This is a genomic window from Amycolatopsis sp. WAC 01416, assembly GCF_003947485.1.
In the GTDB taxonomy this organism is placed as follows: Bacteria; Actinomycetota; Actinomycetes; order Mycobacteriales; family Pseudonocardiaceae; genus Amycolatopsis.
In genome coordinates, this window is sequence record NZ_QHHX01000001.1 from 677,636 (window position 1) to 733,331 (window position 55,696).

Sequence of the window (55,696 nt, forward strand, 5' to 3'; positions counted from 1 at the left end):
GTTGTGCTCGGCGACGAAGCTCGGGTATGCGTGCTCGAAGGAGCCTCCGTACGCGTCGCCGATGGCCAGTTCGACCAGCATCCGGTCATCGTGCCAGGCTGCGGGCTGCCGCCTGATACCCATACCGTGGAGTCATGGCGACCGACAAGCTGCGCGCGTGGTGGGCACATCGACAAGGTCTCGACGGCTCGCTGCGCGGGACGCCGTCGGCCGAGGTGCTGGAGCGGACCGGCTGGATGCGCTCGGTCGGTGGTTCGGCGCCCTATCTCGGGCTGTTCGCCAGGGCCCGTCTCGATCGCGAGACGGTCGACGCGGACGTCGCCCGGCTCGCCATCCACGAACTGCCGTCGGCGCGGGGCTGCGCCTACGTCCTGCCGTCGGCGGATTTCGAACTCGGGCTGACCGTCGGCGCCGGGGCGCCCGCCGGTGAGCTCGCGGCCGCGGAGAAGTACCTCGGCGTCACGCAGGCCGAGATCGAGCAGTTGTGCGTCACCGTCGCCGACCTGCTCGACGCGTCCGCCGAACCGCTCGGCCCGGCCGCGATCAAGGAAGCCGCCGGATCGGCGGTGCGCAACCTCGGGGAAGCCGGCCGTAAACGCGGCACCACCACGACCTTGCCGCTCGCGCTCGGCCTGCTCCAGGCCCGCGGCGACATCCGCCGGGTGCCGGTCAACGGACGGCTGGACCAGCAGCGCTACGGTTACGTCCGCTGGACGCCGTCGCCGCGCGGCGGGCTGTCCGATATGGACACCGCGCGGACCGAACTGGCCAGGCGGTACTTCTCGTGGGCGGCCCCGGCGTCACTCAAGCATTTCCGCTGGTTCTCCGGCTTTACCGCGGCCAGTGCGAAGAAGATCGCGGAACAGCTGGAACTCGTGTCGCTCGACGGCACCGAGCTCTTGATGCCCAAGGAAATCGCCGACGAGTTCGCCGCGTTCACCGTGCCGTCCGAGCCGTCGTACGCGCTGCTCGCCGGCATCGACGGCATCCATCTGCTGCACCGTGAGATGTCGCGGCTGCTCGACGACGCCGACGCCGGACGGCCGGTGCCCGGTGGTCGTGCGGGGGAGACGCTGGGCGGACAGGCGGATCCGCCCAGTCACGTCATCGTCGACCGGGGTCGTATCGCCGGTTTGTGGGAGTTCGACACCGAGACGAACAAGATCGTCCACCGGTTCTTCGGCGACGAGGACGCCGCGCTGCGCCAGACGGTCGCGGAGACCGAAGAGTTCGTCCGTGACCGACTGGGCGACGCCCGGAGCTTCAGCTTGGATTCGCCGAAGAGCCGGGCGTCGCGAGTGGCCGATCTCAGGAACTGAGCGGGGTCAGGCTCCCGCCTCGGCGATCAGGATGTCGACGGCCTTGTCGTTGCGGGCCGTCTGCTCCGGGATCACCGAAGCGGGCGGGTAGAAGCCGTCGATCCCGCCGTCCTTCGGGTACATCTCGAAGGTGTAGCTGAGGATCTTGTGCTTGCCCCACGCCCAGTCGTTGACGTCGCCGTCGGTGACGTACAGATCGCTGGACTGCTCCGGCGTGTAACCGTTGGTGGCGGCCATCTTCTTGCCGACGTCGGCGAAGCGCTTCGCTTCTTCCTCGCTCAGGCCCGTGTCGGTGTCGGCCTTGGTGTAGCCGTACGGCCAGAGCACCAGTTCCGAGAAGGTGTGGAAGTCGATGTGCGTCTTGATCTGCTGCGCGCCACCGACCACGCGGGAGTTCATGAACTCCGCGACGGCCTTGGTCTCCGGCTCGGAGAACGCCGACGGACCGTGGTAGTCCTCGGCGGACGGGCTGTTGCTCGACCCGCCGCAGCAGTTCCACTTGTAGTCCCAGTTGCGGTTCGGGTCGGTGCCGACCGCGCTGCTGCCCGGCACGGGTTTGCGCGTCTTGCGCCAGCCCTGGTACTCGCCGCCGGTGATGTCGTATTCGGAGCCGTCCGGGTTGACGTTCGGGATCACGTAGATCTCGTGCTCGTCGACCATCTTCTTGATGGCGGGGTCGGACGCGTAGCCGCTGGTGAACCGCTGCACGATCCGCAGGCACATCTCGGTGGTGAGGTGTTCGCGCGCGTGCTGGTTGCAGGTGAACAGCACTTCGGGCTCGTTCTCGTCCGTGCCCGCGTTGTCGCTGATCTTCAGCAGGTTCAGCTCGCGGCCCTCGTAGGACTTGCCGACGCTGGACAGCGTCGCGATGTCTCCGTGGTCCTTCGCGGCCTTCTGCAGCTCCGCGGTCGTTTCGGCGTAGGTGTGGTACGCCTCGTCGCCCGGCGGGAAGTCGCCCGCGACGGCCGCGGTGCCCGCCCGGCCGCTCCGCTGCTTGAGCATGCTGTCGAAGTCGCCGAGCGGCTTCAGGCCGAAGCCGTTCGCGCGCAGGCTCGCGGCCTGATCGGGCGTGGCGACGACGGTCAGCGCGCCGCCGCGCGAGCCCGCGACGTCGACACCGGTGCGGGCGACCTCGGTGCGTTTGTCGGGGGTGGACGCGCCCTCCACCGAGTACAGCCCTCTCGCCGGGTCGCCGGTCTGGGCGCTCGCGACGGGCGTCGTGACGGCCAGCAGGGCGAGCCCTGTGGCGGCCAAGGCGCCCCCGATGCGACGGCGTGTGGACATTTCGCCTCCGAACGATCTGGGGACAAGGTGGCGTTCACCGTCGCCGAAGTGAATCATCCACGACAACCCGACGATCGTCGTTCCCAGTTACCGTTTACGGCCAGAGGCGGTCTTTGTGCCAGGTCCCGTTCTCGCGGCGGTAGCGGAGCCGCCGGTGCCGCCGGTCGTGGCTTGCCTGCCAGAACTCCACTTCGGACGGCGTCACCAGATACCGGGTCCAGGTTTCCGGTGCCACGCCGGGATTCTCCTCGACCCACCGCTCCGCTTCCGCGGCCGCGCGGTCGAGATCGGCCGGATCTTCGAGCACCTGTGACTGCCTGCCGATGAACGCCTCCACCCGGGACGCCGGCGGCCGGGCGGTGAAATCGGCCGCGGACACCTCGGGATCGGCGAGCGAGACCGGGCCGCGCAGGCGGACCTGACGGCCTCGCCCCGGCCAGAAGAAGGTCAGCGCGGCGAACGGATTCTTCGCCAGCTGAACACCTTTCGGGCTTTCGGAACTCGTCGCGACCGCCCAGGTGTCCCCGTCGACGTCCTTGAGGATCACGACCCGCGCGTCCGGCACGCCATCGGCGTCCACTGTGGACAGAGTGACGGCGTGGGGCGCGAGGACGTGCTCTCCCGCTTCGTTGAGCCACGCCAGGAAAAGCTCGCGCGGGGTCGACGGTGTGGCCTCGATGTCGAACTCCGGCAGTTCTTCGGGGAACGACGGCCAGCCGCGCAGCGTGCGGTTCATCAGTACCCCGGCGGACGCTGCGGCGGATAACCGGGCGCGGGCGGCGGATAGTGCGGCGGATGCTGCCCCGGCGGCGGACCCTGCGCGGGCGGCGGCCCGACCGGGTACTGCGGCGGCGGAGGCTGCTGGGGCTGCCAGCCGGGCGGCGGCTGCTGACCCGGCGGCGGCATCGGCGGACCCGGCGGCATCGGCGGACCCGGCGGCATCGGCGGCTGCTGGCCCTGCGACTGCGCCCACTGCACCTGCTGATAAACCTCGCCGGGCTGCGGGAAACAGAAAGTCAGCTTCGCGTTCACCGAACCCTGTACCGCCGCACCCCACAGCTTCCCGCCGACGAACGCGTACATCTGCGCCGCCGAAATATCGACGGCCACCATGCGCGTCTCGCCGCCGAACTGGTTCCCGGACTTCGCCGACGCGGCCTGCGCGGCGTCCGGATACACGCGGTCACCGATCAGACCGGCGATCACCACCGAAGCGGCCGTCCAGCCGACCGTGCCCATCACGTTCGCACGCGCGTGCTGCGTCGCCAGCCCGGTGAAGTCGTACAACGCGGGCGCGGTCACCTCCGGGATCGCCGCGGCGACCACGCAGTAGTTCATCGTCGACATCATCACGGATTCGGTGAACAGGCCGACTACGGCAGTGCTCGGACCGATCTGGACGGTGTTCAGCCTGCCCCCGCTGCGCTGGATACGCTCTGCCACCGCACCCAGATACTGCTCCTTGGTGAGCACCGATGCCTCCCGAAGATTCCTCACGCTGCGCCATCGTCGCACGAACAGGGCGGATGGTCGCACCGGCGCGGCGATCCGATCTGCTTCACTGGACGCCACTATGCGACGTCTTCTGATCTTGCCGCTCGCCGTGCCGCTCCTGGCGGCCTGCGGGCCGACGGAACAGCCGCCGTCCGCGGCGAGCTCGCCGGCGCCGTCGACCACCGCGGCGCCCAGCATCCCGCCCGCCCCGGAACCCACCGGCAAAGGTCCCTGCCCGTACCTGGGCACCGAGTTCGTCTCGGAGGCCAACGGGCAGAAGGTCTCCAAGGTCAAAACCTCGGCGGATCAGCCGCATCCGACCTGTTTCTTCTACGCGCTCAGCGGGAAACTGCAGCTCACGGTGCGCGTGTACGTCGGAGAACCCGCGGTGGCCAAGGCACTCGTGGACCAGGCGGCACCCATCGACACCTCCAACCCCGCCGACGAACCGGCGGGCTGGAAGGGCGGCTACCAACCGACCGGAGAAGGCGCCGTTTACGCCGTTTCGAAGGCCGGGAACGCGGTAGTCGTGACCACCAACCAGAAGCAGAGCATCAAGGCACGTACGGTGGCGAAGGAGGCTATCGGTGAGCTGCAGCTCTAGGTAGTGGTATCCACACGTCAGAGTGAAGTTGATCTTGTACTACCCTGTGCCGCACGCGCGACGGTTCGCGGGACCAGCGCAACGCCGGATCCGGCGGAGGCCGCCTTGCGGTGTGGCTCGGCGGCACAAAAGATCATTTCTCCCCATAAGACAAAAGGACAGGTTTCGTGGCTGACACCCTCAAGGAAATCTTGCTCGACTCCAGCCGTCGCCCGGCGGTCGTGAGCGACTTCGAAGGTCTCGTCGACGCTGAGGTTTCGGACAAGGGCGGCGTTTCCGGTGCCGTCGTGAAGACCGGTTTCGCGGCCGTCAAGAAGATCAAGCCGGGCATCATCCCCTCGGCCGTCGATGCTCTGCTCGACGACTTCACCGGTGCCCTCGAGCCGTTCTACGGCGACTACAAGGCCAAGGGTGGCAACGACTTCGGCGCCTACCTGGTCACCCGTGGCGACGAGGCCTCGGACGCGCTCCTGTCGGTCACCGACGCGCGCGCCGACAAGAGCAGCCGCGACAGCATCAAGAAGGTCTACGGCAAGCTGCGCCCGAACGGCAAGAAGAACGTCGAGGAGGCCCTTCCCCGCCTCGGCCAGCTGATCGACAAGCACGCTGCTGCTGTTTAATCGCGCGCTGACGTAAAAGCGCCGAAGGGGCGTCGACCCGCTTCCCACTCACGTGGGCGGGGAGGCGCCCCTTCATCGCGTTTACGTGGGCCTTCGGCCCGAAAGAGGGCGCGCGACTGGTGAAGTCTCGCCGTCGCGCTGGCGCGCTTTCGGCGAGACAGGTCCGCCGGTGCTGTTGTTGGGTGCGTTGATCTTCGGCACCGGGACGTGAGAGGGCCGTCCAGTGACCTTGGGGGTCGCTGGACGGCCCTTCGTGACAAGCAGAAAGACGAGTGTGAGGCGTCAGTTCTTCTTGTCGGCGGAGCTGGTGCTCGGAGCCTGGTGCCCGTTCTTAGGGGTGCCGGGCTTCGGAGCCGCGGGCTTCACCGGAGCCGGACCGGAAGCGGCGGGCTTCGCGGGGGTCGGAGGCTTCGGAGCAGCCGCGGCCGGAGCGGCCGGCTTCGCGGGCGGAGCGGGAGGAGCAGGCGGAGCCTTCGGCGGCGCGGGCGCGACCGGCGGCTCCTGCTTGGAACGCAGGGCGTAGGCGGCACCGGCACCGACGACCGCGATACCGATCACCCACGGCCAGCGGCGACGCTTGCGCGTCCCCTTGGCGGCGGACTTCGCCTCGACGAGCGCGGCCCTGAAGTCCTTCTTCGCCGCCTTGAAGTCCTTCTTCCCCCGGCGCTTGGACTCACCGGCGGACTTCGCGGCCTGGATGGCGGCCTTGCGTGCCTTGCGGCCCGGCTTCCGCATCTCGGAAATCCTGGCCAGCGCCTCCTTGCGAGCCGCCTTCGAGCTCCGCTTGAGCTCCTTGCGGGTCAGTTCCGTCTTCTTCGCGAGCTTCTTGCGCGCGCGACGGCTGGTCTTAGCGATCTCACCGGCGCTCTCGGAGAGCTTCTGCTCGGCTACCTCTACGGCGTGGGCGGTGGCTTCCTTACCCGCCTCGACGGCACGTTTGCGCAGGCCGAGCGCGCCGGCCTTCGCCGACTCGCTCACCGAATCTGCGGCCCGGGTCATGGCCTTCACCTCATCAATCGTTTTGATTCTGCTTCGTTGCTTGTAACCTATCGTGCCCCTTTTCCCCAGATCTTGCCGCAGATGGCACGATGAAGCTCGTGACTGAAAGCAAGGGATCCCTCATTGGTGGCGCGCTGAAGGCCACTCTGCACACCAACCAGGGTGACATCAACCTGAACCTGTTCCCCGACCACGCGCCGAAAACGGTCGCGAACTTCGTCGGGCTCGCCGAGGGCAGCAAGGAGTACACCCAGCCCAACGCGCAGGGCGCGAACTCGGGCCCGTTCTACGACGGGTCGATCTTCCACCGCGTCATCGACGGCTTCATGCTCCAGGGCGGCGACCCGACCGGCACCGGCCGCGGCGGCCCCGGCTACAAGTTCGGCGACGAGTTCCACCCGGAGCTCCAGTTCTCCAAGCCGTACCTGCTGGCCATGGCCAACGCCGGACCCGGCACCAACGGTTCGCAGTTCTTCATCACCGTCGCGCCGACGACGCACCTGAACTTCAAGCACACCATCTTCGGCGAGGTCGCGGACCAGGCTTCCCGCGACGTCGTCGACGCGATCGGCCGCACGGCGACCGGTCCCGCCGACAAGCCGCTGAACGACATCGTCATCGAGAAGGTCAGCATCAGCCGCGAAGGCTGACCACACTGATCACACGGCCTGATACGGGGGATTTCGGTAGGTTGGTGGCATCGTGAGCCAACCACCGAATCCCCAGTACCAGCAGGCCGCCATGCCCGGCTGCTGGTGGCATCCGAACCGGCCGACCGGGCTGAGCTGTTCACGCTGCGAGCGTCCGGCCTGCCCGGATTGCCTGCGCGAAGCCGCCGTCGGCTTCCACTGCACCGACTGCATCCAGGCAGGCCGCCAGCAGGACCGCGTCCAGCAGAAGCAGTACCGCGACGCGGGCTACGGCGCGACCACCCTCGCCGGCGCCCAGCCGGTCCGCACGGCTGTCGTCACGCCGGTGCTCCTGGCGCTCAACGTCATCATCTTCTTCATCACCGTCGCCCAGTCCGGCAGCATCTCGGACAACAACTTCTCCGCGCTCTTCCAGCTCGGTGAGCTGGCGAACCCGCCGACGCTCGCGAACAACGAGTGGTGGCGCGTCTTCACCTCGGGCTTCCTGCAGTACGGCCTGCTGCACATCGCGAGCAATGCCTTCTCGTTGTGGTTCGTGGGCCGCCCGCTGGAGACCGCGCTCGGGCGCGTGCCGTTCACCGCGCTCTACTTCGTGTCGATGCTCGGCGGCTCGGCCGCGAACCTGGTCTTCACGGACCTCGACGCCGTCCCGGTGGTCGGTGCCTCCGGCGCGATCTTCGGGCTCATCGGCGCGTACACGGTCATCGTCATCAAACTCAGGCTCAACCCGACCTGGCTCCTGGTCATCCTCGGGCTGAACATCTTCATCACCTTCCAGGTGCCGGGTATCTCGGTCCTCGCCCACGCGGGTGGTTTCGCCGCCGGCCTGCTGGCGACGTTCGCCCTGCTGTACGCCCCGGAGAAGAACAGGCTGCGCTGGCAGATCGGCGGCATGGCGATCGTCGTGGTGGCGATGGTCGGGCTCATCGTCTGGAAGGACGCGCAGACGGTGTCCGCCGCGTACTGCCAGCTCACCTCGTTCCAGGGCCAGACCGCGTACCTCTGCTACCGGTAGCAGGCGCGCTTCCACCGAGTGGTGGAAGCCCAGCGGCCGCGGCACGTCAAGGCGAGTTCAGCGGTTCGCTGCGGACGTGCGTCGTCAAGATCAACCCGATCTGCTCGCCGGCCTCGCCGTACGAGATCTTCGGGGAGTACGCGCCGCCCGCGGCGGGACCGGCCGTTCCGGGCTGGTCACCCGGCCCGAACGGCGACGTCCACTACTACGACAACGCCTGACCCTTGAGGGCGGTGAGGACGTCCAGGACGTCCCTGGGGTCCTCGCCGAGGTCGATCCGGCCGAACACCAGCAGGTGTTCGCCGGATTCGACCTCGAGGGTCAGGCTGTCCCGGCCGAGTCGTCGCGTCGTGCGCAGCCGGAGCCGGGCTTCGGTCCAAGAGTAGCGGTGCGTGCCGCCGGCGGTCCTGGCCAGGATTCCGCCGGGACCGGCCGCCAGCCGGGGACGGATCAGGGTGCCGTGGAGTGCGAGCGCGCCAGTGGAGAGCATGGCCAGCCCTGTCAGCACGGTGCCGCCGACGTCGCCGTCGATGGCCAGCCACAGCGCTCCTGCCAGCAGCGACAGGGTGATCACCCAGGCCACTACCACAACATTCCGCTGCGGCGCCCACGAGGTGGGGTAGTTATCCACAGGGGTTATCCACACTGGGGATGAGTCACACCGGTGTAATTAGGCGTCAAGCCGCCATCCGGGGTAATGCTCACCGCCACCGCATCGTCATGAGCAACCCGGCGATCATCAGCACGAAGCCGATGGCGAAGTTCGTGTTGCCCAGATCTGCCATGAAGGGGATCTTGTCGCCCGCGATGTAGTTGACGACCAGCCACATCAGGCCGACCAGCATGAGACCGAACATCACGATCTTGTAGAACAGGTTCGACGGGCCCGCGGCCTTGACCTTCACCGGCGTGCGGCGGTCGGTCGGCGGGGTGTACGCCGTCTTCTTACGGACCTTGGACTTCGGCATCGTGTTCCTCGCGTACTGTTCGGCTTCCCTGGTGGCGATGACCCGCTTTCGGGTGCGCAACCAGCGCCACGTGCACACGTTAACGTAAACGAGCGCCGCTGGGCACCGTCCGGGACCGGTCGATTTCCCGCACTGTGACAATGGTGTCACACACGGTTCGACACTGTGCTGGTTCGACATGTGCTGGTTCGACACTGCGGCTTGGTTCGAGACTGAGGAGCTTGCGTGGCTGAGCGGGAAGAGCCGGGCGGGGACCGACGGCGGTACTCCCCACGACCCCCCGGTGGAGGCGGCCAGGCCCCTCGGCGTAGGCCGGACGAGGGACGCGCCCCTGGAGAGGCGCCCACGCCGCGCCGGAGGCCGCCGGAAGGTCCGCCGCCGCGCCGCCGGATGGACGGGCCGCCACCGCGTCGTCGCCCCGCGCCGCCGCCGGGATCGACCGAAGAGACCGTCATGTTCGAGCCGGTCGGCGGTGGCACCGCGACCGAGGAACGTCCGCCGCGCGAGCTGGGCAAGGGCGGCGTCGCCATCCGGTCCGTGGGCGAACTGCTCATCACCGCCGGTCTCGTGGTGCTGCTGTTCATGGTCTACGAGGTCTACGTGACCGACCTGTTCTCCGCGGGCAAGCAGTCCGAGGCGAGTTCGGAGCTGGACGGCGACTGGTCGAAGGACCGGCAGCTGCACCCCGACCTCGTCGACGGGAAGGCGTTCGCCAGAATCCACATCCCGGTGTTCGGCGCCGACTTCAACTTCACCATCCAGGAAGGCACCACCGAGGCCGCGCTAGAAGTCGGCCCCGGCCACTACAAGGGCACGGCGCTACCTGGCGAGCCGGGCAACTTCGCCATCGCCGGCCACCGGGTCGGCAAGGGCGCGCCGTTCAACGACCTGGACAACCTCAGCTCGTGCGACCAGATCATCATCGAGACGCAGACCGACTTCTACATCTACAAGGTGCTGCCCTACAAGGACGAGGTCGAGGGCTGGGCCGCGGGCAAGGGCGCCGACCCGAAGTGCAAGAACGTCGGGACGCTGCGTGACCCGAACGCCGTCGACGGCGGCGCCTACGGCGAGACCAACGGCCGCCGCATCGTGTTCCCGAGCAAGGGCGAAACGGTGAACCCGGTGCCGTACAAGGACCCGGAGATCCTGCCGAAGGCCGAGCAGGTCTCGCTGCTCACGCTGACGACCTGTCACCCGAAGTTCTCGGCGAAGGAACGGCTCATCATCCACGCGGTGCTGGCCCAGCAGGTGCCGAAGAACCAGGTCGGCTCCTACGCCGAACTCCTGCCCAAGATCTCGGAGGCGCGCTGATGTACGGCTGGATCTGGCGCAAGCTGCCGGGCCCCTTCGCGGTGAAGCTCGCGACGGCGGTCGTACTGGCTCTCGGGGTCGTGGCGCTGCTGATGTTCGTCGTCTTCCCCTGGCTGGAACCGAGGCTGTGGTTCAACGAAGTGAGCGTCCAGTAGCCGCGCGGTTCGGCGTCTTCCTCGTCTCCGGGCGGTTTCCCGGGCAGGAGGACGCCGATGTCCTGCGCCGGTCGGTCGACGCCGCCATCGCCGCCGAGCGGGCCGGGTTCGACGACGTGTGGTTCGCCGAGCACCACTTCATGCCGTACGGCGTCTGCCCGTCCGCCATCACCCTCGCCGCGCACGTCCTCGGCCGCACCGAGCGGATCGCGCTCGGCACCGCGGTGAGCGTGCTGTCGATCGCGCATCCGGTGGCGCTCGCCGAACAGTGGTCGCTGCTCGACGCGGTTTCCGGCGGACGGCTGCGGATCGGCGTCGGCAGGGGCGGGCCGTGGCAGGACCTCGAGGTCTTCGGCACCGGCGCGTCCCGCTACGAAACGGGGTTCGAAGAGAGTCTCGACCTGTTGCTCGCGGCGATGACGTCGGAGACCGTCTCGGCAGGCGGCGACCACTTCAGGTTCCGTGAGGTGCCGATGGTGCCGCGGCCCGAGCGTGCTCCGCGCCTGGTCGTGGCCTGCGGGGACGCCGGCTCGCGAGCGGTCCGGCTCGCCGCCGATCGCGGGCTGCCGATGTTGCTCGGCCTGCACGCCGACGACGACCTCAAGATCGAAACCCTTGCCGCGTACGGGGATTCCCCCGCCGAGCACATTTCGACGGTGATGTGCCAGGTCGGGGACGACGCGCTGGACGTCGTGCGGTCCGCGTTGCCGGGTTCCCTGAAGGAGGGATTCGCCGGACACGTGTACCTCGACGGCAAACGCGGGCTGGACAAGGATCCGGTGTCCTACACCGACAAGCTGTGCGAGATGCACCCGATCGGCGGCGTGGGGTACTGCGTCGACCGGCTGGGAACGAGCATCCGGCGTACCGGGGTCTCCCACGTGATCATGATGGTGGAAGCGTCCGGTACGCCGGAGGGAACACTCGAGAACATCGCGCGGATCGGCGCCGAAGTGCTGCCCGCGCTGCGCTGATGGGCGTCAGGCGTCAGCAGTCACGCAGTTCCGGGCTCTGGTTCAGCAGCTGCCCGCGGACCGAGACGAACGCGCGGTAGCGGTCACTGTCCACTTGGGACGGTTTGAACGCGGCGACCCGGTGGCAGTTCTGGAACGCCAGCTTGACACCGAAGTGCCGTTCCAGTCCGCCGCGGATGGAGTCCGAGGCCAGCGCCCGCAGCAGCTGCCCGCGTTCGGCCTCGCTCGGCGGCGGCGTCTCGTTGTCGGCGAACCCGTCGGCCGCGCCATCGGCCTCCGCGATGACACCGGTGATCACGGTCCAGGCGTACGGCAGGGATTCCCGGACACAGGTGACGAATTCGGCGTCGGAGACCTCCCCGCGCTCGGCCTTCTCCAGCAGCGCGGGCGATACATCCAGAGACATCGGACCTCCGAGAGAGACACAGTGAACGTGGGCCGTCTTCCTGATTACTCACCCGCGGGCCAAGCCACAAGAGAAAACGATCATCATCACCACTTTGGCGGAAGCCGTCGTCACTCCCAGCGAAAGAGCTTCGCCGCCACGACACAACTGCCCACCGCGAAAGCCGCCAGAACGGCGAGCTGCAGCGGCTGGGCGCCCGTGCCGGTCCAGGCGTCTTCGAGGGCTTTGACGCCCGGCGGGATGTACGCGCCGATGTCCCGGATCGCCTCCGGAAGCAACGGACGCGGCAGCCAGACGCCCCCGAGGAACATGACCGGGATGTAGGCGATCAACGCGATCCCTCCCGCGGCGCGGCTGGTCTTGGCGACCGCCGCGGCGATCAGGCCGAGGCCGAAGATCGCGATCGTGCCGAGGACGAACGTCAGCAGGAAGCCGAGCGGGTGACGTGGGCTGGGAACGTCGAAGACGACGCCGGCCGTCACCAGGAGGATGCCGACCCCGCCGATCGTCACGGTGACGTTGATGATCAGCTGCGCCACCAGCAGCTGGACCGGGTGTACCGGCGTGGTGGCGTAGCGGCGGAGGATGCCCTGTTCGCGGTACGACGCGATGATGCCGGGGATCGCCTGCAGGCCCATCATGGCCATGGTGAGCACGATCATCGACGGCACCCAGGCGTCGAGGAAGCGCATGCCCGACGTTGTTCCGCTCTCCGCGCGAATGCCGGGGATCACCCCGAGCACGGCCGTGATGGCCGTCGGCAGGACGAGCCCGCCGATGACGAAGCCTGGCGTGCGGAGGGCGAGTTTCGTTTCGGTGAGAGTGATCTTGGCGAGGGTGTTCATTTTTCGTCTCCTCGATCAGTCGCGGCCGGTCAGGGTCACGAAGGCTTCGTCCAAAGTGGATTTACCGGCGCGGTCACGGAGTTCGCCGGGGGTGCCGGTGGCGACCACGCGCCCGGCGTCGAAGATCGCGAGGCGGTCGCAAAGGCGCTCGGCCTCGTCCATGAAGTGCGTGACGAGAAGGACGGTGACGCCGGTGTCGCGTACGGTCTCGACGAGCTTCCAGGTGTCGCGGCGGGCATGCGGGTCCAGACCGGTGGTCAGCTCGTCGAGGACGGCGACCTCGGGGCGGCCGACCAGCGCGAGCGCGATCGAAACGCGCTGCTTCTGCCCGCCGGAAAGCTTGCCGAAGTACTGGTTCCGCTGCTCGGTGAGACCGAGTTTCGCGAGCAGGTCGCCGGTGTCGGCGGGGTTCGCGTAGAAGGACGCGTAGAGGTCGAGCGCCTCATGGACCTTGATCTTGTCCGGAAGGCTGCTCTCTTGAAGCTGCGAGCCGACGCGCTGCCTGAGGGCGCCGCGGTCCTTGCCGGGGTCGAGGCCGAGGACCGACATGGTGCCGGAGTCCGGCGAGCGCAGTCCCTGGAGACATTCGACGGTGGTGGTCTTGCCCGCACCGTTGGTCCCGAGGATCCCGAAGATCTCGCCCTGTTCCACGTGGAACGAAACGTCGTCGACCGCGACGCGCTCCCCGTACGTCTTGCGGAGGTTGGTGACTTCGATGAGTGGCATGCGAAAAACGTTATGGCGCAAGGGACTTGGCCAGAATGGTGCTGAACCCACAACCGGGGTGGTGCTGGACCCACCCTGATCGGGGGCCTGCGGTCACTGTGCCTGCCGGGGTGGTGGGGAAGACTTCGTCGCATGATCCGCACCCACCTCACTTCAATGCGCCGTGGCTTCGTGCTCGCGGCCTTGGCGCTGGTGAGCTGGCTGGACCTGCTGCTCGAACTGGTGGGTTTCTGCCTGCTCTGCGTCGGCCTGGTCTTCGCCTACACACTGGCGCTCGAAGGGACGCGTCCGCGCGCCGCTCTCACCCGGCGACTGTCCGGGCGCTGGTGCGGGATCGAGGTCGAGCCGCCCTATCGGCCGGCGCCGCCGGAGCCGGAACGCGAGCGCGACGGCTGGTACCGCGAAGGGAACAGCCTGTTCAAGCGGTCCTGGTTCATCCGGTGGACCAAACGGTTCGAGTGGATTTCCGACGATCCGGCGACCGGCCGCGATCTCGGCTGGCAGCTGTGGAATCCGCTCGCGGGCCTGCTGCTCGTGCCCGCGGTCCTGGTGGCCGGGCCGCGCGCGCTCCGGCTGTACGGGAAGTGGACGCGCTGGTGGCTCGGACCCCGCCCGGCCCGCGACCGGGACGGCTGGGTCAAGAGCAGGTTGAAGGCGCTGGGGTTCCAGCTGGGCCTGTTCGCGCTTTCGGCCGCACAGCTCGGGATGGCGTTCCCGACGCTGTTCGCCCTGATCTGGCCGTCGCCGCTGTTCCCGACGATGGTCGTCGCCGGTCGTACGGTGACCGACACCCTGCGCCGCGAGGCCAAAAACTGGACCGGCGTGCGGATCGACCGCCCGTACCTGCCGGAGCCGCCGTTCCCCGTCCCGCGGGCGGACGGGATGTACCAGCACGGACGGCAGCTGTACGACACGCCGTGGTGGCCGGCGCGGCTGGCGCGCTTCCGCTGGGCGATATCCGACCGCGCGACTTGGCGCGACCTGGCGGCCGCGGTGGTCAACTCCGTGGTGCTGCTGCTGATGGTGGTGCCGACGGCGGCGCTGGTGTTCTTCGGCTTCTGGGGCGTGCTGGCGCTGTGGGCCTGGCGGCCGATCGGCCAGTGGACGGGCACCTCGTGGTCGACCACGAACTGGTTCTCGATGGTCGGATTGCCCGAGGCGACCACGCACGGGCAAGCGCTCGCGCTGACTCCCGTCGCGGTGGCGGCCTTCGTCGCCGGGCTGATCGCGACGCCGTGGCTCGCCCGTCAAGGAGCGCGCTTCGCGAAGCTGCTGCTGGGGCCGACAGAGGCTTCGCGGCTGGCGCAGCGCGTCGAACGGCTGAAGCAGACACGGACCGACGCGTCGGTCGCGCAGGCCGCCGAGCTCCGGCGCATCGAGCGGGACCTGCACGACGGGGTCCAGTCGCGGCTGGTCGCGCTGGGGATGAAGCTGGGCGCGGTCGAAGCGCTGATCGACAGCGATCCGGCCGCGGCGAAACGGCTGGCCGCCGAGCTCCGGCAGACGTCGTCCGAGACGTTGACCGAGTTGCGGCTGCTGGTGCGCGGGATTCACCCGCCGGTGTTGTCCGAGCGGGGTCTCGGTGACGCGGTGCGGGCAATGGCGCTGGACAGTCCGATGCGGGCTTCGGTGAACGGCGTCCTGCCCCGGCTGGAGCAGCCCGCCGAGGCGTGCGCGTACTTCGCGGTCAGCGAGTTGCTTGGCAACGCAGCGAAACACGGCGAGGCGCGGCGAGTGTCGATCGAACTGGGCTACGAAGACGGTCTGCTGCGGATCGAGGTGACCGACGACGGCAAGGGCGGCGCGAACGCGGCCCGTGGAAGCGGGATCCGTGGGATCGAACGCAGGCTGGGCGCGTTCGACGGTACTTTTGCCCTGACCAGCCCGCCCGGCGGGCCGACGAAGGCGACCGTGGAGATCCCGTGCCAGCTCGACCCCGATGCGTCGTCGCCGAGGACCAGTACCTCCTCCGAGACGGCTTGACGCATTTGCTGACCGCTCACGGTTTCGACGTCGTCGAGGCGGTCGGGACCGGGCCGGAACTGGAGCACGCGCTGCGCACGCACCGGCCGGACGTTTCGGTCGTCGACGTCCGGATGCCGCCGACGCTCACCGACGAGGGCCTCCAGGTCTCGCTGGCGGTGCGGCGCGACATCCCTGGACTGCCGATTCTGGTGCTGTCACAACATGTCGAGCAGCTCTACGCCCGGGAACTGCTGGCCGACGGCGCCGGCGCGATCGGCTATCTGTTGAAGGACCGGGTCTTCAACGCGGACCAGTTCATCGACGCGGTGCGGCGAGTGGCGGGCGGCGGGACCGCGATGGACCCCGAGGTGATCGCGAAACTGGTGGCCGGCAACGCATCCGACCCACTCGTGGCGTTGACCCCACGCGAACGCGAGGTGCTCGGCCTGATGGCCGAAGGCTGTTCCAACGCCGCCATCGCCGGACGGCTGCACTTCAGCGAAGGGGCGGTGGGGAAGCACACCGCGAACATCTTCGCGAAACTCGGCATCGTCGCTTCGGACGACACGAACCGCCGCGTGCTCGCGGTCTTGGCCTACCTGGGCGCTCCTGACCAAAGCGCGTGAAGGCCCCCTTCCCTCGACTCAGCCGAGGGAAGGGGGGCCTTCACGCGCAGTTTTCAGTCCCTTGAGATGCGGGTCATCTCGTCGCGCTCCACGACCTTCACGCGTTCCCGGCCGTGCGGGACGCCGAGGGCCTTCTCGTGGGCGTCGAGCTTGCCCCAGCCTTCCCAAGTGGTGAAGGGAACGCCGCGTTCGGTCAGGAAACCGAGGATCGCGTCGGGGTCTTCGATGGCCGGGGCCGCCAAGGCGTCGGCGTCGGCCAGCAGGCTCGCGATCGTCTCGGCCGCGTCGCCCTTGGTGTGACCGATGAGGCCGACCGGGCCGCGTTTGATCCAGCCGGTCACGTAGACGCCCGGCACCTGGTCCTCGTCGATGTCCAGCACCCGGCCCGCCTGGTTCGGCACGGTCCCGGTGGTGTGGTCGAACGGGATCTCCGGCAGATGCGACGACAGGTAACCCACCGCGCGGTAGACGGCCTGGACGTCCCAGTCGTGGAACTCGCCGGTGCCGCGCACGTTGCCGTCGCCGGTCAGTTCGGTGCGTTCGGTACGGAGGCCGGTGACCCGGCCGTCCTCGCCGACGATCTCGCAGGGCGAGTGCAGGAAGTGCAGGTGCAGCCGCTTCGGCCGGTCACCCTGATCGCGGATCGCCCACTCCTGCAGCGTCTTCACGACCATGTCGATCTGCTTCGACGCCCGCAGCGCGGCGATGCTGCCCTCGTCGAACTCGATGTCCTCGGGGTGGACGATGACCTCGACGTTCGGCGAGTGGTCCAGCTCGCGCAGCTCCAGCGGCGTGAACTTCGCCTGCGCCGGGCCACGGCGGCCGAACACGTGCACGTCGGTGACCGGGCTGGCCTTCAGGCCCTGGTAGACGTTGTCCGGGATGTCGGTGCTGAGCAGCTCGTCCGCGGTCTTCGCGAGGATCCGCGCCACGTCGAGCGCCACGTTCCCGACGCCGAGGACGGCGACCGACGTCGCGTTCAGCGGCCAGGTGCGTGGCACGTCCGGGTGCCCGTCGTACCAGGAAACGAAGTCCGCGGCGCCGTAGCTGCCGTCGAGGTCGATCCCGGGGATGTCCAGCGCGCGGTCGGCCATGGCGCCGGTCGAGAAGATCACCGCGTCGTAGAACTGGCGGAGGTCGTCGAGTTTGAGGTCGGTTCCGTAGTCGACGTTGCCCAGCAGGCGGATGTTCGGCTTGTCGAGGACCTTGTGCAGGGCGGTGACGATGCCCTTGATCCGGGGGTGGTCGGGCGCGACGCCGTATCGGATCAGCCCGAACGGCGCCGGCATGCGCTCGAACAGGTCGATCGTCACGTCAGCGTCGGACTTGTCGAGGATGTCGGCGGCGTAGATGCCGGCCGGACCGGCACCCACGATGGCTACACGAAGAGAACGGCTCACTCCTACCACGGTAAGTTAGGCAGCCCTAACAATCATTGTGATCTGGCGTACGGTCCACCTGGTGAGAGCCGCTAAGCTGGCTCCATGCGCGTGCTCGTCGTCGACAACTACGACAGTTTTGTCTACAACCTGGTCCAGTATCTGGCCCAGCTCGGCGCCGACTGCACCGTCTGGCGTAACGACGTGGTGGAGATCGACAAGCTCGCCGAGTTCGACGCGGTGCTCGTCTCTCCCGGCCCCGGGACCCCGGAACGTGCTGGTCAGAGCATGGACGTCGTCCGCGAATGCGCCGAGAAGCGGATCCCGATGCTGGGCGTCTGCCTCGGTCACCAGGCCCTGGGTGTCGTCTTCGGCGCCACCGTCGATCGTGCCCCGGAACTGCTGCACGGCAAGACCAGTCAAGTCCACCATTCGGGCGAAGGGATCCTCGCCGGGCTCCCCGCGGAATTCACCGCCACGCGGTACCACTCGCTGACCGTTTTGCCCGAAACCATCGACGGGGCCGTGTTCGAGATCACAGGCCGCACCGAGTCCGGGGTCGTGATGGGCATGCGGCACCGCGAACTGCCGCTCGAAGGCGTCCAGTTCCACCCCGAGTCCGTGCTCACCCAGGGCGGGCATCGGATGCTGGCGAACTGGATGGCTTCCGCCGGGCACCCGGTCCCCGAAGCCACGGTCAACGAACTCGAACAGGCGACCCGCGCGCTGCAGAAGGCCGCTGCTGCGTGACCTCGCTGATCCGGCTCGAACGAGTCGGGAAGCGCTACGGCCGCGGTGAACCCGTGCTCGTCGACGTCGACCTCGACGTCCCGGCGGGCCGCGTCGTCGGCGTCCTCGGCTCGAACGGCTCGGGGAAGTCGACGCTGCTCAGGATCCTTGGGGCCCTCTCTCGCCAGACCTCGGGAGCCGTCGTGGGCGGCCCACGCGTCGGTTACCTGCCCGACCGTTTCCCGGCGGGGCAGCGGATGAGCGCCAGGGCGTACCTGCGGCATATGGCCCGCATCGACGGTCTTGTCGACTTGTCGGCAATCGACCCCTTGCTGGACAGGCTGGCGCTGGTCGGCGGGCCGGACGCGCCGTTGCGGACCCTGTCGAAGGGCAACGCCCAGAAGGTCGGCCTCGCCCAGGCCGTCTTGGCCGAGCCGGAACTGCTGATCCTCGACGAGCCCTGGTCCGGCCTCGACGTCGAAGCCCACGCGGTGCTCGGCGAAATCGTCGCCGAGACCAAGGAGCGGGGCGCGAGCGTGGTCTTCACCGACCACCGCGCGGCCGTCGTGCACGCCCACGCCGACGACGTCTACCGGATGGACGACGGCTTCCTGACTCGCGTCGAAACGAAAGCCGAAAGCGCGACGAGGATCGTCCTTCACGGACCCGGTGGCGACTGGTCTTCGGAACCCGGCGTCCGCCAGGCCGAGACCGAGGGCGAGAAGGTCGTCCTGACGGTCGAAGCGGGGCACACGGACGCAGTCCTGCTTCGCGCGCTCAACCGCGGCTTCTCGGTCCGGGAGGTGGCGCCGTGCTCGCGATGACCCGCTACTACCTCGCGCTGCTCGGCCATTCCCAGCGCTATCTCCCCGCGATCCTCGCCTACCTCGCGGTCAACACCGTGCTCTACACGGATCCGAAGTCACCACTGCTGCCGCAGTACGGGATCAGCGCGGGTTCGCTCCTGGTGGTCTCCTGCTGGCTGACCATCGCGATGCTCGACGTCGAAGATCCGGTCCAGCGGCTCGTCACCTTCAGCCACGCACGACGCTGGCGATCTGTCCTCGCCGGCGCCACGCTGGCCGTCTTCGGCTGCGCCACCGTGCTGATCGTCGTGACGCTGGCGTGGTCGAGCCTCCGCTCCGGCGGCTTCCCGATCGGCAGCCTCGCCCTCGGCGCCGCGGCGCACGCGTTGTGCGCGCTCTTCGGCATCGCGATCGGCCTGCCCTGTTCGCGGCTGCTGGTGCCGCGCGTCGGCTGGTCCGTCCTGGCGGCGGTCTTCGCGCTCGCGGCCGTGCTCCTGGTGAAATGGCTGCCGCTGGCCAACCCGCTGCTGCGTGCCCTGACCTCGCAACTACCGCTGGCCGGTCCGTTCACGGTTGCCGTGGTGGCGGCGGTCGCCGCCCTGCTGCTGAGCGCGACGGTCGTCGGATACCTGCTCCGCCGCAACGCCTGATGCCGCGTCTCATCGCACTCAACGGCCCGCCCGCCTGCGGGAAGTCGACACTCGCCCGGCTGTACGCCGAAGACCACCCGTTGACGCTGAACCTCGACATCGACCGGATCCGCGGCCTGCTCGGCGCTTGGCGGGACAACGCCGCGCGAGCGGGCCTGCTCGCCCGCGACCTCGCCGTGAACGCCGCGCGGACCCATCTGCTCGCGGGCCACGACGTCATCGTCCCGCAATTCCTCGGCCGCGCAGGCTTTCTCGAAAGACTCGAAGCGCTCGCCGGGGAGACGGACGCGGAGTTCCACGAGATCGTGCTGCTCGACACCAAGGACAACGTGCTCCGGCGGTTCGCCGAACGCACCCGCGCGGCGGCCGAGCCCGAACACGTCGAAGCGCACGAGATGCTGGGCGGACCCGAACAACTCGCGGCGATGTTCGACAGGCTCATGGCGCTCATCGCCACGCGACCGAAGGCGGTCGTCGTGCACACCGGCGCCGGACGGATTCAGCAGGCTTACCAAGGACTTCTCGACAGCTTGGCGCCCTATTGAATGTCCGGTCGATGGCTGGATGTGCGGTTCTCGGTGGGGGCAGGGCGATCACTGCTCCGGTTCTCCCGGGCCGCGATGCGGATCAGGGTCCGCCGCGCGACCGACAACCGTGAAGAACCGCTCAGGATCTTCGGACGGAAGATCGCCGAGTAGCTCGATCAGCTCGCCTAACGGAACGAAGGTCGGCATCCGGCTGTGCGGAACGATGTCCGCGACAGGCGTGCCGTTACGAGTGAGAACGAAGCTGTCCCCTTCTTCGACGGCACGCATGATGTTCGGCATGTCGTCGCACAGCTCGTGTTGAGTGATCTGCCGGACCATGCTCGAAAAGTAGTGCCCCGGTCTCGGGGCATGAAAAAGGCCCCGCACGAAACCGTGCGGGGCCCTTTTCAGCTCTGTCAGCCGGGCGGGAAGAGCCGCGAGCTCGACGTCGTCGTCGGCGTCTCGTCGCCTTCGACGATGAACAGCGTGATCGGCGCGTTCTTCGCGATCTTCGCACCGGCCTGCGGGTTGGTCTTGCTGACCTTGCCCGCGAGGTCCCGGTCACCGTTCTTGTCGGCCTGCGAATCCAGTTTGCCGCTCCACCCCAGCTGCTGCAGCTGACGCGTCGCCTGCTCCTCGGTCATGCCCTGCAGGTTCGGCATGTCGAAGGTCTCCTGGCTGCCGTCCGACACGGACAGCTTGACCACACTGCCGACGGCCAGCTTGCCGCCGTTCGGGGTCTGGTCGATGACCGTGCCCTTGGGCTGTTCGGAGCTCACGTTGGTGACCTGCGGGGTGAACCCGGCCGCCTTCAAGCCGGCTTCGGCCTCGGCCTGCGTCTTGCCCTTGTAGTTCTGGACCGTCTTCAGTTCCTTGGACTTGCCGACCGTGATGTCGACCTTCGAACCCTGGTCGACCTCGGCCTGCGAAGCCGGGTTCTGCGAGATGACCTTGCCGGCCTCGTTGGTGTCTTCGGTTTCTTCCTCGCTGGTCGCACCGAGCTTCAGACCTGCTTCGGTCAGCGCCGCCGTGGCCTCGGCCACGCTCTTGCCCTTGAGGTCCGGCGTCTTGACCTTGCTCGGCTTCGCGCCGACGGTCAGCGTGATCTTGTCCGAGGTGGGCGTCACCTGGCCCTCGGCAGGGCTGATCGCGATGACCTTGTCGATCTGGTTCTCGTCGCAGGCGGGCTGGCCGTTCACGGACTCGCCGGTGCACGTGATCTTCTTGGTGGGCTCGAACGAGTTGAACCCCACCCCGCGGAGCGTGTCCTTCGCCGAAGCCTCGGACTGGCCCGTCACCTTCGGGATCGCCTTGCTCTCCGCGTCGGAGCCGTTGAACGCGTTGGACAGCCACATGATCAGCAGCACCACCGCCGCCAGCGAGACCACCAGACCGGCGATGAGCCAGGCACGGCGCTTCTTCTTCGCGGCCGGGTCTTCGTCTTCGTCCTCGTACTGGTCGTAGCGCTGCGGCACCCGGCGGTCGGAGTCCATGACCTGGGTGCGCTCGTCCTCCGACATCACCATCGGCGCGGACGGCCGCTGGCCGGACAGCGTGCGGACCAGGTCCGAACGCATCTCCGCCGACGACTGGTAGCGGTTCGCCGGTCCCTTCGCGAGGGCCTTGAGCACGACGGCGTCGAGCTCGGGCGCCACGGCCGGGTTCACCGACGACGGCGGGTTCGGGTCTTCCCGGACGTGCTGGTACGCCACCGCCACGGGGGAGTCGCCGGTGAAGGGCGGCTCGCCGGTGATGAGTTCGTACAGCACACAGCCGGCGGCGTAGACGTCGGAACGCGCGTCGACGGACTCACCGCGCGCCTGCTCCGGCGAGAGGTACTGCGCCGTGCCGATCACCGCGGCGGTCTGCGTCATCGCGGACTGCCCGTCGTGCATGGCGCGCGCGATGCCGAAGTCCATCACCTTGACGGCGCCGTTCTTCGTGATCATCACGTTCGCCGGTTTGACGTCGCGGTGCACGATGCCGTGCCGGTGCGAGAAGTCCAGCGCCGCGCAGACGTCGGCCATGACCTCCATCGCCCGCTTCTGCGACATCGGGCCTTCGGTCTTCACGATGTCCCGCAGAGTCCGTCCTTCGACGAACTCCATGACGATGTAGGGCAGCGGGCCGAACTCGGTGTTCGTCTCGCCGGTGTCGTAGACGGCGACGATCGCCGGGTGGTTCAGTGCCGCCGCGTTCTGTGCCTCGCGACGGAAACGTTCTTGGAACTGGGGATCCCGCGCCAGGTCGGCACGCAGGATCTTGATCGCCACCTCCCGGCCCAGGCGCACGTCGTGGCCGTGGTGGACCTCGGACATGCCTCCGTAGCCGAGTGTCTCGCCCAGCTCGTAGCGGTTGCTGAGCAGTCTTGGTGTGCTCATCTCTGCGTGCCGTTCCATTCCGTCCAAGGTTTGCTGCTCATCATTCCTGGATTCGCCTGTCCGGCCGGCTCCTCGGTGCCGCCCTCCGTCGGCACCGCGGGGTACGCGGATGTCGGCGAAGGACCTTCAGACTTCTTACCCGGAGCCGGTGCTTGTTCACTCGTTTCCACGCCGCCCGACTGCGGTCCGTTGCCCGAACCGACCAGTCTCACGATGAGGAAGGCTCCTGCCACCAGTACTGCGATCAGGATCACCGCGAGCAGCACCCACCAACCCCACTGCGTCCGTCTGCCGGGCAGGCGGCGGACCGCCATCGGCGGCGGGCCGGTGACCGGGTGCATCGCGGGATGCGACGCCGGTCCGACCGCCGCCATCGGGTTCTGCGGCGAATGCGGGCCGGGCGGGACCTGCTGCGGCAGCACCGGCTGGCCTGCCGAGTAGGCCACGTTGACCAGCCCCGACGGCGTCGGCAGCGGAAGCCCGGCGCGGACCGCGGCCACCGCGGCCGCGAACTCGCCGCCACTGTTGTACCGCTGTCTCGGATCCTTGATCAGGGTCGCCTCGATGACCGCGCGGGTGCCGGGGGGCACGTCCGGCGGCAGCGGCGGCGGGAGGTCGCGGATGTGCATCATCGCGACGGTCACCGCGTTCTCCGAAAGGAACGGCCGGTGCCCGGTGAGGCATTCGTAGCCGCAGACGGCGAGCGAGTAGACGTCGCTCGCCGGTTCGGCGTTGTGCCCGAGCGCCTGTTCGGGGGCGATGTAGTGCGCGGTGCCCATCACCATGCCGGATCTGGTCACCGGTGCGGCGTCGGCGGCCTTGGCGACCCCGAAGTCGGTGATCTTCACCTGGCCGGCCGGGGTGACCATGATGTTGCCCGGTTTGACGTCGCGGTGCACAAGACCCGTTTCGTGCGCGGCCTGCAGCGCGTTACCGGCCTGCTCGAGGATGTCCAAAGTCCGCTCGGCGTTCAGCCGTCCTTCGCGGGTGATGATCGCGGCCAGCGGATCGCCTTCGACCAGCTCCATCACCAGATACGCGATCGACAGCTCGTCCGCGACCGTCTCGCCGTAGTCGTGCACGGCGGCGATGCCGGGGTGGTTCAGCGACGCCGTCATCCGCGCCTCGGTCCGGAACCGGTGCAGGAACTCGGCGTCGCCGGACAGCTCCGCCTTGAGGATCTTGACCGCGACCGTCCGGTCCAGCCGCGTGTCACTGGCCTGCCAGACCTCGCCCATCCCGCCGACGGCGATCCGGTTCGTCAGCTTGTACCGGTCGGCCAGCAGCTGACCCGAGGACAGCATCCGCTATCCACCCCCGAGCATGGCGTTGACGGCGGCGCGGCCGATCTCCGCGGCCACGGTGCCACCGGTCGCTTCGAGCCCTCGGTTACCCCCGGACTCGACGATCACCGAAACGGCGATCTTCGGGTCCATCGCCGGCGCGAACCCGGTGTACCAGGCGTGCGGCGGGGTGGCCTTCGGGTCGTTGCCGTGCTCGGCGGTGCCGGTCTTGGAGGCGATCTGGATGTCGCCGCGTTTGCCGGCGCCCTTCGTGTTCTCTTCCGACGCCAGCATCATGTCGCGCAGGATCGCGGCGTTCGCGCTGGACATCGCGGCGTCACCGGTCAGTTCGGCCGGGGTGTAGTCCTCGATGGTCGACAGGTTCGGCGCCAGCAGCGACTGCACGAGCTGCGGCTTCATCGCCATCCCGTTGTTCGCGATGGTCGCCGAGAGCAGGGCGTCCTGCAGGGGCGTCAGCCGCACGTCGCGCTGGCCGATGGCGCTCTGGAACAGGGCCGCCTTCGATTCGAGCGGGCCGAGGGACGAGCCGGCGACCCGCATCGGCACGGCCAGGTCCTCGCCGACACCGAAGTTCTTCGCCATCGCGTTCAGCTTGTCCTTGCCGAGTTCGCCCGCGAGTTCGGCGAAGGGCACGTTGCAGGAGTACCGCAGCGCTTCCTTCAGCGTGCTGCCCTTGCAGGCCGCGCCGCCGTAGTTCTCCAGTGTGGTCTGCGTGCCGGGGAGCTTCACGTTGGGCGCGGTGCTGACCGGCATGTCCGCGGTCTTGCCGTCTTCGAGCGCGGCCGCGGTCACCAGCAGCTTGGCCGTCGAACCCGGCGGGTACGTCTCCGAGATCGCGCGGTTCAGCATCGGCTTCTTCGGATCGTCGCGCCACTGCGACCAGGCCGCGACCTGCTCCTTGGTGGTGTGCGAGGCCAGTTTGTTCGGGTCGAACGACGGCGTCGACACCATGGCGAGGATGCGCCCGGTCTTGGGCTCCAACGCGACCACCGCGCCGGTGTAGCCCTTCTGCGTCATCAGGTCGTACGCGGCCTTCTGCACGGCCGGGTTGATCGTCAGCCGCACGTTCCCGCCGCGTGGGTCGCGGCCGGTGACCATGTCCGAAAGGCGCCGCACGAACAGCCGCGGGTCGGAACCGTTGAGGACATCGTCCTCGGACCGCTCCAGACCGCCGGCGCCGTAGTTGATCGAGTAGTAGCCGGTGACCGGCGCGTACATCGGACCATCGGCGTAGGTCCGGATGAACTTGTACTTGTCGTTCGACGGGTCGACCTTCGCGAGCGCGGCGCCGTCGGGCGTCACGATCAGCCCGCGCTGGCGGGAGTACTCGTCGTAGAGCACGCGCACATTGCGCGAGTCGGTGCGGTAGTCGTCGGCCTTGACCACCTGGATGTAGGTGGCGTTGGCCATCAAGAGCACCACCATGACGAGCATGGCGACACCCACCTTGCGGAGCGGGGTGTTCACGCGGGGCTCCCCTCACCGGTCGCGGGCGGCCGCTGGACCATCACCGTGTGCGCTTCGGCGAGCGGCGCTTGCGGCTGCTGCGGCTTCGGCCGCACGGCGGGTTTGCGGGCGGCGTCGGAGATTCGGAGCAGGAGGGCCACCAGGATGTAGTTCGCGAGCAGTGAGGAACCACCGCGGGAGAGGAACGGGGCGGTGATGCCGGTGTTCGGGATCAGGTTCGTGACGCCGCCGACGACGACGAAGATCTGCATGACCAGTGCGAACGACAGACCGCCGCCGAGGAGTTTGCCGAAGGTGTCGCGCACGGCGAGTGCGCTGCGCATCCCGCGCATCGCCAGGATCAGGTACAGCATCAGCATCGCGGTGAGGCCGATCAGGCCGAGTTCCTCGCCGATCGCGGTGGTGATGAAGTCCGTCTTGGCCTCGGGGACCATGTCCGGCCGTCCGGCGCCGAGGCCGGTCCCGCCGACGCCGCCCGTGCCGAGCCCGAACAACCCCTGCGCGACCTGGTAGCCGCCGCCGGGGTCGTCGTAGGTGGCCAGCGGGTCGATCCAGTTCCGGACGCGCTGCTGGACGTGTGTGAACAGGTTGTAGGCGATGATCGCGCCGGCGGCGAAGAAACCGACCCCCAGCACGACCCAGATGACCCGCTCGGTGGCGACGTACAGCATCACCAGCGTGACGCCGAAGAACAGCAGCGACGTACCGAGGTCCTTCTCGAACACCAGCACGCCGAGGCAGGCGGCCGCCGCGATGAGGATCGGGCCGAGGTCACGGGCACGCGGCAGCTCGACACCGACGATCCGCTTGCCCGCGACCATGAACAGGTCGCGTTTCGTCACCAGGAACGAGGCGAAGAAGATCATCAGCAGGATCTTCGCGAACTCGCCGGGCTGGATCGAGAAGAACGGCAGCTTGATCCAGACCTTCGCGCCGTTGACCTCGGACAGGCTCGACGGCAGCACCGCGGGCAGCGCGAGCGCCACGATGCCGATCAGACCACAGGTGTAGCCGTAGCGGGTCAGCGTGCGGTGATCGCTGATCACGACCAGCACCACCACGAACAACACCAGCGAGATCGCCGTGAACAACACCTGCTTGGTGACGTCCGGCGTGTACTCCTTACCCTGCTGGATCGCGCGTTCCGCGAGCGCCAGGTCGATCCGGTGGATCATCACCAGGCCGAGCCCGTTCAGCAGCGCGACACACGGCAGGATCACCGGATCCGCGTACGGCGCCCAGCGGCGGACCGCCAGATGCGCCGCCGTCAGCACCCCGAGGTACGACAGGCCGAGCCAGATGATCGAGCTGGTGAGCTCCTGCTCCTGGTTCGCCTCCACCAGCACGAGCGCGACGGTGACGATGAACGTCGCGAACGCCAGAAGGACGAGTTCGGTCCCGCGCCGCTTGGGCAGCTCGCGCGGAGGGTTCGTGGCGAACTGGGCCGAAGCCGGATCGGCGAGCGGCGTGCTCATCAGTTACCGCCCCCTGGTGCTGCCGTGGTCGGCGTCGAGCAGTCCCTCCCCGCTGGCTGGTTCGCCGAACTCGGCGAGGCGGGGGTAGAAGGGGCTGCCGCCGACGACGACACCGGAGGCGACGACGCGGTGGGCGGCGTGGAAGTCGAGCTGGTGGCCTGCTTGCAGTCGGCCAGCTGCTTGTGCGGACGCAGGAAGTCGTCGATGTACTTGCGGGCGTCGTCGAGGTTGTCCTTCTTGACGCCGTTCTTCACCGCGATCCGCGCGTCCTCCTGCAGTGCCGGCACCAGCAGCTTGTCGGTGCACAGGCCGCCCGGCGGGCACGAGCCCTGCTCGTAGGCGTGCAGGTCGATGCCGAGGATGCTGCCAGGGACGCCGCGGTAGATCACGACCTCCTCGCCCGCACCCTCGCCGACGTAGTACTGGCTCAGCACGAAGTACCGCGTGGCGATCGCCGCCGCGGCCAGCACGATCAGGACGACCACTGCTCCCGCCAGCCAGCGAAATCGCCTCCGGCGCTTGACCTTCGGGTCCTCCTGCTGGGGCTGGACCTCCGGCCGCGGCTGCGGCGCGGGCTGGGTCAGCGCGCGGGCGCGGGCGGCGGGGGAGTCGCCCTGATGGAATTCGTCACTGCCGTCACCGGCGGCGCCGCCCACGATGGGCGCGTCCTCACCGAAGTCGACGTCGACGACGTCGGCGATGATCACCGTGACGTTGTCCGTGCCGCCGCCCTTGAGCGCCAGCTCGATCATCCGGTCCGCGCAGGCCTGCGGATCCGGGATCTGGATCGCCTCGGCCAGCGTCTCGTCGCTGACCATGCCGGACAGACCGTCCGAACAGATCAGGTAACGGTCACCGGCGCGGGCCTCGCGCACGGTCAGGCTCGGCTCGACCTCATGGCCGGTGAGCGCCTTCAGCAGCAGCGACCGCTGCGGGTGCACCGCGGCCTCTTCCGGCGTGATCCGGCCCTGTTCGAGAAGTTCGTTGACGAAGCTGTCGTCCCGCGTGATCTGCGAGAACTGCCCGCCGCGCATCAGATACGCGCGCGAGTCGCCGACGTGCACGACACCCATCCGGGAACCGGCGAACAACATGGCGGTGAGCGTGGTGCCCATCCCGTCGAGGTCCGGGTCCTGCTGGACGAGTTCGGCGATCGCGGCATTGCCGTTCTGCATGGCGTCGCGAAGCTGAGCGAGAAGGTCGTCGCTCGGATCGTCGTCGTCGAGTGGGGCGAGGGAGGCGATGACGACCTTGCTGGCCACCTCACCCGCGGCGTGGCCGCCCATGCCGTCGGCGAGGGCGAGCAGGCGGGGACCGGCGTACACGGAGTCCTGGTTGCTGGAACGCACCAGGCCCCGGTCGCTGCGAGCCGCGTAGCGAAGGACGAGAGTCATGGGCGAAGCTCGATCACCGTTTTGCCGATCCGGATGGGGACTCCGAGCGGGACCCGGAGGGGTGCCGTGACCTTAGCCCGGTCGAGGTACGTCCCGTTCGTCGAGCCCAGATCTTCCACGTACCAATCCTCCCCGCGCAGTGCGATCCGGGCGTGCCGGGTCGACGCGTAGTCGTCGTCCAGCACCAGGGTCGAGTCGTCGGCGCGGCCGATCAGGATCGGCCTGCCGTCCAAGGCGATCCTGGTACCTGCCAGCGCACCATGGGTCACGAGCAGCTGCTGCGGCGACTTCCCGCCGCGCGGCTTCTTGTTTTCCTTCTTCTTGCGACCGAACGTCGGGACGGCGACTCGCAGCCCGGAGGCCGCGTACAGATCCGAACGGACGACACGCAACGCGGCGAACACGAAGAGCCAGAGCAGCACGAGAAAGCCCACCCTGGTGAGTTGAACGACCAGCTCTGGCACTTGTTGTGTCCGCTCCCGTTTCTCCTGTACGCCGCGGAGAGCCCGTGCCGTCCGGGATGGTCGGCTCCGGACAGCGCTGCTCTCCGCGTACGACCCGAGGTGCCGATCCACCACAGGTCCCGCACCGCAATTCTGCGATACCCCCTCCGGACGCCGCCGGTCAGCCCTGCGTACGGAACACGAGAGACGAGTGGCCCACGCGGATCACGTCGCCGTCGGCCAGCTGCCAGGTCTGCACCGGGGTGCCGTTGACGGTCGTGCCGTTGGTCGAACCGATGTCCGCGAGCGTCGCGCTCTGGCCGTCCCAGGTGATCTCCAGGTGACGACGCGAGACACCGGTGTCCGGGAGCCGGAAATCGGCGTCCTGCCCACGGCCCACGACGTTCCCGCCCTGCTTCAGCGAGTACGAGCGGTTCGATCCGTCGTCCAGCTGGAGGCTCGCCGCGAGCTGACGGCCGGCCGCGGGCTGGCCACCGTAGCCGCCACCCTGCGCGTACGGATCCGCCGCGGGCTGACCGTACTGCTGCTGGGCACCGCCGTACTGGTCGTACCCGGGCTGCTGCTGGCCGCCGTACTGGTCGTAGCCGGGCTGCTGCGCGGCACCGCCGCCGTAGCCCTGGTCGTACCCGGGCTGCTGCTGGCCGCCGTACTGGTCATAACCCGGCTGCTGCGCGGCACCGCCGCCGTAGCCCTGGTCGTAACCCGGCTGCTGCTGGCCGCCGTACTGGTCGTATCCGGGCTGCTGCGCGGCACCGCCGCCGTAGCCCTGGTCGTAGCCGGGCTGCTGCTGGCCGCCGTACTGGTCGTACCCGGGCTGCTGGGCGCCGCCGTAGCCCTGGTCGTAGCCGCCCTGCTGCTGGCCCTGGCCGCCATAACCCTGGTCGTACCCGGGCTGCTGCTGGCCAGCCTGCTGTCCGTAGCCGTACTGGCCCTGCTGGCCGTACGGGTCACCCTGGTCGTATTGGCCGTAGCCGGGGGGCTGGCTCATTGCTGGGTCTCCTGCGTTGCTGGGTCGTGCCGACCGTGACGAACCTTCGGCGCCGTGGGGCTTGACGTCGGGATCGACGGACGAACGGGTCTTGAACTGTCCAGTATGCAGCGCCTCGTTGCGCTCGAGCGAAACTACGACGTCACCATAGGTGTCCCAACCGTGCTCGGCGAGGTGTTCCTTGACCGCCTCCGCCAACACCGAAGTGACCCGACGCTCGTCTCCGGCCATACGTTCGTGATCAGCCTGCCCCAAGGACACGATGTAGTGATTGGGGGCGAGCTGTCGACCTCCGGCCAGCTCACGAACGTTCTCCTCGCTCTCGCGCTCAAGCGCCACCGCCACTTCCTGCGTGACGACATTGCCACCGAACATGCGCGCGAAGGTATTGCCCACGAGGTTCTCGAGCCGCCTATCAAAGCGCTCAACGCGGCCCACCGGGCAACCTCCTCACACGTGTGCTTCCCCGTCGATCCTATCCGGGTACGGCCAGTCGGACACGGCCCCCGGTGAAACCCGTGAAATCAGCCTGCTACGCTTTGCGAGCTGTCAGAGAACGAAGCACTCGGGCGAGTGGCGGAATGGCAGACGCGCACGGTTCAGGTCCGTGTGTCCGAAAGGACGTGAGGGTTCAACTCCCTCCTCGCCCACTCTTGTTCAGAGGCCCCTTCGCTACGCGACGGGGCCTCTTTCGCGTGGTCGTCGCTCGTCAGCTCCCGGGGGGCCGAGCCCCCCGGACCCCCACGGTGCGTGCGGCGGCGGTTGGTCTTCTGGTTGGTCTTTGGGGCGGCCTCGGGCCTGGCGGCCCTGGCCTGGTGATGGAAAAGACCTCGGTGGCCGAGGTCGGTTTCGGCTCTTGCAGTGCTTGTCTGTACACGTTTGTGCTGGTAGTTGCGTGTGCGCAGCCGGTATATTTTCTGGTATGTTTTCATATCCGATGGTCGAGGACGTGCTGCACGACCTTGGTGACAAGGTCGTCGGCGCTCTGGTCGACGCTACGAGTGCCACGAGGGCGGACTTGGCCGACTATCGCGATGCCTTCCCTGGCTGGGTCGCGGACAGCAGCGAACGCGGGCTTTCGAACTGGATCCATGATCGTCTGTGGGCGCACTTGCGCCGAGAGCTCACCGACGTCGATTCGGTCGAGCTGCTGGATCAAGGAGTCACTCGCGAAGTCACGGTCGGTCTCCGGTACCGCGCTCGTGTGAAGCGGCACACGGGCCGAGACCGTGTCAGGTCGTACGCCACGAAATCGGCACTGGCCTTCTGGGCACAATCCGAGGCTCTGGAAGGATTGGAAGAGGTTCGCCTTGGCTTCGGTTACCGCTGGGATCCCGAAGAGCGCGTGATCGGCAGCACAATCGTGTCCTTGCGCGATGGGTTGGACAAAGATGCGATCTGGGCTGTCGAGGTGGATGCTGGGGCATCCGGAGCTGCCGGTACGTCGATCACCTGGACTCCCGTCGATCCGTCGCTGCCGCAGATCGACTTGTACGAGGCCCTGGCCCGAGACGAGGAGGACGAAGCGACGTGAGTGGAATCGGCGATGTGCTCGAAACACTTCGCCGCGCCCAAGGACTGACGCAAGCGGATCTCTGTGCCGAGGCCGAGGTCACGCAGGCAGCGTTGTCCCGGTACGAGAACGACCAACGGATGCCTGATGACGACGTGCTGGACAGGCTCGCGCGGTCATTGGGTGTATCGAAACGCTTTCTGACCCGGGACCATGCCGTCCGGGGGGCCCTCGCCGTGGACGCGCACATGAGGCGTCAGCGAACCACCAAGGCTTCCGCGTGGCGGAAGCTCGAAGCGCGCTTGAATGCATACCGGCTGCATGTCTCGGTGTTGTTCGAAGATGTGTCGATGAGGGCGGAGCAGTCCGTACCCACGTTCGATCCCATCGACACGACTCCGGCGCAAGCGGCTCTGATGGTGCGCGCCCAATGGAGGCTGCCCGTCGGGCCGGTCCGGCATCTGGTCCGGTGGCTCGAGGCCGCCGGCTGCGTGATTCTGGAAGAAGACTTCGGCACTTCCCGTATCGATGGGCTTTCCCAGTGGATCGGCGATCACCCCGTGCTGCTGGTCAACTCGGCGGCTCCGGTCGATCGCAAACGACTGACCTTGGCTCACGAACTCGGTCATCTCGTGCTCCACAACGGGATCGCGACCGAAGATCCCGAACGAGAAGCCAATGAGTTCGCGGCTGAGTTCTTGATGCCCTCGCACGTGATCAAGCCTGATCTTCGTCCCGTGACTCTCGGGCACTTACGTGACCTGAAGCGCGTCTGGGGAGTTTCGATGCAAGCGCTGTTCGAGCGCGCTCACTCCCTCAAGCAGGTTTCGGCAACAGACCGAACCAGCTTCTACAAGTCGATGAACGCTCGCGGATGGAAGACAACGGAACCAGACGGTGATCTCTTGGCGCCCGAGCTTCCGCAACTGATCACGGCGATCGGCGATACGTTGCGAGCCAAGGGCCTCTCCGATGAGGAGATCGCCGAGCTCGCCGGTTTCTCGGAAGACTCCGCGGACAACCCGTTCGCGCGACCAGCGCGACGATTGCAGGCTGTGTGAGTCCGATCAGTGCGATGTGGGCCCCGGGGGACTGAGTCCATCAGGGCCCACATCCGGAAATGTGGGTCAGTTCACGCCGATCAGGTCGACGACGAAGATCAGGGTCTCGTTCGGCTTGATGACGCCGCCGGCGCCGCGTTCCCCGTAGGCGAGGTGCGGCGGGATCGTCAGCTTGCGACGGCCGCCCACCTTCATACCGGCGACACCCTGATCCCAGCCGGGGATGACCTGACCGGCGCCGAGGCCGAAGCGGAGCGGCTCGCCGCGATCCCACGAGGCGTCGAACTGGTCGCCGGTCGAGTGCGAGACACCGACGTAGTGCACCGAAACGGTGTCGCCGGCCTTCGCCTCCTGGCCCTCGCCGACGGTGATGTCGGACTTCTCCAGGTCGGACGGCGCGGGGCCCTCCGGGCGGTCGATCTGGGGCTTCTCCAAAGACATGCTCAGGAAGATACATCCGCTGGTCCGGGGTCCGCAGGTCGAGTGTTCCGCCGAACGGTGGCAAGAACGCGAAAAGTCTTCACAAATTCGGATACCCGTGGGTAGTGTGCGCCTCGTCACTCTCCGACGACGGAGGTCTTTCATGCGACGAGGCATACGGGTCTTGACGACGCTGGCGGGACTGACGCTGGTGGCGGGCACCGTTCCGGCAGTGCAGGCGAACGCGGCGGAGGAACCACAGAACTCCGTGGTCGCGGCGGCGCTCGACGACTACTGCGGCGGCCAGTGCGCCGACATCCTGCCGCCCGGCACCAAGGGGAACGCGACGCTCGCCGAGATCCTGGCGCACAAGGCGTTCGGCACCCGCCCCGCGCATTCGGCCGATCAGCTCGGCAAATACGCCTCGCTCGCCGACGGCTACCGGACGTTGACCACGGACAAGATCAACCAGTTCTTCAACGACGCCTCCTTCGGCGTCCAGTCCGGTCAGGTCGAGAGCACGATCAAACCGCGTTCGGACGTGACGATCACCCGAGACAAGGCGACCGGCGTTCCCCGCGTCGTCGGCACCACGCGGCCGGGCACGATGTACGGCGCCGGGTACGCCGCCGCGCAGGACCGGCTGTGGCTGATGGACATCATGCGCCGCGTCGGCCGCGGCCAGCTGACCTCGTTCGCCGGTGGTGCCCAGGGCAACCGGGAACTCGAGCAGAGTTTCTTCTCGTCGGCGCCGTACACCGAACAGGAACTGCAGAAGCAGATCGACAACGCCGCGGCCAGTGGCCCGCGTGGCGCGCAGGGCAAGGCCGACGCCGAGGCCTACGTCCAAGGCGTCAACAAGTACATCGCCGACGCGCACGGCGGCCGCTACTTCCCCGGCGAGTACGTGCTCACCGGGCACGTCGACGCGATCACGAACGCCGGGACCATCGAACCGTTCAAGCTCACCGACCTCGTCGTCCTGGCCGCCGTCGTCGGGGCGCAGTTCGGCGCGGGCGGTGGCGGCGAGGTGCAGAACGCCATCGCGAAAATGGCGATGCAGGAGAAGTACGGTCTCGAGCAGGGCGACAAGGTCTGGAAGAGCCTCCGGTCCGAGGACGACCCCGAGACCGTGAAGACCCTCCACAATGGACAGACTTTCGACTACGGCAAGGCGCCGTCGAATCCGCAGGGCGCCGCGATGCCGGACAAGGGTTCGGTCACCGGGCAGCAGCTGGTCTTCGACCCGACCGGTTCCGCCGGGACGGCGACGCCCGCCAAGGTGGACGTTCCCGCGCCCGAGGACCAGAAGGCCGTCCGCGGCATCTTCGACGACGGCGTCCTGCCCGGCAACCTGCTGTCGGAGAAGCACGGCATGTCCAACGCGCTGGTGGTCTCCGGTGCCAAGACCGCGAGCGGTCACCCGGTCGCGGTCTTCGGCCCGCAGGCCGGCTACTTCGCGCCGCAATTGCTGATGCTGCAAGAACTCCAGGGCCCGGGCATCAGCGCCCGCGGTGCCTCGTTCGCGGGCATCAGCATGTACGTGCTGCTCGGCCGCGGCAAGGACTACTCGTGGAGCGCGACCTCGGCGTCACAGGACATCACCGACACCTACGCCGTCGAACTGTGCGAGCAGAACGGGTCCGCGCCGACGAAGAACTCGAACTTCTACCGGTTCCGCGGCCAGTGCCTGCCGTTCGAGATCGTCGAACGCAAGAACGCCTGGAAGCCCACCGTCGCCGACGGGACGGCGGAGGGTTCGTACACGCTGCGCAGCTTCCGCACCAAGTACGGGCCGGTGACGAGCCGGGCGCTGGTCGGCGGCAAACCGGTCGCGTACGCGTCGTTGCGGTCGACCTTCCAGCACGAGATCGACACGATCATCGGCTTCCAGAAGTTCAACGATCCGGACGCGATCAAGTCCGCGCAGGACTTCCAGGCCGCGGCGGCCGACGTGAACCAGACCTACAACTGGTTCTACGCCGACTCACGCGACGTCGCCTACTTCAACTCCGGCTCGAACCCGGTCCGCAATCCGAACGTCGACCCGGCCATGCCGGTGCGGGGCGACGCCGGATTCGACTGGCAGGGCTGGAATCCCGACGGAAACCTCGCGAACTACACGCCGTCGTCGCAACATCCGCAGTCGATCAACCAGGACTACTACATCAGCTGGAACAACGCGCAGACCAACGGTTACGCGGCCAGCGGCGCGGACAAGAGTTCCGTGCACCGCGGTGACCTGATCGACGCGCGGGTCAAGAAGATGATCTCCAGCGGCACCAGGGTGACACGCGTGAACCTCACGCAGGCCATGGAGGAGGCGGCGCTGGCCGACCTCCGCGCGGAGAAGGTGCTGCCGGAACTGTTCAAGGTGATCGACAAGGCGCCGGTGACCGGTCCGGCCGCGGACGCGGTGGCGAAGCTGAAGACCTGGCTCGCGGCGGGCGGCCTGCGTTCGGAGACCGCGCCCGGCAGCAAGGCGTACGCGAACGCCGACGCGATCCGCATCATGGACGCCTGGTGGCCGCTGCTGGTCAACGCCCAGTTCAAACCCGGTATGGGTGACGCCGCCTACGCCGCGATGGTCGGTGTGCTGAAGATCAACGAGTCGCCTTCGGGCTGGCAGAACGAGGTCCCCGGCAAGCACGTGGGCCAGGGACACGCGGGGTCGTCGTACCAGGCGGGCTGGTGGGGCTATGTGCACAAGGACATCCGTTCGGTCCTCGGGCAGAACGTGGCAGGCCCGCTGGCCGTGAAGTACTGCGGTGGCGGCGACGTGAACACCTGCCGTCAGGTGCTGCTCGACTCGCTGACGCAGGCGGCCGCGCAGCCTGCCAACACCGTCTATCCCGGCGACGGCGACTGCGCCGCGGGCGACCAGTGGTGTGCCGACACGATCATCCACCGCGCGCTCGGCGGCATCACGCAGGACAAGATGAGCACCCAGAACCGGCCGACGTTCCAGCAGGTCGTGGAGTTCCCGGCGAAACGCGGCGACAACATCGCCAACCTCGCCACCGGCCGCTCGGTGAGCGCGACCAGCCACGAAACGGGCTGGTACAACTCGCCGCCGTCCAACGCCATCGACGTCGACCCCTCGACGCGCTGGGCGAGCGACTGGAGCGACAACCAGTCGATCACCGTCGACCTCGGTTCGGTGCGGCGAGTTTCCCGGGTCGTCCTGCACTGGGAATCCGCGTACGGCAAGGCGTACCAGGTGCAGGTCTCGGCCGACGGGACGAACTGGCGCGACGTGGCGTCCATAGTGGACGGAAACGGCGGGCAGGACAACGTCGCCTTCGAAGCCGTGGACGCCCGGCATGTCCGGATGGCCGGCGTCCAGCGCGGCACGAAGTACGGCTATTCCCTCTACGAATTCGAGGTGTACGCCCACTAAGGCCGCGCGGCCTGCAGCCCGCCTTGATGGATCACTTCGAGGCGGGCCAGGTCGTCGGACGTGAGTCGCAGCGCTCCGGAGGCGACGTTGTCGGCGAGATGGCCGAGGTCGCCCGTACCCGGGATGACCAGCACATGCGGTCCCCGCCCCAGCGCCCACGCCAGCCGGATCTGCGCCGGCGTCGCCTGGTGCGCGCGGGCGATCGCGAGCACTTCGTCCTGCTCGGCGCCGCTGGGACCGGCCTCGCGTCCGGCTCCGGCGATGGCGAAGAACGGGACGAACGCCACTCCCTGCTCACCACAGACACGCACGAGCCGATCCTGTTCGGGACGGTGGCCGAGGCCGTAGGAGTTCTGCACGCACACCACCGGCGCGATCGCCTGTGCCTTGGCGAGCTGCTCGGCATCGACGTTGGAAACGCCGAGGTGACGGATCAGACCGGCGTCGCGCAGTTCGGCCAGCGCGCCGAAGTGGTCGGCGATCGCGCTCTGCCCGGACAGCCGCAGGTTCACCAGGTCGAGGTGATCGCGGCCGAGCTGGCGCAGATTCTCCTCGACCTCGCCCCGCAGCTGCTCGGGAGTGGCCTCGGGCAGCCACTCACCGGACGGATCCCGGCGCGGCCCGACCTTCGTGGCGATCACCAGATCGTCCGCGTACGGCGACAGCGCCGAGTTGATCAGCTCGTTGGCCGACCGTCGTGAGGAGAAGTAGAACGCCGCGGTGTCGACGTGGTTGACGCCCAGCTCCACCGCGCGGCGCAGTACCTTGATCGCCTGGTCGCGGTCGCCCGGCGTGGCGTCGGGCGCGAACGCCTGGCCTCGCTGGGGCAAGCGCATCGCGCCGAACCCGATCCGGTTGACTGTCAGCCCCCCGAGGGTCCAGGTTCCCGCATCCGCCGCGTCGATCGTCCCAGAAGTCATGGGCCGAGTTTGTCACGTGGTGATCATCGCGGGACGGTTTACGGTGAAAGGGTGGACACGAACGACTGGTCACCCCGCACCCTCGCCGTCGCCGCCGGACGTCCGGAGGGCCCTGGCGAACCGCTGAACGTGCCGATCGTCGCGGCGAGCACCTTCGACGCCGGCGCCGATCGCGCGTATTCGAGGGAAGACGGCACGCCGACCTGGGAGGCACTCGAAGCCGCGATCGGCGCGCTCGAAGGCGGGCACGCCACCGCGTTCGCCTCGGGGATCGCGACGCTCAGCGCCGTCGTCGACCCCCTGCCGGTCGGCGCGAAGGTCTGCGTCCCGACGTTCTCCTACGCGGGGTCTCGTGGCCTGCTCGCCCACGCGCAGCGCACCGGCCGCCTGGTGGTGACCGAGATCGCGCCGGACGACACGGCCGCCTGGGTCGCGGCCGCGGACGCCGACCTGCTCTGGCTCGAATCGCCGACCAACCCGACGCTCGACGTCATCGACATCGAGACGATCGCCGCCGCCGCGACCGGCCTGGTCGCCGTCGACAACACGTTCGCCACCCCGCTCGGACAGCGGCCGCTGGACCTCGGCGCCGACATCGTCGTGCACAGCGCGACGAAACTCATCGGCGGCCACAGCGACCTGCTGCTCGGCCTGACCATCGCGGCCGACGAAGGCGTCGCGAAGGACTTGCGCGACGCGCGCACCAGGTTGGGTGCGACGCCGGGCGCGCTCGAAGCTTGGCTGGCCCTGCGCGGGCTGCGGACCCTGCCGGTCCGCCTCGCCGAGCAGACCCGCACGGCCGCACTGCTGGCGGCACGGCTGGTCGACCACCCCGCGATCACCCGGGTGCGTTATCCCGGCACCGGCACGATGATCGCGTTCGAACTCCCCGACGCGGAGACCGCGGACAAGGTCATCGGGTCGCTGCGGCTGATCCGCGCGGCCACCAGCCTCGGCGGGGTGGAGAGCCTGGTCGAGCGCCGCGCCTGGCTGGCAGGCGACGCCCACGTGCCCGCCGGGCTCGTCCGGTTCAGCGTCGGGCTCGAAGACCCGGAAGATCTCTGGACGGATCTGGCCTCGGCACTGGGCCAGGGCACTGCTTAGCAAAGGTGGCGTGGTCGGTACAGCTGGTCGTGAGTGGCGATTCGGGTTCTAACCCGAATCGCCACTCACGACCCCCTCGCGCCTGCCCGCCACCAGCCTCACCCACGAACACGCCACGTTGCCTCACCCTTCACTAACCTGAGCGCGTGGAGGAGACGAAACCGCCAAGGCGGCTCGGTCAATTGCTGTGGGGCCTGTTCTGGCTCCTGGTGCTCGGCTTCCTCGCGATCGTCGCGGCGGGGTTACTGGCCGACTTCGCGGCGTCGCCCTGCCCGAGTGACGGGATCTGGGCGTGTGACGCCGAAAACCGGACCTTCGCCACCTTCCTGCCCGCGATCGGGTTCGGCGTCGGACTCCTGATCGCGGTGGTGGGTGGCGGCCGGGCCGTGCGGAACCGGACGTCGCCGAAGCCCTGGCTGTTCTTCGCGGGACTCCTCGGTGCGGTCTCCCTCGCCGTGGCCCTGTTCCTGGTGTTCTGATCGTGACCTTCGGGTTGCCGGGCACCGGCATTCATTCCGGAATGGACAGTTCTTCACGGACGGCTGGTCCGAACGCGTGAACGCATCGGTGGCAAGTCACTGTACGAGGTGGGATTTCGCAGAAGAACCGGCATTTTCGCGACGTGGGACGGACGGCGAAAAAATACTTCCGCAACGCAACCGATTCGGCCCTACGGGTGTTAACATTCCTTCGTCGCGGCGAGGCTTTCCCTTTGCCGAGCGGCTTTCGGGCCCTTGTATCGAGCAGGGACATTCCCGCGTTACCGGTTTTCCCAGTGGCTCTTGTCACCGCCTATCCACTACGGCTCACCTGCACTTTTCCGGCAGGATCACGCTGTCACCCGAACGTGGGATTCCGCTCGGGTGGTCGCAGGGTGGGGGTCACCGTGCGTTGCGATGTTCCACTGGGAGATCACTTTGAAGAAGACGTTGGGCCGCCTCGCGGGCGCGGTGCTGGCCGGCGCCGTCATCTCGCTGGCCGTGACGCCGGTCGCGATGGCGCAGACCGAAACGACGACCACGCCTCCCGCGCCGACGAGCGACGCGCCCACCACGGCGCCCTCGCCTTCGTGGTCCGGCGGCCAGGTCAGCTCGGGCCCCGAGTGGTCGGGCGGCAAGGTCACGACGGTTCCGCCGACGTCCGAGAGCAGCAGCACTCCGACCTCGACCAGCGGCAAGCCGACCTCGTCCTCGCCGGCCTCCACCTCGGAGAAGCCGACCACCACCACCCCGCCGAAGCCGGTGCTGAACGTCGGCGCCGGTTACGTCGAGGGTGACGGCGTCGGCGCGCTGGCCATCCTCTGCGGCTCGGAGCCCACCGGCGTCACCGCGCCGGACTTCACCATCACCGACTCGTTCCAGGACGGCGGCGACGCCTACCTGTGGATCTACATCATCGAGGCCAAGCCCGGTTTCAAGGGCAACTCGAGCACCTTCACCTGGACATGCGACGGCAAGCCGGGCAAGGGCGACATCGAGTTCGAGGAGACGATCGGCGGCGGCGCGAACGCGCCGGGCACCGACAAGCCGAAGAAGCAGGTCAAGCTGAAGCCGAAGGGCGGCATCGAGACCGGTTTCGGCGCCACCGCGGCCTGATCCGATGAAGATCCTGACCCAGGGCGGCCGCTTGGTCGCGGCCGCCCTTGTCCTCTCTCTCGCGCTGACCGGCTGCGGCACGGACGAACCCGCCCCGCCCGCCGCACAGGCGGCGGCGGAATCGACACCGCCGGTCGTCAAACCGTTCAACGGGACTCGCCCGACGAACGTGCGGATCCCCAAGATCGGCGCGGAATCGAGCCTGGTCACGGTCGCGATCGGCAAGGACGGCAAGATGTCCGTCCCGTCGGCGAAGACACCGATGCAGGCCGCTTGGTATCGGCTTTCCCCGGTGCCCGGCGACGTCGGCCCGTCGATCCTGCTCGGCCACGTCGACGGCAACAAGCAGCCGGGCATCTTCTACAAGCTCAAGGACGTCAACCCGGGTGACGAGGTGCTCGTCGACCGCAGCGACGGCAAGAGCCTGAAGTTCGTGGTCGAGAAGAAGGACCAGGTCCCCAAGGGCCAGTTCCCCGAGGAAGCGGTCTACGGCAACACGGACAAGCCGCAGCTGCGGCTGATCACCTGTGGCGGTGTCTTCGACAAGGAAGAGCACAGCTACAAGGACAACGTGATCGTCTACGCGAATCTCGTCGCCTGACAAGCGCAATGAAAGGACCTTTCCTTGCAAATTTGGCAAGGAAAGGTCCTTTCATTGCATCGGGGGGACGTGCTCAGCCCACCCCGGCGCCCGGGAACGGGAACCCGGCGGGAGCGGCCGCTTCGGTGTCGACCCACTTCCGCATCCCCGCGTCGCAGGCCGCGTAACCCCAGTTGATCAGCCGCTCCTGCAGCACTTCCGGCAGCTTCGTCAGGCGCGTCGGCGTCTCCGCCAGCTTGTGCGTGAGATCCACCGGCGTCCTCAGCGAATCCTTGAGCTCGAAGTTCTCGAGGTCGACGTAGGACCCCCAGTAGGCGCCGGCGAAATCCTTCTCCACATACGACTTGAGCAGCGCGCCGCGCCGCAGTTCGCGCACCTGGTTGTCGATCACGTCGAGGACGCGCAGCAGCTGCCTGACCCAGTCGCGGTTGACCTTCCGCGTGACCTTCATCCGCTTGCCCGCGTCGCTGACCAGCACTGTCGCGTGCCCTTCGACCGGGTCCAGGCCGAGGTTGTCGTAGACGCCGGCGTCACTCAGCACGATCTTGCGCTTCCGGTCGTCCGAATGCGGGTCTTGGATCACGACGGGCGAAAGCATCGGCGGGAACGCCGAAGAAGCGGCCACCGCGGTCGCGAGCGGGATGTTCCCGTGCGGCCCGTTCTGCCGGAAGAACCACCACTGCGCACCGTCCTGGAGGTTCGTCGCGGTGAAGACGAACTGCGGACCGTCGGGGTCGATGTCCTTGAGACAGCAGTCGCCGAACAGGTGTTTCGCGTACACCCGCGCGAGTTCCTCACCGGCGCTCCGCCAGGGGATCGCCATGGCCAGCAAGGTGACCGGGATGTCGAGCCGGGTGCGCGCGAGGTTCCGCACCGGCGCGACGACCTCGTCGTAGAAGTTGTTCGCGGCGCCGTTCTCGAACTTCAGATCCGACCACGCGTGCGCGAGCACGCCCGCGGCGATCGAGCCGCCCGAGACACTCGAGAACGTCGAGATCTTCGACAGCCAGCCGAGTTCGTTGAGCCGCCACAGGGCGCCGGTGTGGAACAACATCGCGCGGTAGCCGCCGCCGGACAGCGCGAGACCGACACCCTGGCGGGCTGTTGAAGGCTCGTTGACATCCCCCACCTGAGCGAGTGTAGAGGCGGTCAGGCAAGCAGTGGCCGCAAGAGGCGACGTTGCTCTTCGGGGACGTACTCGGCGTAGTTGTCGTACAGCGCCTGCTTCGCCAGCCTTGACGCGCGCTTCCCGTCCGAGTCCCTGATCGCTCCCAGCACTTCCTCGTGATGTGCCAGCCAGTTGCGCATCAACGCCGTCCGGTCGTCGGCGTGCTCCAGTTTGTCTTCGATGAGCTCCAGCACGACGCCGCGGACGACCTCACCGCTGATCACCAGCAGCGGATTCCCGGTCGCGCGGGCGATGGCCTCGTGGAACGCGACGTCCGCGTGGGAGAACTCCGCGAAACCCTCCGTGACGCCCGCGCGCATCGCCTCCAGTGCCGCGTCCAGTTCGGCGAGATGGTCTTCGGTCCTGAGCTGCGCGGCGAGCAGATGTGCGGAACCGTCGAGGACCATGCGGAACTGCAACAGCTCGGAAAGGCCGATGTGGTCGGCGCGCGCGAGCCGGTGCATCGACCGGTGCAACGCGGCGGGGGAGGCGGCCAGGACCTCGGGCCCGCGCGGGTCGCCCGGGCGTGAGCGGATCATCTCCGCCGCCTGCAGCACACGCAGCGCCTCCCGCACGGTCGAGCGGCCGACGTCGAACTGCACCATCAGCTCGCGTTCGCTCGGCAACCGGTCGCCGGGTTTGATCCGGCCGCTGAACACGGCTTCCTCGATCTGTTCGACGACACGCTGGTACGCGCGGACAGGGGCGACCGGCTCGAATTCCATCTTGACCCTGCCGTCTCGTCTGGTTTACTGGTCAGACCAGTCTACCGGCTAGGGGGCAGGATGAAAGCCCGGATTCACGCGGCAGTGTGGGCGTTGCTGCTGGTGGCGTCCGGCTGCTCCGCCGGTTCGAGTGCCACGATCGCCAAGGATCCCGGGACGCTCGCCATCGGGTACACCGCCGAACCCGCGAACTTCGACTTCACCCGCACCGACGGCGCCGCCATCCCGCAGGCCTTGCTCTACAACGTCTACGAGGGCCTGGTGAAACTCGACGCGGACGCGAAGATCGTGCCGCTGCTGGCCGAATCGTGGACGGTCTCGGAAGACCGCAAGACCTACGACTTCAAGCTCCGGAAGAACGCGAAGTTCAGCAACGGCGCGCCGTTCACCGCCGAGGACGTCAAGTTCTCGCTGATGCGCGTGAAGACCGACTGGACGGTGTCGATCAAGTCCACAATGGACGTCGTCGACCGGGTCGACGTCGTCGCGCCCGACCACGCGCGGGTCGTGCTCACGAAACCCAGCAACGGCTGGCTGTTCAGCCTCACCAGCAGGCTCGGCGCGATGTTCAGCCCCGCCGGCGTCGCGGATCTGGCGAACAAACCGGTCGGCACCGGGCCGTACACGGTGTCCTCGCGCAGGCGCGGCGATTCCATCGTGCTCAAGGAGAATCCCGCGTACTGGGGCCGGAAACCGGCGTACTCCACGGTGGTCCTCAAGTACATCAAGGATCCGACGGCGCTCAACAACGCCCTTCTCAGCAACGGGATCGACGTCATCTCCGCGATCACCGTGCCGGATTCGATCCCGCAGTTCCAGAGCGACGACCGGTTCACCGTCGTCGAAGGCACGACGAACAGCGAGGTCACGCTCGCGTTCAACAACGCGCGTCCGCCGCTGAACGACGTCCGCGTGCGGCGAGCGCTGTCGTACGCCATCGACCGGAAGGCCTTGCTGGACACGGCTTGGGCAGGCCGCGGCACGCTCATCGGCAGCATGGTCCCGCCGACGGATCCCTGGTACGAGGACCTTTCGAACGCGTACCCGTTCGATCCCGCGAAGGCGAAAGCGCTGCTCGCCGAAGCGGGGCAACCGAATCCGTCGCTGCGGCTGAGGATTCCCAACCTGCCGTACGCGGTGTCGGCCGCGCAGGTGGTGGCGTCGCAACTGGCGGATGTCGGGGTCACGGTGACGATCGAGCCGCTGGACTTCCCGGCGGTGTGGCTCAAGCAGGTCTTCACCGACCGCGACTACGACCTGTCGATCATCCAGCACGTCGAGGCGCGCGACATCGTGACCTTCGGCAGGCCGAAGTACTACTGGGGTTACGACAGCAAGCCGGTCCAGCAGAATCTGGCGAAGGCCGACGCCGGAACGCCTCAGGAGCAGGCCGACGCGATGCGGCAGGTCGCGCGGCGGCTGTCCGAAGACGCCGCCGCGGACTGGCTCTTCCTGTTCCCCAACGTGATCGTGGCGAAGAACAAGGTGACCGGGTTCGTCCGCAACCAGGTCAGCGAGTCCTTCGATCTCACGGGATTGGCGCCGCGATGACGGTCAAGGTGCTCCGTCGCCTGGGGATCCTGGTGGCCAGTGTGCTGGTCGCGTCCATCGTGGTGTTCCTGTTCATGGCCGTGCTGCCGGGTGATCCGGCGCAGGTCGCGCTCGGGGTCAACGCGACGCCGGAGCTGGTCGCGAAGACCCGCGCCGAATTCGGCATCGACCGGCCGTTGGTGACGCAGTACTTCGACTGGATCGGCGGTGTCCTGCAAGGCGACTTCGGCCGCTCGTACGTCACGCGCGAGGAGATCGGGCCCGCGCTGGCCGACCGGCTCGGCGTGACGTTGTGGCTGGTCGGGGCCGGGATGCTGGTGGCGTTGCTGATCGCCGTCCCGGCCGGGACGTTCGCCGCGGTGCGGCATCGGAAGGCCGACGGCACCGCGGTTTCCGGCCTCTCGCAGCTCGGCGTCGCGATCCCCGCGTTCCTCGCCGGCATCATCCTCGTGCAGATCTTCGCGGTGCAGTTGCGCTGGCTGCCGTCCGGCGGGTGGACGCCGCCGGTGCAGGATCCCGGCGAATTCCTCCGCGGCCTCGTCCTTCCCGCCTTGTCGCTGGGACTCGTTCAGGGCGCCGTGCTCACGCGGTATGTCCGGTCCGCCGTACTCGACACGCTCGGGCAGGACTATCTCCGCACGGCGAGGTCCAAGGGGCTCCGGCCGTTCCAAGCGCTGTTCCGGCACGGTCTGCGCAACGCGGCCGTGCCGGTGGTGACGGTGCTCGGCCTGCAACTGGCGACCCTGCTGATCGGCGCCGTCGTCGTCGAACGCGTCTTCGTCCTGCCGGGTCTCGGCAGCATGCTGCTCGACTCGGTGGCGTCCCGGGACCTGCTGTCCGTGCAGGGGATCGTGCTGGTCCTGGTGGTCGGCGTGCTGCTGGTGAACTTCGTGGTCGACCTCCTCTACACGGTGCTCGACCCGAGATTGCGGGGTTCCTGATGCGTAACCGCACACTCGTCATCGGCGCCGTCCTGGTCACGCTGATCGTGCTCGCCGCACTGCTTTCGTTCGTGTGGACGCCGTTCGACCCGGTGAAGGTGGACGCGGCCAACCGGCTGCACGACTTCAGCGGCTCGAATCCGCTGGGCACGGACAGCTTCGGCCGCGACGTGCTCAGCCAGCTCATGGTCGGCGCGCGGACGACGCTGTACGTCGGCGTGGTCGCGGTCGGGATCGCCGCGCTGATCGGGACGCCGCTGGGCATCCTCGCCGGGATGTCGTCGCGCTGGCTCGGCGAGTTCGTCATGCGGGTCAACGATCTCGTGCTCGCGTTCCCGGCGTTGCTGCTGGCGATCATGTTCGGCGCGGTGTTCGGGGCGAACACGCTGACCGCGATGGTGGCGATCGGCATCGCGACCATCCCGTCGTTCGCGCGGATCGCGCGGTCGGGGACGCTGCAGGTGATGAGCAGCGAGTTCGTGCTGGCCGCGCGGTCGGCCGGGCGTTCGCGGCTGAACATCGCGGCGCGGCATGTGCTGCCGAACATCTCCGGGCTGCTGATCGTGCAGGCGTCGGTGTCGTTCGCGATCGCAGTGCTCGCGGAAGCGGCGCTGTCGTTCCTCGGGTTCGGCACCCGGCCGCCGACGCCGTCGTGGGGCCGGATGCTCCAGGAATCGCAGATGTTCCTGACCCTGCACCCGCGGCTCGCGCTCGTGCCCGGCGTCGCGATCGCCATCGCCGTCCTCGGCTTCAACCTGCTCGGTGACGGCCTCCGCGATCGTCTCGATCCTCGATTGGCGGCGCGGCTATGACGCTCGAAGTGCATGGTCTTGGGATCGGCGGCCTGGTTCGCGGTGTCTCGTTCGGCATCGCGCGTGGTGAGCGGGTCGGGCTGATCGGCGAGTCGGGTTCCGGGAAGTCGTTGACAGCGCTGTCGATCATGGGCCTGCTGCCCGAAGAACTCGCCGCTTCCGGATCGGTGAAGCTCGACGGGCGCGAACTGCTGGGCGCGTCGGAGAAGGCCCTGTCGCGGTTGCGCGGCAACGAGATGTCGATGGTGTTCCAGGAACCGATGACCGCGCTGAACCCGGCCATGCGGGTCGGCGCGCAGGTGGCCGAGCCGATGCGAATCCACCGAAACGGCGCGAAGGATCCCGAGGCTTTGCTGGCCTCCGTGGGGTTGCCCGGTGTCGCTCGCGCGTATCCGCATCAACTGTCCGGCGGGCAGCGGCAACGCGTCGTCCTCGCGATCGCGCTGGCCAACGATCCGAAGCTGCTGATCTGCGACGAGCCGACGACGGCGCTCGACGTCACCGTGCAGGCGCAGATCCTGGAACTGATCCTCGACGGCGTCCGGGAGCGGGAGAGCGCACTGCTGTTCATCACGCACGACCTCGCCGTCGTGGCGTCGGTATGCGAGCGGGTGCTGGTGATGCTGGACGGCGAAATCGTCGAAGCCGGCACCACCCGCGAGGTGCTCACCGCGCCGAAGCACGAGTACACGAAGAAGCTCTTGGCCGCTTCGGATCTGGAGGCGAGCCGATGATGATCTCGGTCAGAGATTTGGAACGTCGCTACACACGGCGCGATGTGCACGCCCTGCGCGGAGTCTCGTTCGACGTCGAAGCCGGTCAGCGGTTCGGCATCGTCGGCGAGTCGGGTTCGGGAAAGTCCACTTTGGTCAGACTGCTGGCCGCGCTCGACAAGCCGACGGCGGGCAGCGTCTCGTTCCAAGGCAGGCGCATCGATACCCTGCCCGAACGCAAGCTCGGCTTCCTGCGGTCGGAACTGCAGATCGTCTTCCAGGATCCGATGGGTTCGCTCGATCCGCGGATGCGGGTGCGCGACATCATCTCCGAGCCGTTGGGCCGCCGGGACCCCGCCCGGGTGTCGGAGCTGCTGAAGGCGGTCGGCCTCCCCGAAGACGCCGCCGGCCGCTATCCGCACCAGTTCTCCGGTGGGCAACGGCAACGCATCTCGATCGCGCGGGCGCTCGCGCCGAATCCGAGCGTCCTCATCGCGGACGAACCGGTGAGCGCGCTCGACGTCTCCGTGCGGAAGCAGATCCTCGACCTGCTCGCGTCGCTGGTCGAGCTGTACTCGCTGACGCTGATCTTCGTCTCGCACGACCTCGGTGTGGTGCGGCACGTCTGCGACCGGGTCGCGGTGATGCGGCGCGGCGAGATCGTCGAGATCGGCGACGTCGACCAGGTCTACGACGCGCCGGAACACGAGTACACCAGGGAACTGCTGGCGGCCGCGCCGAATCTGCGGGCCGAACTGGCAAAGCTGCGGGGAGGGGACGATGGCTGAGTATCCGGAAGGACTGCCGATCGGTGACGGCTGGGTGTCCACTGTGGACACCTTGCCGGTGGTGTTCCCGTACGACGGGAGCGAGATCGGCCGGGCGCCGGTCGGGACGCCGGAGCTGGCCACGCGGGCGATCGACGAGGCGGTCGCGGTGTTCAACCAGGTCGCGGCCCTGCCGTCGCGCACCCGGCGTTCGCTCCTGAACGACGTCGCCGCCGCTCTGGAAGCCCGGCGCTCCGAATTCGAACAGCTTCTGGTTCTCGAAACCGGCAAGCCGCTGGTCGACTGCCGCGTCGAGGTCGCGCGCACGATCGTCACCTGGCAGGCCGCCGCGGAGGAGGTCTCGCGGCTGCACGGCGAGACCGTGCCGCTCGACCTGCTGCCGTCCGGCGACGGGCTGGTCGGGTTCTGGAAACGCAAGCCGATCGGTGTCGTGGTCGGCATCGCCGGGTTCAACTATCCGCTGCTGCTGGCGTCGCACAAGATCGCGCCCGCCATCGCCGCGGGCTGCCCGGTGGTGGTGAAACCCGCGCCGCAGACCCCGCTGGCGACGTTGTGGCTCGTGCATCTGGTGCGCTCGCTGACCGAGCTGCCCGCGATGGTCCAGCTGGTCACCGGGGACGCGGCCGTCGGCTCGGCGCTGGTCACCGACCGGCGGGCCGGCGCGGTGTCGTTCACCGGATCCGCGCTGGTCGGGCACCGGATCGCCCGCGACGCCGCACCCACGAAGACGTTGCTGGAGCTGGGGTCCAACGCCGCTCTGGTGGTCGCCGACGACGCCGACCTCGACGCGGCCGCGGACGCCGTGCTGCGCGGCGGGTTCTACGCGTCCGGCCAAGCGTGCATCTCGGTGCAACGCGTTCTGGTCGTCGAAGCCGTCGCCCAGGAGTTCACCGAACGGGTGCTCGCGCGGCTCGGCGAGGTCGTCATCGGTGACCCCCGAGACGAGAAGACGCGGGTCTCGGCGCTAATCGACCCGGGATCCACCAGGCGCGTCCAGGAGTGGGTCGACAAAGCGGCTTCGGCCGGTGCGCGGCTGGTCGGCGGCGGTGTGGACGGCACGGTGATCCGGCCGACCGTGCTGCTCGACGTGCCCGACGGCGTCGAATGCTGGGACGAGGAGATCTTCGGCCCGGTGGTCTGTCTCCGCACTGTGTCCTCTGTGGACGAAGCGTTCGACGCGGTCAACGCGTCGCGCTACGGCCTGCACGCCTCGGTGTTCAGCACGTCCTTGAAGACGGCGTTCCGCGCGCTCGACGAGCTCGAAGTCGGCGGCGTGGTGGTCAACGAGGTGCCCGGTTTCCGGTCCGACACCATGCCGTACGGCGGCGTGAAGGACTCCGGCATCGGGCGGGAAGGGCCGCGGTTCGCGGTCGAAGAACTGACCGTGACGAGGATGGCGGTGCTGCGCCCGTGAGCTATGAGAACCTGTTCCGGCTCGACGGAAAGCGAGCCGTCGTACTCGGCGGTGGCAGCGGGATCGGCCGCGAAGCCGCCAAGGCCTTGGCCGCGCACGGCGCCGAGGTGATCGTCGCGGACCGCGATGTCGCCGCCGCCAAGGAAACCGGCGTGGGGGAGGCGTACGAGATCGACCTGCTCTCCGACGGTGCCGCCGCGCGGGCGGCGGCGGAACTCGGCGAGATCGACGTCGTCGTGCTGACCGCCGCGACCAACGTGCGCAAACGGCTGCTGGAGTACTCGCGCGAGGAATTCGACCGGGTGATCGCACTGAACCTCGGCGCCACCTTCGAGGTCGTCCGCGCGTTCGGCGCCGGGATGGTCGAACGCGGACGGGGGAGCATCATCGGGTTCTCCTCGATCCGTGGCACCACCGTCGAGCCTGGGCAAGGACCGTACGCGGCGACGAAAGCCGGACTGGTGCAGCTGTTCCGCACGGCCGCGGCGGAGTTCGGCCCGGCCGGGGTGCGGGTCAACGCGATCGCGCCCGGCGTCGTCGAGACTCCGCTGACAGCCCAGATCAAAGCGAATCCGGCCTGGTACGACGCGTACGCGACCAAGGGCGCGCTCGGCCGTTGGGCGCGTCCCGGCGAACTCGCGGGCGCCGTCGTCTACCTGGCCTCGGACGCGTCGTCGTTCGTGACCGGCTCCGTGCTGGCGGTGGACGGCGGCTGGACCGCGGTCGACGGCCGCTTCGAACCGCCCGCGACGTAGAGGAGCCTGTCCGTGCCGGAGTTGCCTGATCTGACCGCCGTCGAACTGGTCGCGCGGTATCGTGCCGGGACGTTGTCGCCGGTCGAAGTCACCGAAGCGGTCCTCGCCCGCGTCGAGGCGCGCGAACCCGAGCTGCACGCGCTCTACGCGTACGACCCGAGTGGCGCGCGTGAAGACGCGAAGGCGTCCGAAAGCCGCTGGCACGCCGGGGAACCGCTCGGCCCGATCGACGGCGTTCCCTTGACGCTCAAGGAGAACATCGCGACCCGCGGCACACCGGTCCCGCTCGGCACGGCCGCCACCTCACTGGCACCCGCGCCTGAAGACGCCCCGGCGGGCGCTCGCGTGCGCGAATCCGGCGGTGTCCTGCTGGGTAAGACGACCATGCCGGACTACGGGATGCTGACGTCCGGGCTGTCGAGTTTCCACACCGCGTCGAGGAATCCCTGGGACACCACGCGCACGCCCGGCGGTTCCAGTGCCGGTGCCGGTTCGGCGGCCGCCGCGGGCTACGGCCCGCTGCACGTCGGCACCGACATCGGCGGCTCGATCCGGTTGCCCGCCGGCTGGTGCGGTCTGGTCGGGCTGAAGCCGAGCTTCGGCCGGGTGCCGGTGGATCCGCCGTTCCTCGGCCGCGTCGCCGGACCGATGACGCGGACCGTGGCCGACACCGCGTTGCTGATGAGCGTTCTGTCCGGTGTGGACAGTCGCGATCACCTCTCGCTGCCGCCCTCGTCGCTCGATTGGACCGCGTTGTCGGGTGAGGTCAAGGGCTTGCGGATCGGGCTGCACCTCGACCCGGGCGTCGGGCTCCCGGTGCTGCCGGAGACGATCGCGGCGGTCACCGAGGCCGCGCGTGTCTTCGAAGCCGCAGGCGCCGTCGTCGAGCCGGTTTCGCCGTTCTTGCGCCGCGAAATGCTCGACGGACTCGACACGTTCTGGCGCGTCCGCGCCTGGTCGGACATGTCGGCCCTGCCCGAGGAACGCCGAGCGAAGGTCCTGCCGTACATCGCCGACTGGGCCGCCGGCGGCGCCGACATCAGCGGAGTCGACGCCTACCGCGGCTTCGCACAGATCGACGCCATCGCCGTCGCGACCCTGCGCGCGACCGAACGCTTCGACGTCGTCCTGTCACCGACCTGCCCGGTCTCGGCCCCACCCGCCGACTGGCCCTCGCCGACCAACGACCCGCGCCGCCCGTTCGAGCACATCGCGTTCACCGTGCCGTACAACATGTCCGGCCAGCCCGCGGTCTCGATCAACTGCGGCTACACCGGCGACGACCAGCCCATCGGCCTCCAGATCAGCGGCCGCCGCTTCGCCGACCTCGACGTACTCCGCGCCGCTGCCGCCTACGAAACCCTTCGCCCCACTCCGCGCCCCTGGCCCTGACCCCGTCCCGCAATTCGGCACCTGATTGCGATCCTTGCGCGCGCAAGCACCGCAATCAGGTGCCGAATTGCGTCAACCGGCGATCGCCTCGGCCAGCGCCAGGATCCGCCGCGCGTTGTCCACGTGCAGGTTCTCGATCATCCGCCCGTCCACGGTCACGACGCCCTGCCCGGCCGCCTTGGCCTCCTCGAACGCCGCGATGATCTTGCGTGACCGCGCGATCTCCTCTTCGGACGGCGCGAAGATCCGGTTACACGGCTCCAGTTGCGCCGGGTGGATCAGCGTCTTGCCGTCGAAGCCGAACTGGCGTCCTTGCAGGCATTCCGCCTCGAAGCCTTCGAGGTCCTTCACGTCGTTGTAGACGCCGTCGAGGATCGCCTTGCCGGTCGCCCGCGCGGCCAGCAGCGCGAGCGAAAGTCCGCCCAGCAGGGGCGCGCGGCCGGGGACGAACTCGGCGTGCAGTTCCTTCGCCAGGTCGTTCGTGCCCATGACCAGCACGGTCAGCCGGTCGGACGCCGCGGCGATCTCCTCGGCGTGCAGCATCGCGACCGGGGTTTCGACCATCGCCCAGATCTTCGTGTGGTCTGGTGCGCCGCCGAGTTCCAGCGCGCGCTCGATGTTGTGCACTTCGGCGGCGGAGTTCACCTTCGGCACCACGATCGCGTCCGGGCCCGCCTGCGCGGCGGCGCGGAGGTCGGCGTCGTGCCATTCGGTGTCGAGGCCGTTCACGCGGATGGTCACCTCGCGCGAGCCGTACTCCTTCGACGAAGCGGCGGCGCAAACGCGTTCACGTGCGGCTTCCTTCGCGTCGGGTGCGACGGCGTCTTCGAGGTCGAGGATGAGCCCGTCCGCGTCCAGCGTCTTGGCCTTTTCGAGCGCTCTTTCGTTCGCGCCGGGCATGTAGAGGACGGAACGTCGGGGATTCATTCGGAAGCCTCCTTGGTCGCTGCGTCGTACGCGGCGGCGAGTTCAGGGTCGTCGGCGGCGAGGGCGTCCGCGAGTTCGGCGACCACTCGGCACTGCTTCACCGAGGCGTCGTCCTGCATCTTCCCGTCGATCATCACCGCACCGGTGCCGTCACCCATCGCGGCGATCACGCGCCGTGCCCACGCGACGTCCTCGGGCGAGGGGGAGAACACCTTCTTGGCGATGTCGATCTGCACCGGGTGCAGGCTCCAGGCGCCCACACAGCCGAGCAGGAACGCGTTGCGGAACTGGTCTTCACAGGCCACCACGTCGCGGATGTCGCCGAACGGCCCGTAGTACGGCAGGATCCCGTTCGCCGCGCAGGCGTCGACCATCCGCGCGACGGTGTAGTGCCAAAGATCCTGCTGGTACGTCGTGCGTCCCTCGTTCAGGTCTTCGCCGGTCGGGTCCGTGCGCACCAGGTAACCGGGGTGTCCGCCACCCACCCGGGTGGTCTTCATCCGGCGGCTCGCGGCGAGGTCGGCCGGGCCGAGCGAGATGCCCTGCATCCGGGGGCTCGCGCCGGCGATCTCTTCGACGTTCGCGACGCCGCTGGCGGTTTCGAGGATCGCGTGCACCAGCAGCGGTTTCGTGAGCCCTGCCCGCGCTTCGAGTTGCGCGAGCAGCCTGTCGACGTAGTGGATGTCCTGTGCGCCTTCGACCTTCGGCACCATGATCACGTCGAGCTTGTCGCCGATCTCGGTGACGAGCGTGATCAGGTCGTCGAGTACCCACGGCGAGTCGAGGCTGTTGACGCGGGTCCACAGCTGCGTCTTGCCGAAGTCGGTCGACTTCGCGATGGAGACGAGCCCGTTCCGCGCGGCCTCCTTGCGGTCGGCGCGTACGGCGTCCTCGAGGTTTCCGAGCAGGACGTCGACCTTCTTGGCAAGATCCGGGACCTTGGCGGCCATCTTCTCGTTGCTGGGGTCGAAGAAGTGGATCATCCGCGAAGGAGGCACGGGGATCTGGCGGAGCGGTTCCGGCGCCCCCACGGCGAGCGGGGCGAAGAAATCCTTCGGCGAACGCATCGTTCCTCCATCGCAACGGGCTAAGTGACCGACGAGTAACCCTAAACCCGGAAGGTGGGGAACCGCTGCGGCGCAGCTCACCTCCAAGGGAACACGATCGGGAATCGCGGAGGAATCTGTGGACGACTGGGCCTTGCCGGGTTTCACCGAGCTGGGGTCGCTGGGCGAAGGCGGATTCGGCCGGGTCGTGCTGGCCCGCCATGATGAATCCGCCCAGGTCGTGGCCATCAAATACCTGTACGCGCGGTTCGCGGCAGACCCGCTGCGGCTGGCCGAATTCCGCCACGAGGCGCAGATCCTGAGCCGTGTTTCGGGGCCCCACATCGCCCGGCTGCACCAGTTCGTGGAGACCCCGCAAGGGGCCGCCATCATCATGGAAGCCGTTCACGGAATTTCCCTGAAAGAGATCCTCGGCCGCCAGGAGAAGCTCGAACCCGAAGCCGCGCTGGCCATCCTCAAGGGCTCGCTGCTCGGCCTCGCCGGCGCGCACGCCGCCGGCACCGTCCACCGGGACTACAAACCGGCGAACGTCCTGGTCACCCCCGATGGACAGAGCAAACTCGTCGACTTCGGCATCGCCGTGCTCGCCGGGCAGACCGGTGTCGCCGCGGGCACGCCCGCGTACATGGCGCCCGAGCAGTGGTCCGGCGGCATCGCCACCCCCGCGACCGACGTCTACGCCGCGACCTGCGTGTTCTTCCAGTGCGTCGCCGGGCACCGGCCCTATCAGGCCGAACAGACCGAAGTGCTGCGCACGCTGCACGAGTACGCCCCGATCCCGTTCGGCGAGGTGCCCGAACCGGTCCGCGACCTCATCGCGCGCGGCATGGCGAAGGACGTCGCCCAGCGGCCGTCCGGCGCGGCCGAGTTCGTCACCGAACTGGAGTCGTCGGCCAGGAAGGCGTACGGCGAAGACTGGGAGCGCAACGGCTGGCACTGGCTCGCGAAGGGCGCCGGTGTCCTGGTCGCCCTGTCGCCGCTGGCCCTGCTCGGCGCCGGGACCGCCGCCGCGCCGGCCATCGCGGGCGGCGCGGCGGGCGGGGTCGCGGCGACCACCGGCGGCGGGATCGCGCTCGGGCTCAAGGTGACCGCCGCGGTCGCCGCCGTCACCGCGGCCGCCGTCGGCACGGTCGTGGTGGTCAACGCCAACGGTGATGACGCGCCGCCCCGGACGACGACCGTCGCCGCGATGCAGGTCGACCTCCTCACCCGCACCGAGAAGTCCGACGGCTTCGACTACAACGGCAAGTACGTCCGGATCAGCGGCTTGAAGGACAAGGCCGCCGAGGAGCGGGTCAACAAGGCGCTGATGGCGCCGATCGACGGCTGGCTCGAGAACTTCTGGCCCGACAGCTACCAGGCGCAACTGGAGCCCGACGGTGACATCCCGCATATGAAGACCGAAGCCGAAGTGCTGCGCCAGGACGACAAGTTGCTCTCGGTCGTCTACAAACGCTCGATCGACTCCGTCCAGTTCGGCAACCACGGCGGGTTCAGCGTCCGCCCGATCGTCATCGACCTGACGAAGGGCGAGCAGATCTCCACCGCGCATCTCTTCGACAACGTCGACGGCACCGCCGCGCGGATGCGGATGCTCGAAGACCGGCTCCTCGACTCCGCGAAGCCGGGCGACTGCCTCACCGGCACGCGGAACTCGACCGAGCACCTCCCGGCGACGTCGATGTCGGAGCGCTACACCTTCGACTACGACTCCATCGTGCAGGCGGCGCCGACCGCCGACGGAATGCGCTTCTACGTCTACGGCACCGCGCTCGGCTACCCGCGCGTCTGCGATCCGACCGAGGTCACCATCGGCTACCCCCGCCTGCTCGACCTGCTGAGCCCCACGGTGATGAACCTCCTCGGCCTCGCGCCCGGCGGCACGCAGGGCAAGCGGACCAAAGAGGACAACGTCGGCGCCTTCACCATCACCACGCCGGAGAAATGGTGGCTGCTCTCCAGCGCTCCCATCGAGCGCTACCTGGTGACCGCCGACCAGTGCACGAACAGCGGCATGCAGCCGTTCCACTGCGCGGGCGTCCTGTTCAGCGACAACTCGCGGGTCGAGCCGGCCATTCCGGCGTATGAACCGGGCAAGCCGTACAACCGGTCCTATGGCCCGCGGCCGTGTCATTCCCTCGGGGCACCCGATGAGACTCAGGGGTCACCGGTACTGCAGAAGAAGGAGCTTCGCCCGGTCGGGACGAAGAAGGCCGCGTACGAGGAGTGGCTGCTCACGTGCACTGGCGGCGGTACCGTCACCCAGCGGGTCTGGTTCCTGCCGAAAACGCAGCTCGTGATCGTCGACGAGTGGAACACTCCAGGTCTCGACAAGATTCTGGAAGAGGCCCGATGGCAGTGAGCATTCAAGACGGGACCGACGCGTGGAGACTGCCCGGCTTCACCGAGCTGGAGCAGCTGGGCACGGGCACCTTCGGCCGCGTGGTGCTCGCGCGCCAGGACAACACCGGCCACGTCGTCGCGATCAAGTACCTCTTCTCCCGCTTCGCCGCGGACCCGGCGTATCTGGCCGCGTTCCGGCAGGAAGCGCTGGCGCTGCACCGGGTGTCGAGCCCGCACGTCGTCCGTCTCCACGAGTTCTTCGAGACGCCGCAGGGCGCGGCGATCGTGATGGAGGCGATCAACGGCGTCTCCCTGCGCGCGGTGCTCCAGGCCGAAGGCGCTCTCGAACCCGAAGCCGCCCTCGCGGTACTGAAAGGCTCGCTGCTCGGCCTGGCCGCGGCGCATTCCGCGAACGTCGTCCACCGGGACTACAAACCGGCCAACGTCCTCGTCGCCGACACCGGCGAGAGCAAGCTGGTCGACTTCGGCACCGCCGTCCTGGCGGGTGAACGCGGCCCGTCCGTCGGCACGCCCGCGTACATGGCGCCCGAGCAGTGGGCGGGTGGCCAGGCCACGCCCGCGACCGACGTCTACGCCGCGACCTGCGTGTTCTTCCAGTGCGTCGCCGGGCACCGGCCGTATGAGGCCGAACAGACCGAAGTGCTCCGCACACTGCACGAACACGCGCCCGTCCCGTTCGGCGAGGTCCCCGAGCCGGTGCACGAACTCGTCGCGCTGGGGATGGCGAAGGACCCGTCGAAACGGCCGGTCGACGCGCTCATGTTCGTCAGCGAACTGGAACGCGTCGCCCGTGCCGGCTACGGCGACGAATGGGAACGCAAAGGCTGGTCACGGCTGGCGAAGGCGACGGGCGTGCTCGCCGCGGCGACGCCGTTGGTCCTGCTCGGCGCCGGCACCGCGGCCGCCCCCGGGGTCGCGGCCGCCGGAACGGGCGCGG

Annotated in this window: 56 protein-coding genes and 1 tRNA gene (2 of these 57 cut by a window edge); 32 read left to right on the forward strand and 25 right to left on the reverse strand. The window is 68.3% G+C overall.

Annotated elements, in window-relative coordinates; translation table 11 throughout:
* Positions 1-81, reverse strand: the 5' end (the start) of a protein-coding gene (locus tag DL990_RS03310) for an ADP-ribosylglycohydrolase family protein (protein ID WP_125797829.1). The gene continues 771 nt to the left of window position 1, outside the view; 81 of the gene's 852 nt are visible here — the first part of the coding sequence; its start codon is at positions 79-81; its stop codon lies off the left edge, out of view.
* A 53-nt stretch (positions 82-134) separates the two neighbouring features.
* Between DL990_RS03310 and DL990_RS03315 the strand changes: the two genes are divergently transcribed.
* Positions 135-1,319, forward strand: coding sequence for a DNA glycosylase AlkZ-like family protein (locus DL990_RS03315; protein WP_125797830.1), 1,185 nt, complete (start codon positions 135-137; stop codon positions 1,317-1,319).
* A gap of 6 nt (positions 1,320-1,325) precedes the next feature.
* Here the strand turns inward: DL990_RS03315 and DL990_RS03320 are convergent, their stop codons facing one another.
* The 3 genes from DL990_RS03320 to DL990_RS03330 all read right to left on the reverse strand — a co-directional run bounded on the left by DL990_RS03320 (position 1,326) and on the right by DL990_RS03330 (position 4,100).
* Positions 1,326-2,603: a M14 family metallopeptidase gene (locus DL990_RS03320; protein WP_125797831.1), complete on the reverse strand. Its 1,278-nt coding sequence runs from the start codon at positions 2,601-2,603 to the stop codon at positions 1,326-1,328.
* Positions 2,604-2,697: 94 nt separating this feature from the next.
* Positions 2,698-3,339, reverse strand: coding sequence for a pyridoxal 5'-phosphate synthase (locus DL990_RS03325; protein WP_125781582.1), 642 nt, complete (start codon positions 3,337-3,339; stop codon positions 2,698-2,700).
* A complete protein-coding gene (locus DL990_RS03330; RefSeq protein WP_233620372.1) occupies positions 3,339-4,100 on the reverse strand; it encodes a hypothetical protein in 762 nt (253 codons plus the stop codon). Before DL990_RS03330 ends, DL990_RS03325 begins: the two co-directional genes overlap by 1 nt.
* A 76-nt stretch (positions 4,101-4,176) precedes the next feature.
* Here DL990_RS03330 and DL990_RS03335 point away from each other — a divergent pair, with 76 nt between their 5' ends.
* Positions 4,177-4,701 (forward strand): DUF2020 domain-containing protein, encoded by a 525-nt coding sequence (locus DL990_RS03335; protein WP_125781584.1) that lies wholly within the window; start codon positions 4,177-4,179, stop codon positions 4,699-4,701.
* A 167-nt stretch (positions 4,702-4,868) separates the two neighbouring features.
* Positions 4,869-5,321 carry a hypothetical protein gene (locus DL990_RS03340; RefSeq protein WP_125781586.1) on the forward strand — a complete coding sequence of 151 codons (453 nt, stop codon included), beginning with the start codon at positions 4,869-4,871 and terminating at the stop codon, positions 5,319-5,321.
* Between the two features lie 282 nt (positions 5,322-5,603).
* Here the strand turns inward: DL990_RS03340 and DL990_RS03345 are convergent, their stop codons facing one another.
* A complete protein-coding gene (locus DL990_RS03345) occupies positions 5,604-6,320 on the reverse strand; it encodes a hypothetical protein (RefSeq protein WP_125797832.1) in 717 nt (238 codons plus the stop codon).
* 89 nt (positions 6,321-6,409) lie between these two features.
* Between DL990_RS03345 and DL990_RS03350 the strand changes: the two genes are divergently transcribed.
* A complete protein-coding gene (locus DL990_RS03350) occupies positions 6,410-6,970 on the forward strand; it encodes a peptidylprolyl isomerase (protein ID WP_199746195.1) in 561 nt (186 codons plus the stop codon).
* 52 nt (positions 6,971-7,022) lie between these two features.
* The gene (locus DL990_RS03355) at positions 7,023-7,985 is read left to right on the forward strand and encodes a rhomboid family intramembrane serine protease (RefSeq protein WP_125781589.1); all 963 of its coding nucleotides are present in this window, start codon (positions 7,023-7,025) and stop codon (positions 7,983-7,985) included.
* 205 nt (positions 7,986-8,190) lie between these two features.
* Here the strand turns inward: DL990_RS03355 and DL990_RS03365 are convergent, their stop codons facing one another.
* Together DL990_RS03365 and crgA are read right to left on the reverse strand one after the other, a co-directional pair.
* The gene (locus DL990_RS03365; RefSeq protein WP_125781591.1) at positions 8,191-8,568 is read right to left on the reverse strand and encodes a PH domain-containing protein; all 378 of its coding nucleotides are present in this window, start codon (positions 8,566-8,568) and stop codon (positions 8,191-8,193) included.
* A 118-nt stretch (positions 8,569-8,686) separates the two neighbouring features.
* Positions 8,687-8,953, reverse strand: coding sequence for a cell division protein CrgA (crgA, locus tag DL990_RS03370; RefSeq protein WP_101613637.1), 267 nt, complete (start codon positions 8,951-8,953; stop codon positions 8,687-8,689).
* A 390-nt stretch (positions 8,954-9,343) separates the two neighbouring features.
* Between crgA and DL990_RS03375 the strand changes: the two genes are divergently transcribed.
* From DL990_RS03375 to DL990_RS03385, 3 genes are read left to right on the forward strand one after another with little or no spacing between them, the layout of a single operon-like run.
* Complete coding sequence (locus DL990_RS03375; protein ID WP_125781593.1) at positions 9,344-10,267, forward strand: class E sortase; 924 nt, start codon at positions 9,344-9,346, stop codon at positions 10,265-10,267.
* Entirely contained in the window at positions 10,267-10,422 is a 156-nt protein-coding gene (locus DL990_RS03380) for a hypothetical protein (RefSeq protein ID WP_125781595.1), read from the forward strand. The genes DL990_RS03375 and DL990_RS03380 overlap by 1 nt, the downstream gene beginning before the upstream one ends.
* Complete coding sequence (locus DL990_RS03385) at positions 10,395-11,396, forward strand: LLM class flavin-dependent oxidoreductase (RefSeq protein WP_125797833.1); 1,002 nt, start codon at positions 10,395-10,397, stop codon at positions 11,394-11,396. The genes DL990_RS03380 and DL990_RS03385 overlap by 28 nt, the downstream gene beginning before the upstream one ends.
* A gap of 13 nt (positions 11,397-11,409) precedes the next feature.
* Here the strand turns inward: DL990_RS03385 and DL990_RS03390 are convergent, their stop codons facing one another.
* The 3 genes from DL990_RS03390 to DL990_RS03400 all read right to left on the reverse strand — a co-directional run bounded on the left by DL990_RS03390 (position 11,410) and on the right by DL990_RS03400 (position 13,373).
* On the reverse strand, positions 11,410-11,802 hold the full coding sequence (locus DL990_RS03390) for an SCO5389 family protein (protein ID WP_125781599.1): 393 nt from the start codon (positions 11,800-11,802) through the stop codon (positions 11,410-11,412).
* 110 nt (positions 11,803-11,912) lie between these two features.
* Positions 11,913-12,647: an ABC transporter permease gene (locus DL990_RS03395; protein WP_125781601.1), complete on the reverse strand. Its 735-nt coding sequence runs from the start codon at positions 12,645-12,647 to the stop codon at positions 11,913-11,915.
* Between the two features lie 15 nt (positions 12,648-12,662).
* Positions 12,663-13,373: an ABC transporter ATP-binding protein gene (locus DL990_RS03400; RefSeq protein ID WP_125797834.1), complete on the reverse strand. Its 711-nt coding sequence runs from the start codon at positions 13,371-13,373 to the stop codon at positions 12,663-12,665.
* 132 nt (positions 13,374-13,505) lie between these two features.
* Here DL990_RS03400 and DL990_RS03405 point away from each other — a divergent pair, with 132 nt between their 5' ends.
* Together DL990_RS03405 and DL990_RS03410 are read left to right on the forward strand one after the other, a co-directional pair.
* Positions 13,506-15,356, forward strand: coding sequence for a sensor histidine kinase (locus DL990_RS03405; RefSeq protein WP_125797835.1), 1,851 nt, complete (start codon positions 13,506-13,508; stop codon positions 15,354-15,356).
* On the forward strand, positions 15,296-15,964 hold the full coding sequence (locus tag DL990_RS03410; RefSeq protein WP_125781607.1) for a response regulator transcription factor: 669 nt from the start codon (positions 15,296-15,298) through the stop codon (positions 15,962-15,964). The genes DL990_RS03405 and DL990_RS03410 overlap by 61 nt, the downstream gene beginning before the upstream one ends.
* 53 nt (positions 15,965-16,017) lie before the next feature.
* On the opposite strand, the gene DL990_RS03415 is transcribed toward DL990_RS03410, so the two are convergent.
* Positions 16,018-17,337 carry an FAD-dependent oxidoreductase gene (locus tag DL990_RS03415; RefSeq protein WP_125781818.1) on the reverse strand — a complete coding sequence of 440 codons (1,320 nt, stop codon included), beginning with the start codon at positions 17,335-17,337 and terminating at the stop codon, positions 16,018-16,020.
* Positions 17,338-17,448: 111 nt separating this feature from the next.
* Here DL990_RS03415 and DL990_RS03420 point away from each other — a divergent pair, with 111 nt between their 5' ends.
* The 4 genes from DL990_RS03420 to DL990_RS03435 are packed head-to-tail and all read left to right on the forward strand — an operon-like array spanning position 17,449 to position 20,073.
* Positions 17,449-18,093 (forward strand): aminodeoxychorismate/anthranilate synthase component II, encoded by a 645-nt coding sequence (locus tag DL990_RS03420; RefSeq protein WP_125781609.1) that lies wholly within the window; start codon positions 17,449-17,451, stop codon positions 18,091-18,093.
* Entirely contained in the window at positions 18,090-18,896 is an 807-nt protein-coding gene (locus tag DL990_RS03425; protein WP_125797836.1) for an ABC transporter ATP-binding protein, read from the forward strand. Before DL990_RS03420 ends, DL990_RS03425 begins: the two co-directional genes overlap by 4 nt.
* Entirely contained in the window at positions 18,884-19,528 is a 645-nt protein-coding gene (locus DL990_RS03430; RefSeq protein WP_125797837.1) for a hypothetical protein, read from the forward strand. Before DL990_RS03425 ends, DL990_RS03430 begins: the two co-directional genes overlap by 13 nt.
* A complete protein-coding gene (locus DL990_RS03435) occupies positions 19,528-20,073 on the forward strand; it encodes an AAA family ATPase (protein WP_125781615.1) in 546 nt (181 codons plus the stop codon). Before DL990_RS03430 ends, DL990_RS03435 begins: the two co-directional genes overlap by 1 nt.
* Positions 20,074-20,121: 48 nt before the next feature.
* On the opposite strand, the gene DL990_RS03440 is transcribed toward DL990_RS03435, so the two are convergent.
* From DL990_RS03440 to DL990_RS03475, 8 genes are all read right to left on the reverse strand, one after another.
* Positions 20,122-20,394: a type II toxin-antitoxin system Phd/YefM family antitoxin gene (locus DL990_RS03440; RefSeq protein ID WP_125797838.1), complete on the reverse strand. Its 273-nt coding sequence runs from the start codon at positions 20,392-20,394 to the stop codon at positions 20,122-20,124.
* Between the two features lie 77 nt (positions 20,395-20,471).
* Positions 20,472-22,436, reverse strand: coding sequence for a Stk1 family PASTA domain-containing Ser/Thr kinase (pknB, locus tag DL990_RS03445; protein ID WP_125797839.1), 1,965 nt, complete (start codon positions 22,434-22,436; stop codon positions 20,472-20,474).
* On the reverse strand, positions 22,433-23,740 hold the full coding sequence (locus DL990_RS03450; RefSeq protein WP_125781621.1) for a protein kinase: 1,308 nt from the start codon (positions 23,738-23,740) through the stop codon (positions 22,433-22,435). The genes pknB and DL990_RS03450 overlap by 4 nt, the downstream gene beginning before the upstream one ends.
* A 3-nt stretch (positions 23,741-23,743) precedes the next feature.
* On the reverse strand, positions 23,744-25,207 hold the full coding sequence (locus DL990_RS03455; RefSeq protein WP_125781623.1) for a penicillin-binding protein 2: 1,464 nt from the start codon (positions 25,205-25,207) through the stop codon (positions 23,744-23,746).
* Positions 25,204-26,682: an FtsW/RodA/SpoVE family cell cycle protein gene (locus DL990_RS03460; RefSeq protein ID WP_125781625.1), complete on the reverse strand. Its 1,479-nt coding sequence runs from the start codon at positions 26,680-26,682 to the stop codon at positions 25,204-25,206. Before DL990_RS03460 ends, DL990_RS03455 begins: the two co-directional genes overlap by 4 nt.
* Positions 26,682-28,076, reverse strand: coding sequence for a PP2C family serine/threonine-protein phosphatase (locus tag DL990_RS03465; RefSeq protein ID WP_125781627.1), 1,395 nt, complete (start codon positions 28,074-28,076; stop codon positions 26,682-26,684). The genes DL990_RS03460 and DL990_RS03465 overlap by 1 nt, the downstream gene beginning before the upstream one ends.
* Positions 28,073-28,540, reverse strand: coding sequence for an FHA domain-containing protein (locus DL990_RS03470; protein WP_007030429.1), 468 nt, complete (start codon positions 28,538-28,540; stop codon positions 28,073-28,075). Before DL990_RS03470 ends, DL990_RS03465 begins: the two co-directional genes overlap by 4 nt.
* Before the next feature lie 160 nt (positions 28,541-28,700).
* Positions 28,701-29,966 carry an FhaA domain-containing protein gene (locus tag DL990_RS03475; protein WP_125781629.1) on the reverse strand — a complete coding sequence of 422 codons (1,266 nt, stop codon included), beginning with the start codon at positions 29,964-29,966 and terminating at the stop codon, positions 28,701-28,703.
* Between the two features lie 129 nt (positions 29,967-30,095).
* Here DL990_RS03475 and DL990_RS03480 point away from each other — a divergent pair.
* From DL990_RS03480 to DL990_RS03490, 3 genes are all read left to right on the forward strand, one after another.
* Positions 30,096-30,178, forward strand: a tRNA-Leu gene (locus DL990_RS03480).
* Between the two features lie 287 nt (positions 30,179-30,465).
* Complete coding sequence (locus DL990_RS03485; RefSeq protein WP_233620373.1) at positions 30,466-31,062, forward strand: hypothetical protein; 597 nt, start codon at positions 30,466-30,468, stop codon at positions 31,060-31,062.
* Positions 31,059-32,102 carry an ImmA/IrrE family metallo-endopeptidase gene (locus DL990_RS03490; RefSeq protein ID WP_125797841.1) on the forward strand — a complete coding sequence of 348 codons (1,044 nt, stop codon included), beginning with the start codon at positions 31,059-31,061 and terminating at the stop codon, positions 32,100-32,102. The genes DL990_RS03485 and DL990_RS03490 overlap by 4 nt, the downstream gene beginning before the upstream one ends.
* Before the next feature lie 66 nt (positions 32,103-32,168).
* Here DL990_RS03490 and DL990_RS03495 read toward each other — a convergent pair whose 3' ends face one another.
* Complete coding sequence (locus tag DL990_RS03495; protein WP_125781631.1) at positions 32,169-32,543, reverse strand: FKBP-type peptidyl-prolyl cis-trans isomerase; 375 nt, start codon at positions 32,541-32,543, stop codon at positions 32,169-32,171.
* A gap of 142 nt (positions 32,544-32,685) precedes the next feature.
* Here DL990_RS03495 and DL990_RS03500 point away from each other — a divergent pair, with 142 nt between their 5' ends.
* Positions 32,686-35,922 carry a penicillin acylase family protein gene (locus tag DL990_RS03500; RefSeq protein WP_199746196.1) on the forward strand — a complete coding sequence of 1,079 codons (3,237 nt, stop codon included), beginning with the start codon at positions 32,686-32,688 and terminating at the stop codon, positions 35,920-35,922.
* Here the strand turns inward: DL990_RS03500 and DL990_RS03505 are convergent.
* On the reverse strand, positions 35,919-36,842 hold the full coding sequence (locus DL990_RS03505; protein ID WP_125781633.1) for an oxidoreductase: 924 nt from the start codon (positions 36,840-36,842) through the stop codon (positions 35,919-35,921). The two genes, DL990_RS03500 and DL990_RS03505, sit on opposite strands and share 4 nt — an antisense overlap.
* A 51-nt stretch (positions 36,843-36,893) precedes the next feature.
* Here DL990_RS03505 and DL990_RS03510 point away from each other — a divergent pair, with 51 nt between their 5' ends.
* The 4 genes from DL990_RS03510 to DL990_RS03525 all read left to right on the forward strand — a co-directional run bounded on the left by DL990_RS03510 (position 36,894) and on the right by DL990_RS03525 (position 40,142).
* Positions 36,894-37,946 carry a PLP-dependent aspartate aminotransferase family protein gene (locus DL990_RS03510; protein ID WP_125781635.1) on the forward strand — a complete coding sequence of 351 codons (1,053 nt, stop codon included), beginning with the start codon at positions 36,894-36,896 and terminating at the stop codon, positions 37,944-37,946.
* Positions 37,947-38,092: 146 nt separating this feature from the next.
* On the forward strand, positions 38,093-38,425 hold the full coding sequence (locus DL990_RS03515) for a hypothetical protein (RefSeq protein ID WP_125781637.1): 333 nt from the start codon (positions 38,093-38,095) through the stop codon (positions 38,423-38,425).
* A gap of 417 nt (positions 38,426-38,842) precedes the next feature.
* Positions 38,843-39,541, forward strand: coding sequence for a hypothetical protein (locus DL990_RS03520; protein ID WP_233620374.1), 699 nt, complete (start codon positions 38,843-38,845; stop codon positions 39,539-39,541).
* Between the two features lie 4 nt (positions 39,542-39,545).
* Positions 39,546-40,142, forward strand: coding sequence for a class F sortase (locus DL990_RS03525; RefSeq protein WP_125797843.1), 597 nt, complete (start codon positions 39,546-39,548; stop codon positions 40,140-40,142).
* Between the two features lie 73 nt (positions 40,143-40,215).
* Here DL990_RS03525 and DL990_RS03530 read toward each other — a convergent pair whose 3' ends face one another.
* Positions 40,216-41,271, reverse strand: a complete 1,056-nt coding sequence (locus DL990_RS03530; protein WP_255431304.1) for a patatin-like phospholipase family protein — start codon at positions 41,269-41,271, stop codon at positions 40,216-40,218.
* 20 nt (positions 41,272-41,291) lie between these two features.
* Positions 41,292-42,035, reverse strand: a complete 744-nt coding sequence (locus DL990_RS03535; RefSeq protein WP_125797844.1) for a FadR/GntR family transcriptional regulator — start codon at positions 42,033-42,035, stop codon at positions 41,292-41,294.
* 60 nt (positions 42,036-42,095) lie between these two features.
* Between DL990_RS03535 and DL990_RS03540 the strand changes: the two genes are divergently transcribed.
* From DL990_RS03540 to DL990_RS03575, 8 genes are read left to right on the forward strand one after another with little or no spacing between them, the layout of a single operon-like run.
* Positions 42,096-43,586 carry an ABC transporter substrate-binding protein gene (locus tag DL990_RS03540; RefSeq protein WP_125797845.1) on the forward strand — a complete coding sequence of 497 codons (1,491 nt, stop codon included), beginning with the start codon at positions 42,096-42,098 and terminating at the stop codon, positions 43,584-43,586.
* Positions 43,583-44,527 carry an ABC transporter permease gene (locus DL990_RS03545; RefSeq protein WP_125797846.1) on the forward strand — a complete coding sequence of 315 codons (945 nt, stop codon included), beginning with the start codon at positions 43,583-43,585 and terminating at the stop codon, positions 44,525-44,527. The genes DL990_RS03540 and DL990_RS03545 overlap by 4 nt, the downstream gene beginning before the upstream one ends.
* Positions 44,527-45,339: an ABC transporter permease gene (locus DL990_RS03550; protein WP_199746197.1), complete on the forward strand. Its 813-nt coding sequence runs from the start codon at positions 44,527-44,529 to the stop codon at positions 45,337-45,339. Before DL990_RS03545 ends, DL990_RS03550 begins: the two co-directional genes overlap by 1 nt.
* Positions 45,336-46,073, forward strand: a complete 738-nt coding sequence (locus DL990_RS03555; protein WP_125797847.1) for an ABC transporter ATP-binding protein — start codon at positions 45,336-45,338, stop codon at positions 46,071-46,073. Before DL990_RS03550 ends, DL990_RS03555 begins: the two co-directional genes overlap by 4 nt.
* Complete coding sequence (locus DL990_RS03560; protein WP_125797848.1) at positions 46,070-46,840, forward strand: ABC transporter ATP-binding protein; 771 nt, start codon at positions 46,070-46,072, stop codon at positions 46,838-46,840. Before DL990_RS03555 ends, DL990_RS03560 begins: the two co-directional genes overlap by 4 nt.
* Positions 46,833-48,254, forward strand: coding sequence for an aldehyde dehydrogenase family protein (locus tag DL990_RS03565; protein ID WP_125797849.1), 1,422 nt, complete (start codon positions 46,833-46,835; stop codon positions 48,252-48,254). The genes DL990_RS03560 and DL990_RS03565 overlap by 8 nt, the downstream gene beginning before the upstream one ends.
* Complete coding sequence (locus DL990_RS03570) at positions 48,251-49,009, forward strand: SDR family NAD(P)-dependent oxidoreductase (RefSeq protein WP_125781651.1); 759 nt, start codon at positions 48,251-48,253, stop codon at positions 49,007-49,009. Before DL990_RS03565 ends, DL990_RS03570 begins: the two co-directional genes overlap by 4 nt.
* A 12-nt stretch (positions 49,010-49,021) precedes the next feature.
* Positions 49,022-50,401 (forward strand): amidase, encoded by a 1,380-nt coding sequence (locus tag DL990_RS03575; RefSeq protein ID WP_125797850.1) that lies wholly within the window; start codon positions 49,022-49,024, stop codon positions 50,399-50,401.
* A gap of 72 nt (positions 50,402-50,473) precedes the next feature.
* Here the strand turns inward: DL990_RS03575 and DL990_RS03580 are convergent, their stop codons facing one another.
* A complete protein-coding gene (locus tag DL990_RS03580) occupies positions 50,474-51,328 on the reverse strand; it encodes a CoA ester lyase (protein ID WP_125797851.1) in 855 nt (284 codons plus the stop codon).
* Positions 51,325-52,395: a CoA ester lyase gene (locus DL990_RS03585; protein ID WP_125790631.1), complete on the reverse strand. Its 1,071-nt coding sequence runs from the start codon at positions 52,393-52,395 to the stop codon at positions 51,325-51,327. Before DL990_RS03585 ends, DL990_RS03580 begins: the two co-directional genes overlap by 4 nt.
* A gap of 118 nt (positions 52,396-52,513) precedes the next feature.
* Between DL990_RS03585 and DL990_RS03590 the strand changes: the two genes are divergently transcribed.
* Positions 52,514-54,757, forward strand: coding sequence for a protein kinase (locus tag DL990_RS03590; RefSeq protein WP_125797852.1), 2,244 nt, complete (start codon positions 52,514-52,516; stop codon positions 54,755-54,757).
* Positions 54,748-55,696 carry the 5' portion of a serine/threonine-protein kinase gene (locus DL990_RS03595; protein WP_125797853.1) on the forward strand. Its footprint extends 1,334 nt past the window's final position, so only the first 949 of its 2,283 coding nucleotides appear in the window; it begins with the start codon at positions 54,748-54,750; its stop codon lies off the right edge, out of view. The genes DL990_RS03590 and DL990_RS03595 overlap by 10 nt, the downstream gene beginning before the upstream one ends.

What these genes read in the sequence shown, in the direction of transcription:
- DL990_RS03585 (WP_125790631.1), bottom strand. Translation starts at nt 52,395, where the DNA reads ATGCGTTCGCCGAAGGATTTCTTCGCCCCGCTCGCCGTGGGGGCGCCG.
- DL990_RS03420 (WP_125781609.1), top strand. Translation starts at nt 17,449, where the DNA reads ATGCGCGTGCTCGTCGTCGACAACTACGACAGTTTTGTCTACAACCTG.
- DL990_RS03390 (WP_125781599.1), bottom strand. Translation starts at nt 11,802, where the DNA reads ATGTCTCTGGATGTATCGCCCGCGCTGCTGGAGAAGGCCGAGCGCGGG.
- DL990_RS03375 (WP_125781593.1), top strand. Translation starts at nt 9,344, where the DNA reads ATGGACGGGCCGCCACCGCGTCGTCGCCCCGCGCCGCCGCCGGGATCG.
- DL990_RS03325 (WP_125781582.1), bottom strand. Translation starts at nt 3,339, where the DNA reads ATGAACCGCACGCTGCGCGGCTGGCCGTCGTTCCCCGAAGAACTGCCG.
- DL990_RS03505 (WP_125781633.1), bottom strand. Translation starts at nt 36,842, where the DNA reads ATGACTTCTGGGACGATCGACGCGGCGGATGCGGGAACCTGGACCCTC.
- DL990_RS03555 (WP_125797847.1), top strand. Translation starts at nt 45,336, where the DNA reads ATGACGCTCGAAGTGCATGGTCTTGGGATCGGCGGCCTGGTTCGCGGT.
- DL990_RS03495 (WP_125781631.1), bottom strand. Translation starts at nt 32,543, where the DNA reads ATGTCTTTGGAGAAGCCCCAGATCGACCGCCCGGAGGGCCCCGCGCCG.
- DL990_RS03460 (WP_125781625.1), bottom strand. Translation starts at nt 26,682, where the DNA reads ATGAGCACGCCGCTCGCCGATCCGGCTTCGGCCCAGTTCGCCACGAAC.
- DL990_RS03565 (WP_125797849.1), top strand. Translation starts at nt 46,833, where the DNA reads ATGGCTGAGTATCCGGAAGGACTGCCGATCGGTGACGGCTGGGTGTCC.
- DL990_RS03350 (WP_199746195.1), top strand. Translation starts at nt 6,410, where the DNA reads ATGAAGCTCGTGACTGAAAGCAAGGGATCCCTCATTGGTGGCGCGCTG.
- pknB (WP_125797839.1), bottom strand. Translation starts at nt 22,436, where the DNA reads ATGAGCACACCAAGACTGCTCAGCAACCGCTACGAGCTGGGCGAGACA.
- DL990_RS03560 (WP_125797848.1), top strand. Translation starts at nt 46,070, where the DNA reads ATGATGATCTCGGTCAGAGATTTGGAACGTCGCTACACACGGCGCGAT.
- DL990_RS03550 (WP_199746197.1), top strand. Translation starts at nt 44,527, where the DNA reads ATGCGTAACCGCACACTCGTCATCGGCGCCGTCCTGGTCACGCTGATC.
- DL990_RS03335 (WP_125781584.1), top strand. Translation starts at nt 4,177, where the DNA reads ATGCGACGTCTTCTGATCTTGCCGCTCGCCGTGCCGCTCCTGGCGGCC.
- DL990_RS03540 (WP_125797845.1), top strand. Translation starts at nt 42,096, where the DNA reads ATGAAAGCCCGGATTCACGCGGCAGTGTGGGCGTTGCTGCTGGTGGCG.
- DL990_RS03315 (WP_125797830.1), top strand. Translation starts at nt 135, where the DNA reads ATGGCGACCGACAAGCTGCGCGCGTGGTGGGCACATCGACAAGGTCTC.
- DL990_RS03535 (WP_125797844.1), bottom strand. Translation starts at nt 42,035, where the DNA reads ATGGAATTCGAGCCGGTCGCCCCTGTCCGCGCGTACCAGCGTGTCGTC.
- DL990_RS03395 (WP_125781601.1), bottom strand. Translation starts at nt 12,647, where the DNA reads ATGAACACCCTCGCCAAGATCACTCTCACCGAAACGAAACTCGCCCTC.
- DL990_RS03345 (WP_125797832.1), bottom strand. Translation starts at nt 6,320, where the DNA reads ATGACCCGGGCCGCAGATTCGGTGAGCGAGTCGGCGAAGGCCGGCGCG.
- DL990_RS03520 (WP_233620374.1), top strand. Translation starts at nt 38,843, where the DNA reads ATGTTCCACTGGGAGATCACTTTGAAGAAGACGTTGGGCCGCCTCGCG.
- DL990_RS03380 (WP_125781595.1), top strand. Translation starts at nt 10,267, where the DNA reads ATGTACGGCTGGATCTGGCGCAAGCTGCCGGGCCCCTTCGCGGTGAAG.
- DL990_RS03400 (WP_125797834.1), bottom strand. Translation starts at nt 13,373, where the DNA reads ATGCCACTCATCGAAGTCACCAACCTCCGCAAGACGTACGGGGAGCGC.
- DL990_RS03545 (WP_125797846.1), top strand. Translation starts at nt 43,583, where the DNA reads ATGACGGTCAAGGTGCTCCGTCGCCTGGGGATCCTGGTGGCCAGTGTG.
- crgA (WP_101613637.1), bottom strand. Translation starts at nt 8,953, where the DNA reads ATGCCGAAGTCCAAGGTCCGTAAGAAGACGGCGTACACCCCGCCGACC.
- DL990_RS03320 (WP_125797831.1), bottom strand. Translation starts at nt 2,603, where the DNA reads ATGTCCACACGCCGTCGCATCGGGGGCGCCTTGGCCGCCACAGGGCTC.
- DL990_RS03580 (WP_125797851.1), bottom strand. Translation starts at nt 51,328, where the DNA reads ATGAATCCCCGACGTTCCGTCCTCTACATGCCCGGCGCGAACGAAAGA.
- DL990_RS03440 (WP_125797838.1), bottom strand. Translation starts at nt 20,394, where the DNA reads ATGGTCCGGCAGATCACTCAACACGAGCTGTGCGACGACATGCCGAAC.
- DL990_RS03450 (WP_125781621.1), bottom strand. Translation starts at nt 23,740, where the DNA reads ATGCTGTCCTCGGGTCAGCTGCTGGCCGACCGGTACAAGCTGACGAAC.
- DL990_RS03500 (WP_199746196.1), top strand. Translation starts at nt 32,686, where the DNA reads ATGCGACGAGGCATACGGGTCTTGACGACGCTGGCGGGACTGACGCTG.
- DL990_RS03485 (WP_233620373.1), top strand. Translation starts at nt 30,466, where the DNA reads ATGGTCGAGGACGTGCTGCACGACCTTGGTGACAAGGTCGTCGGCGCT.
- DL990_RS03405 (WP_125797835.1), top strand. Translation starts at nt 13,506, where the DNA reads ATGATCCGCACCCACCTCACTTCAATGCGCCGTGGCTTCGTGCTCGCG.
- DL990_RS03435 (WP_125781615.1), top strand. Translation starts at nt 19,528, where the DNA reads ATGCCGCGTCTCATCGCACTCAACGGCCCGCCCGCCTGCGGGAAGTCG.
- DL990_RS03525 (WP_125797843.1), top strand. Translation starts at nt 39,546, where the DNA reads ATGAAGATCCTGACCCAGGGCGGCCGCTTGGTCGCGGCCGCCCTTGTC.
- DL990_RS03465 (WP_125781627.1), bottom strand. Translation starts at nt 28,076, where the DNA reads ATGACTCTCGTCCTTCGCTACGCGGCTCGCAGCGACCGGGGCCTGGTG.